The organism is Bacteroides gallinaceum (genome assembly GCF_030373775.1).
GTDB classification, from domain to species: domain Bacteria; phylum Bacteroidota; class Bacteroidia; order Bacteroidales; family Bacteroidaceae; genus Phocaeicola; species Phocaeicola excrementipullorum.
The window spans coordinates 1-57,671 of the sequence record NZ_JAUDEN010000020.1; the positions used below are offsets into that span (position 1 = coordinate 1).

The 57,671-nt window shown below is 48.5% G+C and carries 45 protein-coding genes, 1 tRNA gene and 1 pseudogene (1 of these 47 running past the window's edge); 17 read left to right on the plus strand and 30 right to left on the minus strand.

Annotation, left to right across the window (positions count from 1 at the left end; all coding sequences use genetic code 11):
* A pseudogene (locus QUW60_RS11185) lies at nucleotides 1-382 on the plus strand (Fic family protein); the annotation flags it as partial.
* A 174-nt stretch (nucleotides 383-556) separates the two neighbouring features.
* Here the strand turns inward: QUW60_RS11185 and pdxT are convergent.
* The 3 genes from pdxT to pckA form a co-directional block, all read right to left on the minus strand.
* Nucleotides 557-1,126 carry a pyridoxal 5'-phosphate synthase glutaminase subunit PdxT gene (gene pdxT, locus QUW60_RS11190; protein WP_258339183.1) on the minus strand — a complete coding sequence of 190 codons (570 nt, stop codon included), beginning with the start codon at nucleotides 1,124-1,126 and terminating at the stop codon, nucleotides 557-559.
* A 4-nt stretch (nucleotides 1,127-1,130) separates the two neighbouring features.
* Nucleotides 1,131-2,006, minus strand: coding sequence for a pyridoxal 5'-phosphate synthase lyase subunit PdxS (gene pdxS / locus QUW60_RS11195; protein ID WP_258339180.1), 876 nt, complete (start codon nucleotides 2,004-2,006; stop codon nucleotides 1,131-1,133).
* A 234-nt stretch (nucleotides 2,007-2,240) separates the two neighbouring features.
* Nucleotides 2,241-3,845, minus strand: coding sequence for a phosphoenolpyruvate carboxykinase (ATP) (pckA, locus tag QUW60_RS11200; protein ID WP_289560535.1), 1,605 nt, complete (start codon nucleotides 3,843-3,845; stop codon nucleotides 2,241-2,243).
* A gap of 287 nt (nucleotides 3,846-4,132) precedes the next feature.
* Here pckA and upp point away from each other — a divergent pair, with 287 nt between their 5' ends.
* Nucleotides 4,133-4,786 (plus strand): uracil phosphoribosyltransferase, encoded by a 654-nt coding sequence (gene upp / locus QUW60_RS11205; protein ID WP_289560538.1) that lies wholly within the window; start codon nucleotides 4,133-4,135, stop codon nucleotides 4,784-4,786.
* A gap of 69 nt (nucleotides 4,787-4,855) precedes the next feature.
* Here the strand turns inward: upp and QUW60_RS11210 are convergent, their stop codons facing one another.
* The 3 genes from QUW60_RS11210 to QUW60_RS11220 are packed head-to-tail and all read right to left on the minus strand — an operon-like array spanning nucleotide 4,856 to nucleotide 8,344.
* Nucleotides 4,856-5,431 (minus strand): hypothetical protein, encoded by a 576-nt coding sequence (locus QUW60_RS11210; protein ID WP_289560540.1) that lies wholly within the window; start codon nucleotides 5,429-5,431, stop codon nucleotides 4,856-4,858.
* Between the two features lie 36 nt (nucleotides 5,432-5,467).
* Nucleotides 5,468-6,478, minus strand: a complete 1,011-nt coding sequence (locus tag QUW60_RS11215; protein ID WP_289560542.1) for a 2-oxoacid:ferredoxin oxidoreductase subunit beta — start codon at nucleotides 6,476-6,478, stop codon at nucleotides 5,468-5,470.
* A gap of 18 nt (nucleotides 6,479-6,496) precedes the next feature.
* Nucleotides 6,497-8,344 carry a 2-oxoacid:acceptor oxidoreductase subunit alpha gene (locus tag QUW60_RS11220; RefSeq protein ID WP_289560544.1) on the minus strand — a complete coding sequence of 616 codons (1,848 nt, stop codon included), beginning with the start codon at nucleotides 8,342-8,344 and terminating at the stop codon, nucleotides 6,497-6,499.
* Nucleotides 8,345-8,520: 176 nt separating this feature from the next.
* Here QUW60_RS11220 and QUW60_RS11225 point away from each other — a divergent pair.
* Together QUW60_RS11225 and QUW60_RS11230 are read left to right on the plus strand one after the other, a co-directional pair.
* A tRNA-Arg gene (locus QUW60_RS11225) sits at nucleotides 8,521-8,592 on the plus strand.
* A 173-nt stretch (nucleotides 8,593-8,765) separates the two neighbouring features.
* Nucleotides 8,766-9,128: a winged helix-turn-helix transcriptional regulator gene (locus tag QUW60_RS11230; protein WP_258339173.1), complete on the plus strand. Its 363-nt coding sequence runs from the start codon at nucleotides 8,766-8,768 to the stop codon at nucleotides 9,126-9,128.
* Nucleotides 9,129-9,488: 360 nt separating this feature from the next.
* Here QUW60_RS11230 and QUW60_RS11235 read toward each other — a convergent pair whose 3' ends face one another.
* Together QUW60_RS11235 and rpsO are read right to left on the minus strand one after the other, a co-directional pair.
* On the minus strand, nucleotides 9,489-9,662 hold the full coding sequence (locus QUW60_RS11235; RefSeq protein ID WP_289560552.1) for a hypothetical protein: 174 nt from the start codon (nucleotides 9,660-9,662) through the stop codon (nucleotides 9,489-9,491).
* Nucleotides 9,663-10,034: 372 nt separating this feature from the next.
* Complete coding sequence (gene rpsO, locus QUW60_RS11240; protein WP_258339172.1) at nucleotides 10,035-10,304, minus strand: 30S ribosomal protein S15; 270 nt, start codon at nucleotides 10,302-10,304, stop codon at nucleotides 10,035-10,037.
* 122 nt (nucleotides 10,305-10,426) lie between these two features.
* Between rpsO and typA the strand changes: the two genes are divergently transcribed.
* Nucleotides 10,427-12,232 carry a translational GTPase TypA gene (gene typA / locus QUW60_RS11245; RefSeq protein ID WP_289560555.1) on the plus strand — a complete coding sequence of 602 codons (1,806 nt, stop codon included), beginning with the start codon at nucleotides 10,427-10,429 and terminating at the stop codon, nucleotides 12,230-12,232.
* A gap of 80 nt (nucleotides 12,233-12,312) precedes the next feature.
* On the opposite strand, the gene QUW60_RS11250 is transcribed toward typA, so the two are convergent.
* The gene (locus QUW60_RS11250) at nucleotides 12,313-14,283 is read right to left on the minus strand and encodes an LTA synthase family protein (RefSeq protein ID WP_289560557.1); all 1,971 of its coding nucleotides are present in this window, start codon (nucleotides 14,281-14,283) and stop codon (nucleotides 12,313-12,315) included.
* 90 nt (nucleotides 14,284-14,373) lie between these two features.
* Here QUW60_RS11250 and QUW60_RS11255 point away from each other — a divergent pair, with 90 nt between their 5' ends.
* Together QUW60_RS11255 and QUW60_RS11260 are read left to right on the plus strand one after the other, a co-directional pair.
* A complete protein-coding gene (locus QUW60_RS11255) occupies nucleotides 14,374-15,729 on the plus strand; it encodes a purple acid phosphatase family protein (RefSeq protein ID WP_289560559.1) in 1,356 nt (451 codons plus the stop codon).
* Nucleotides 15,730-16,137: 408 nt separating this feature from the next.
* Nucleotides 16,138-17,106, plus strand: coding sequence for a capsular polysaccharide synthesis protein (locus QUW60_RS11260; RefSeq protein WP_289560561.1), 969 nt, complete (start codon nucleotides 16,138-16,140; stop codon nucleotides 17,104-17,106).
* Nucleotides 17,107-17,111: 5 nt separating this feature from the next.
* Here QUW60_RS11260 and QUW60_RS11265 read toward each other — a convergent pair whose 3' ends face one another.
* From QUW60_RS11265 to glf, 4 genes are read right to left on the minus strand one after another with little or no spacing between them, the layout of a single operon-like run.
* Nucleotides 17,112-17,927: a glycosyltransferase family 2 protein gene (locus QUW60_RS11265; protein WP_258339167.1), complete on the minus strand. Its 816-nt coding sequence runs from the start codon at nucleotides 17,925-17,927 to the stop codon at nucleotides 17,112-17,114.
* Entirely contained in the window at nucleotides 17,912-18,856 is a 945-nt protein-coding gene (locus QUW60_RS11270) for a glycosyltransferase family 8 protein (protein WP_289560564.1), read from the minus strand. The genes QUW60_RS11265 and QUW60_RS11270 overlap by 16 nt, the downstream gene beginning before the upstream one ends.
* A gap of 4 nt (nucleotides 18,857-18,860) precedes the next feature.
* Nucleotides 18,861-19,880 carry a glycosyltransferase gene (locus tag QUW60_RS11275; protein WP_289560566.1) on the minus strand — a complete coding sequence of 340 codons (1,020 nt, stop codon included), beginning with the start codon at nucleotides 19,878-19,880 and terminating at the stop codon, nucleotides 18,861-18,863.
* A 9-nt stretch (nucleotides 19,881-19,889) separates the two neighbouring features.
* A complete protein-coding gene (gene glf / locus QUW60_RS11280) occupies nucleotides 19,890-20,996 on the minus strand; it encodes a UDP-galactopyranose mutase (RefSeq protein ID WP_289560568.1) in 1,107 nt (368 codons plus the stop codon).
* A 615-nt stretch (nucleotides 20,997-21,611) separates the two neighbouring features.
* Between glf and QUW60_RS11285 the strand changes: the two genes are divergently transcribed.
* From QUW60_RS11285 to QUW60_RS11295, 3 genes are all read left to right on the plus strand, one after another.
* On the plus strand, nucleotides 21,612-22,355 hold the full coding sequence (locus QUW60_RS11285) for a lipopolysaccharide kinase InaA family protein (protein WP_289560570.1): 744 nt from the start codon (nucleotides 21,612-21,614) through the stop codon (nucleotides 22,353-22,355).
* Nucleotides 22,331-23,149 carry a DUF5672 family protein gene (locus tag QUW60_RS11290; protein WP_289560571.1) on the plus strand — a complete coding sequence of 273 codons (819 nt, stop codon included), beginning with the start codon at nucleotides 22,331-22,333 and terminating at the stop codon, nucleotides 23,147-23,149. The genes QUW60_RS11285 and QUW60_RS11290 overlap by 25 nt, the downstream gene beginning before the upstream one ends.
* 73 nt (nucleotides 23,150-23,222) lie before the next feature.
* Nucleotides 23,223-23,918 (plus strand): glycosyltransferase, encoded by a 696-nt coding sequence (locus QUW60_RS11295; protein WP_289560573.1) that lies wholly within the window; start codon nucleotides 23,223-23,225, stop codon nucleotides 23,916-23,918.
* Between the two features lie 217 nt (nucleotides 23,919-24,135).
* Here QUW60_RS11295 and QUW60_RS11300 read toward each other — a convergent pair whose 3' ends face one another.
* Nucleotides 24,136-24,324 (minus strand): DUF6722 family protein, encoded by a 189-nt coding sequence (locus QUW60_RS11300; protein ID WP_289560575.1) that lies wholly within the window; start codon nucleotides 24,322-24,324, stop codon nucleotides 24,136-24,138.
* A gap of 72 nt (nucleotides 24,325-24,396) precedes the next feature.
* Nucleotides 24,397-25,323: a lysophospholipid acyltransferase family protein gene (locus tag QUW60_RS11305; RefSeq protein ID WP_289560576.1), complete on the minus strand. Its 927-nt coding sequence runs from the start codon at nucleotides 25,321-25,323 to the stop codon at nucleotides 24,397-24,399.
* Between the two features lie 85 nt (nucleotides 25,324-25,408).
* On the opposite strand from QUW60_RS11305, the gene QUW60_RS11310 reads away from it, so the two are divergent.
* On the plus strand, nucleotides 25,409-27,247 hold the full coding sequence (locus QUW60_RS11310) for an ABC transporter ATP-binding protein (protein ID WP_289560578.1): 1,839 nt from the start codon (nucleotides 25,409-25,411) through the stop codon (nucleotides 27,245-27,247).
* On the opposite strand, the gene QUW60_RS11315 is transcribed toward QUW60_RS11310, so the two are convergent.
* The 12 genes from QUW60_RS11315 to purN all read right to left on the minus strand — a co-directional run bounded on the left by QUW60_RS11315 (nucleotide 27,236) and on the right by purN (nucleotide 47,907).
* A complete protein-coding gene (locus tag QUW60_RS11315; RefSeq protein ID WP_289560580.1) occupies nucleotides 27,236-28,267 on the minus strand; it encodes a glycosyltransferase family 9 protein in 1,032 nt (343 codons plus the stop codon). The two genes, QUW60_RS11310 and QUW60_RS11315, sit on opposite strands and share 12 nt — an antisense overlap.
* Nucleotides 28,268-28,272: 5 nt before the next feature.
* Nucleotides 28,273-28,878 carry a DUF4254 domain-containing protein gene (locus tag QUW60_RS11320; RefSeq protein ID WP_258338584.1) on the minus strand — a complete coding sequence of 202 codons (606 nt, stop codon included), beginning with the start codon at nucleotides 28,876-28,878 and terminating at the stop codon, nucleotides 28,273-28,275.
* 131 nt (nucleotides 28,879-29,009) lie between these two features.
* A complete protein-coding gene (locus QUW60_RS11325; RefSeq protein WP_289560583.1) occupies nucleotides 29,010-30,935 on the minus strand; it encodes a glycoside hydrolase family 97 protein in 1,926 nt (641 codons plus the stop codon).
* Nucleotides 30,936-30,994: 59 nt separating this feature from the next.
* Nucleotides 30,995-33,337 carry a GH92 family glycosyl hydrolase gene (locus QUW60_RS11330; RefSeq protein ID WP_289560585.1) on the minus strand — a complete coding sequence of 781 codons (2,343 nt, stop codon included), beginning with the start codon at nucleotides 33,335-33,337 and terminating at the stop codon, nucleotides 30,995-30,997.
* A gap of 190 nt (nucleotides 33,338-33,527) precedes the next feature.
* Entirely contained in the window at nucleotides 33,528-35,021 is a 1,494-nt protein-coding gene (locus QUW60_RS11335; RefSeq protein WP_289560587.1) for a glycosyl hydrolase family 28 protein, read from the minus strand.
* A 93-nt stretch (nucleotides 35,022-35,114) separates the two neighbouring features.
* Nucleotides 35,115-36,995 carry a RagB/SusD family nutrient uptake outer membrane protein gene (locus QUW60_RS11340; protein WP_289560589.1) on the minus strand — a complete coding sequence of 627 codons (1,881 nt, stop codon included), beginning with the start codon at nucleotides 36,993-36,995 and terminating at the stop codon, nucleotides 35,115-35,117.
* Between the two features lie 16 nt (nucleotides 36,996-37,011).
* Nucleotides 37,012-40,086, minus strand: coding sequence for a SusC/RagA family TonB-linked outer membrane protein (locus QUW60_RS11345; RefSeq protein ID WP_289560591.1), 3,075 nt, complete (start codon nucleotides 40,084-40,086; stop codon nucleotides 37,012-37,014).
* Nucleotides 40,087-40,818: 732 nt separating this feature from the next.
* A complete protein-coding gene (locus QUW60_RS11350; RefSeq protein ID WP_289560593.1) occupies nucleotides 40,819-42,408 on the minus strand; it encodes an alginate lyase family protein in 1,590 nt (529 codons plus the stop codon).
* A gap of 30 nt (nucleotides 42,409-42,438) precedes the next feature.
* Nucleotides 42,439-42,963 carry a sigma-70 family RNA polymerase sigma factor gene (locus tag QUW60_RS11355; RefSeq protein WP_289560595.1) on the minus strand — a complete coding sequence of 175 codons (525 nt, stop codon included), beginning with the start codon at nucleotides 42,961-42,963 and terminating at the stop codon, nucleotides 42,439-42,441.
* A gap of 18 nt (nucleotides 42,964-42,981) precedes the next feature.
* Entirely contained in the window at nucleotides 42,982-44,178 is a 1,197-nt protein-coding gene (locus tag QUW60_RS11360; RefSeq protein ID WP_353479597.1) for a glycoside hydrolase family 88 protein, read from the minus strand.
* A 236-nt stretch (nucleotides 44,179-44,414) separates the two neighbouring features.
* Complete coding sequence (locus tag QUW60_RS11365) at nucleotides 44,415-47,252, minus strand: two-component regulator propeller domain-containing protein (RefSeq protein WP_289560599.1); 2,838 nt, start codon at nucleotides 47,250-47,252, stop codon at nucleotides 44,415-44,417.
* 91 nt (nucleotides 47,253-47,343) lie between these two features.
* On the minus strand, nucleotides 47,344-47,907 hold the full coding sequence (purN, locus tag QUW60_RS11370; RefSeq protein WP_289560601.1) for a phosphoribosylglycinamide formyltransferase: 564 nt from the start codon (nucleotides 47,905-47,907) through the stop codon (nucleotides 47,344-47,346).
* Nucleotides 47,908-48,059: 152 nt separating this feature from the next.
* On the opposite strand from purN, the gene QUW60_RS11375 reads away from it, so the two are divergent.
* The 3 genes from QUW60_RS11375 to rnc are packed head-to-tail and all read left to right on the plus strand — an operon-like array spanning nucleotide 48,060 to nucleotide 50,576.
* Complete coding sequence (locus tag QUW60_RS11375; protein WP_258338582.1) at nucleotides 48,060-48,296, plus strand: acyl carrier protein; 237 nt, start codon at nucleotides 48,060-48,062, stop codon at nucleotides 48,294-48,296.
* A 13-nt stretch (nucleotides 48,297-48,309) separates the two neighbouring features.
* Nucleotides 48,310-49,575 (plus strand): beta-ketoacyl-ACP synthase II, encoded by a 1,266-nt coding sequence (gene fabF / locus QUW60_RS11380; RefSeq protein WP_258338581.1) that lies wholly within the window; start codon nucleotides 48,310-48,312, stop codon nucleotides 49,573-49,575.
* A 2-nt stretch (nucleotides 49,576-49,577) separates the two neighbouring features.
* Nucleotides 49,578-50,576, plus strand: a complete 999-nt coding sequence (rnc, locus tag QUW60_RS11385; protein ID WP_289560604.1) for a ribonuclease III — start codon at nucleotides 49,578-49,580, stop codon at nucleotides 50,574-50,576.
* Nucleotides 50,577-50,665: 89 nt separating this feature from the next.
* Here the strand turns inward: rnc and QUW60_RS11390 are convergent, their stop codons facing one another.
* Together QUW60_RS11390 and QUW60_RS11395 are read right to left on the minus strand one after the other, a co-directional pair.
* Nucleotides 50,666-51,274 (minus strand): HU family DNA-binding protein, encoded by a 609-nt coding sequence (locus tag QUW60_RS11390; RefSeq protein ID WP_289560606.1) that lies wholly within the window; start codon nucleotides 51,272-51,274, stop codon nucleotides 50,666-50,668.
* A 203-nt stretch (nucleotides 51,275-51,477) separates the two neighbouring features.
* Nucleotides 51,478-52,491, minus strand: coding sequence for an ATP-dependent 6-phosphofructokinase (locus QUW60_RS11395; protein WP_258338578.1), 1,014 nt, complete (start codon nucleotides 52,489-52,491; stop codon nucleotides 51,478-51,480).
* A gap of 144 nt (nucleotides 52,492-52,635) precedes the next feature.
* On the opposite strand from QUW60_RS11395, the gene QUW60_RS11400 reads away from it, so the two are divergent.
* The 3 genes from QUW60_RS11400 to QUW60_RS11410 are packed head-to-tail and all read left to right on the plus strand — an operon-like array spanning nucleotide 52,636 to nucleotide 56,891.
* Nucleotides 52,636-54,141 (plus strand): GH3 auxin-responsive promoter family protein, encoded by a 1,506-nt coding sequence (locus QUW60_RS11400; protein WP_289560608.1) that lies wholly within the window; start codon nucleotides 52,636-52,638, stop codon nucleotides 54,139-54,141.
* A 15-nt stretch (nucleotides 54,142-54,156) separates the two neighbouring features.
* Nucleotides 54,157-56,082 carry an Ig-like domain-containing protein gene (locus QUW60_RS11405; RefSeq protein WP_289560610.1) on the plus strand — a complete coding sequence of 642 codons (1,926 nt, stop codon included), beginning with the start codon at nucleotides 54,157-54,159 and terminating at the stop codon, nucleotides 56,080-56,082.
* On the plus strand, nucleotides 56,079-56,891 hold the full coding sequence (locus QUW60_RS11410; RefSeq protein ID WP_258338575.1) for a DUF3108 domain-containing protein: 813 nt from the start codon (nucleotides 56,079-56,081) through the stop codon (nucleotides 56,889-56,891). Before QUW60_RS11405 ends, QUW60_RS11410 begins: the two co-directional genes overlap by 4 nt.
* Before the next feature lie 227 nt (nucleotides 56,892-57,118).
* Here the strand turns inward: QUW60_RS11410 and QUW60_RS11415 are convergent, their stop codons facing one another.
* Nucleotides 57,119-57,671, minus strand: the end of a protein-coding gene (locus QUW60_RS11415; RefSeq protein WP_289560612.1) for an OmpA family protein. Its footprint extends 602 nt past the window's final position; only the last 553 of its 1,155 coding nucleotides appear in the window; its start codon lies beyond the right edge, outside the window — the gene reads right to left on this strand; its stop codon occupies nucleotides 57,119-57,121.

Below are 57,671 nucleotides of genomic sequence, written 5' to 3' on the forward strand. Positions count from 1 at the left end.
GAAAACGCAGAAGGGAGATTGCGAAATTACTGAATGGATTATCTGGTATCTTGACTGTCTGCTCCGTTCTGTCGAGCAATCCGACGAAACATTGTCAAAGGTTCTTAACAAGGCCATATTCTGGCAAACCCATGCCGAAACAGTCCTGTCCGAACGACAACGCGAAGTCTTGAATTTATATTTGGACGGTTATCCCGGCAAACTGACGGCTAAGAACTGGGCAAAACGTGCAAAGGTATCACCTGACACGGCTGCACGTGATATAAAAGATCTGGTAGAGAAAGGCATTTTGATACCCAAGAAGGGGCGGGTTCGTGACGTATCCTACGGAATACGGTGCAGTGAGTCTATCCTCGTCATTCCCATGCCTGAAGATTTATAATTATTCATCATACAAGCAGAAAGGCTATGTGCGGTTTTGATGAACCTATGCCACACAACTGTTCCGCCTTTCTTTTATTTACTGCTCATATATGCTTCCCCGCAATTCTCCTGAAGCATATTCTCCATATCACTCGCCCGGTAAAGAATCTTACAAAAAAAAATCAGGAAAGCATTACGCTTTCCTGACCATATTCTCTATAAAATAAGAATGAACTGTGGTGTCTTCTCCAAGTTCCGGATGGAAAGAGGTGACCAGCATGTTCCGCTCACGAGCAGCCACAATGTGCCCTCCTACAGCAGACAAGACTTCAACTCCATCTCCCGCCCGTTCAATATACGGAGCACGGATAAAGGTCATCGGAATGCGCTTCCCTGCAAATTCGTCCTCCGTAAAGAAACTGCCTAACTGACGGCCGTAAGCATTACGCTTTACACAAATATCCATCAGCTGAAGAAAACGCCTGGAGTCGTTCTCCACATCTTTAGCAAGCAGAATCATTCCGGCACATGTTCCAAACACAGGGAGTCCTGCCCCTATCCTCTCACGCAGCTCACTCATCATATCCAAACTGTCCATAAGTTTGCCGATGGCAGTACTCTCGCCGCCCGGTATGATCAACCCCTCCATAGGCACACAGAGATCTTCTTTCTGACGTATCTGAAAATGCTCTACTCCCAATCGGCCGAGCATGGCTTCATGTTCTGCAAAAGCTCCCTGCAATGCCAATACACCTATTTTCAACATATCATTTACCTCTTTCGGCCATCAACAGAGTGATTTCGTCTTCATTGATTCCTACCATCGCCTCACCCAAGTCGGCAGAAACTTCCGCAAGCAAAGCCGCATCGGTATAGTTGGTGACGGCCTGCACGATAGCGCGCGCTCTCTTTTCAGGATTTCCTGACTTGAAGATACCTGAACCTACAAACACGCCTTCAGCTCCCAGCTGCATCATCAAAGCCGCATCTGCAGGAGTAGCCACACCTCCGGCTGCAAAGTTCACTACGGGCAACTTTCCGTTCTCATGCACATAACGCAGCAAGTCCAAAGGCACTTCAAGCTCTTTCGCTTCATTATACAGTTCGTCTTCAGCCAATGCCTGTATCCGACGGATATCACGCATCATGCTCCGCATATGAGTCACCGCCTGAATCACATCGCCAGTTCCCGGCTCCCCTTTCGTACGGATCATCGAAGCTCCCTCCGCAATACGGCGCAATGCTTCGCCCAGATTCTTTGCCCCGCACACAAACGGCACTTTAAACTTGGTTTTATCGATATGATACACCCCGTCAGCAGGAGTGAGCACTTCGCTCTCATCGATATAGTCAATTTCAAGCGCTTCCAGGATCTGAGCTTCCACAAAATGTCCGATACGGACTTTGGCCATCACCGGAATGCTCACTGCGTCTTGAATGCCTTTAATCATTTTAGGATCACTCATACGGGCAACTCCGCCAGCCGCACGGATGTCTGCCGGAATCCGCTCCAGCGCCATGACAGCTACCGCACCTGCCTGTTCGGCTATTTTAGCCTGCTCAGGGGTGGTTACATCCATAATCACACCACCTTTCAACATTTGAGCCAAGTTCTTATTCAGCTCATATCTTTCGTTTTTCATGACAAGAGTTATTTAAATTGATAAACGCCGCAAATATAGGGAAATATATTCCAGAATAACAAGCAAGAGATAAGAAACTTTGCAATCTCCCGACGAAAACAAGGAAGTTCCATCAGGCTCCTGCTTCGCCAAGGCGCGCCAGGACTGATTCCAGAATACATTTTCTATTTCACAAAACAAAAAGAGGGCGTGCCCCAGACACGCCCCCAGTATTTATCTGATTGAAATTGGCAATTACAATTTCGGACCAGCAGCAACCAAAGCCTTACCAGCTTCATTTCCTGTGAACTTAGTGAAGTTCTTGATGAAACGGCCAGCCAAGTCTTTAGCTTTTTCATCCCACTGAGCAGCGTCAGCGTAAGTGTCACGCGGGTCAAGGATCTTCGGATCTACGCCCGGCAATTCAGTCGGAACAACGAAGTCGAAGTACGGGATAGTCTTAGTCGGAGCTTTGTCGATAGAACCGTCCAAGATAGCGTCGATGATACCACGAGTATCGCGGATAGAGATACGCTTGCCAGTACCGTTCCAGCCAGTGTTAACCAAGTAAGCCTTAGCACCAACCTTGTTCATCTTCTTAACCAGTTCTTCTGCATATTTAGTCGGGTGCAGAGTCAAGAAAGCAGCGCCGAAGCAAGCAGAGAATGTCGGAGTCGGTTCAGTGATACCACGTTCTGTACCTGCCAATTTTGCAGTAAATCCAGACAAGAAGTAGTACTGAGCCTGTTCCGGGTTCAAGATAGATACCGGAGGCAATACACCGAAGGCATCAGCTGACAAGAAGATTACTTGGTGAGCGTGAGGACCTTTAGATACCGGCTTAACGATGTTGTTGATGTGGTAAATCGGGTAAGAAACACGAGTGTTTTCTGTTACGCTCTTATCAGCGAAGTCGATCTTACCGTCAGCAGCAACTGTAACGTTTTCCAACAGAGCGTCGCGTTTGATAGCGTTGTAGATATCCGGTTCTGATTCTTTATCCAGGTTGATAACTTTTGCGTAGCAACCACCTTCGTAGTTGAATACACCTTCGTCATCCCATCCGTGTTCGTCGTCACCGATCAATTTACGTTTCGGGTCGGTAGACAAAGTAGTCTTACCTGTTCCAGACAAACCGAAGAAGATAGCTGAGTCAGTTTCTTCCATGTTGGTGTTAGCTGAACAGTGCATAGAAGCGATACCACGCAACGGGTTGAAGTAGTTCATCATTGAGAACATACCCTTCTTCATTTCACCGCCGTACCAAGTATTCAGGATAACCTGTTCTTTAGTAGTCAGGTTGAATACAACAGCTGTTTCTGAGTTCAAGCCCAGTTCTTTGTAGTTTTCAACTTTAGCCTTAGAAGCATTGTAAACCACGAAGTCAGGTTCGAATGATTCCAGTTCTTCAGCTGTCGGGCGGATGAACATGTTAGTTACGAAGTGAGCCTGCCAAGCAACTTCCATGATGAAACGCACGCAAAGGCGAGTTGCAGGGTTGGCTCCGCAGTAACCGTCAACTACATACAACTTCTTGTTTGAAAGTTCTTTAGCAGCCAAGTCTTTCAATACGTTCCAAGTTTCAGTAGTAACAGGCTTGTTGTCATTTTTATATTCTTCAGAAGTCCACCATACAGTGTTTTCACTTGTAGCGTCTTTTACCAAGAATTTATCTTTAGGAGAACGACCTGTGTAGATACCGGTCATTACGTTTACTGCACCCAGTTCAGTTACCTGACCTTTTTCATAGCCTTCCAGACCAGCTTTTGTTTCTTCAGCGAACAATACGTCGTAAGAAGGATTGTGTACGATTTCTACGGTTCCATTGATACCGTACTTAGTAAGATCTAATTTTGCCATTTTTCAATTGATTAATTGGTTATTATATCAAATGTTTATTTGCATTTTTATTTATCAAGGCTTTACAAAGATGCTCAACAACATCTTCTATTTCCTTTTGGCGCTACAAAAGTAGCAGTTATTTTTTTATTCAAAGAACTTATTACTGAAAAAAATCCGTAATAATCCAAAGTTTTATACTTGTGTAACAAATTTGACAAATCCAGTTAGCAAATCAATTTTATTTCGTTTCTTTGCAGTCGGAAAAAACATCAAACCCTGACAATTTTATCAGTTGAAACACAATTATGAAAATCATCAATTTCAACACTCACAAATCGATTCTGAACCAGTTCCTGTCTGAACTGCGCGACGTGGACATACAGAAAGACAGCATGCGTTTCCGCAGAAATATCGAGCGCATCGGTGAAATCATGGCGTACGAAATCAGCAAGGAACTTTTATACGGCCCGAAAGCCATAAAAACTCCCCTGTCTACAGCCATCGAGAACGTGCCGGCCGAGCAGCCTGTAATCGCAACGATCCTTCGCGCCGGGATTCCGCTCCATCAAGGCTTCCTGAACTACTTTGACCATGCGCAGAACGCTTTTGTTTCCGCATACCGGAAATATACGGACGAAGAGCATTTCGACATCCACATCGAGTATATAGCTTCTCCACGCCTGGACGGAAAGACACTGATTCTTACTGACACCATGCTTGCCACGGGGGCATCAATGGAGTATGCTTACGAGGCCCTGCTGACCAAAGGACAGCCTGCCCACATCCATATCGCATCTGTCATAGCCAGCCAGCAGGCCGCAGAGCATATCCGGAAAGTGTTTCCGGAAGACAAGACCACACTGTGGTGCGGCACCATCGACCCTGAACTGAACGAACATGCATACATTGTTCCGGGACTTGGAGATGCCGGAGATTTGTGCTACGGAGAAAAAGAATAAAAAAGGCCTCGGCAGGATATGATTCCAACCCTGCCGAGGCTCTATTATCAGTTTATGCAAAACGACATATCACTCAACCGTAAAGCAATATACCATCAACGCCTTTTCATCTTTTGATTCAGGATTTGACTGCAGAACGCCATATTCTCCAGGGCCGGGATCAATGGACAACAAATAAGAACTTTCTCCATAACGCTTGGCCTGGTAATCAACCAGCTGCTCTATTCCGGAAGAGCTGCCTTTGAATGTGTTTATTTTTCCAATCTCGCAGCGTCTTTCCTTCTTCTTCTGTTCAAAGCGTATCAGCTGGATAAAAGAATTCGGATCCTGCCTGTTGTCAGCCGCCTTCACAATCAGCCTGTACGTGCAGCCGGGTTTGGCGACGCACGACGACGTAACGCCGTCCACATGGATTCTTGTTTTCACCGAGCCTATCCCTGTCAGATACAAAGAGGCACCCGCCTTCGACTTTATCTTGCCCCAGCTCTTTTCCAAAGGTGCAGCAACAGTGTCAGTGCCTGCAATGCTAAGCAGGTTGGTTTCGCCTATAAATTCAGGCTCATAAGGAAAGGATGAAACAGCCTGAGCCTTACCAGCCACAAACATTGCGGAGAGAGCCATAAATGCCAACAGTTTCTTCATCATAGCCATGCTTGTTTTGACAATAATCCTTGCATGCCGTCACTTCACCTCCCACGTGTCATTCGTGTCAAGCAGCTCGGCAAAAGTATGATAGTTCTTCTTTGCGGCAACCTCCTCAATCTGAGCTTCCACGGCTTCATCATAAGTCGGAGCCTCCACATCACGGATCACGCCTAATGCTATAGGGAAATCCGGACCTTCCATCAGAGCCAGCTTCAGCTGAAGCGTATGATCCTCGCAATGCGCATCGTGAACCAGAATATCCTTTTCGGTCACACCGTTCTCGCCCAGCTTCACCACTTTCAGGCCGAAACCTTCTTGAGCCAGTCCGTATTCCCGGTTCGGACCGAAAAGCATCGGCTTGCCGTGCTCCAGATAGATGGCATTCTTCTCGCGGTCTTCCTTCTTGGCCACTGCATTGTGCGTGCCGTCATTGAAGATGACGCAGTTCTGCAGCACCTCAACCACCGAAGTTCCCTTATGTTTCGCCGTCGCTTTCAATACTTCTACCGAAGGACCTCCGTCAACTGCCGCGCAACGGGCAAAGAAGCGTCCGCGCGCGCCGAAACAAAGCTCGGCCGGACGGAAAGGATCTTCCACGGTTCCGTAAGGAGAAGACTTGCTGACAAACCCGCGCGCCGAAGTCGGAGAATACTGCCCTTTGGTCAGTCCGTAGATGCGGTTGTTCAGGAGTACAATGTTAATGTCCACATTCCGGCGGATAGCATGAATGAAGTGGTTTCCTCCGATAGCCAGGCCGTCGCCGTCACCCGAAATCTGCCAGATGGAAATACCCGGGTTAGCCACTTTCGCCCCGGTGGCAATGGCGGCCGCACGCCCGTGAATGGTGTGCATCCCGTATGTGTTCATATAATAAGGCAAGCGCGAAGAACATCCGATGCCGGAAATCACCGCAATTTCATGGGGCGGCACTCCAATCTCTGCCAACGCTTTGTGAAAAGAGTTCAGAAAGGCATGGTCGCCACACCCCGGACACCAGCGTGGCTGTCCGAATTTATAGTCTGCTGCTGTATATTTCGTTTCGTTCATGATTAGTCCCTCCTTTATTTAAAATAGCTTGGAAAAAGCGTCCACCAGCTCCTGCACCACAAAGGGCTGTCCCTTCACCTGATTGAACTGATGCAGACGGATACCCTCCACCTTCATTCTCAGATAGCCGGCAAGCTGGCCCATGTTCTGCTCAGCCACCACAATATTCTTATAACGGCGCAGCACCTCTTCGGTGTTCTTCGGCAACGGATTGATAAAGCGGAAATGAGCAAGAGCCGCCTTCTTCCCCTGCGCATTCAACACGTCCATAGCCGAATGCAGGTGCCCGTAGGTTCCTCCGAAGCCTATAATCAGCAAATCGGCATCCGGATCTCCCTCCACTTCAAGCAAAGGTATGGCATCTGCGATTTTGGCCACCTTTTCGGCACGGAGCTGCGTCATCAGGTGATGGTTTTCCGGCTCTGTAGAAATAGCTCCCGTTTCGCTGCTCTTTTCCAGTCCGCCGATACGGTGCATGAATCCTTCCATGCCCGGCTTCGCCCAATAGCGGACACCCGTTTCCGGGTTGCGCATGAACGGCGTCCATGTTCCTGCCATGTCGGGAGTGACATACGGAGGGTTGATGGAGGGATACTCGTCCAGATCCGGCAGACGCCAGGCGGCAGAACCGTTGGCGATGTACGCATCGGTGAGCAAAACCACGGGAGTCATGTGCTCCAGCGCAATCTTGCAGGCAGTATAGGCGGCGTCAAAGCAGTCGGTAGGCGAAGAAGCCGCAATGACCGGCATCGGACTCTCGCCGTTGCGCCCGTAAAGTACCTGAAGCAGATCGGTCTGTTCCGACTTGGTGGGCAATCCGGTAGAAGGACCTCCGCGCTGCACATCCACAATCACCAGCGGAAGTTCGGTGATGACCGCCAGGTTCATCGCTTCGCTCTTCAGACAGATTCCGGGTCCCGATGTAGTGGTTACGGCCAATGCGCCTGCAAATGCCGCTCCCACGGCAGAAGAACATCCCGCGATTTCATCTTCACACTGCACCGTCTTAACGCCCAGCGACTTATGCTTGGCGAGCTCGTGCAGGATATCTGTAGCCGGAGTGATGGGGTAAGATCCCAGATAAAGCTGAAGCCCGGCTTTTTCCGCAGCAGCCATCAGGCCGTAAGCCGTAGCCTTGTTTCCGTTGATGTCCATATAGCGTCCGGGGCGCTTCTGTTCCTTGCTCGGCACCATATAGCTGAAAGACACGGAAGCATGTGTGTTTTCACCGAAGTGGTATCCGTCGTTGAGCACCTTGATGTTCGCCTCGGCGATGGCCGGTTTCCTGGCGAACTTCTCGCGGAGAAGCTTTTCGGCAATCGACAGGTCGCGATGGAAAAGCCAGCACACCAGTCCCAGCGCAAACATATTCTTGGTGCGGAGGATCGACTTGTTGTCCAGTCCGCTGTCCTTGAGGCTCTCCTTGCACATGGTGGTTATCGAAGCTTCAACCACTTCGTTCTTTATGCCGAGTTCTGAAAACGGATTTTCAAGCTCAAATTTCGCCTTTTCCAAGTCACGTTTCGTAAACGAGTCCGAATCGATGATAATGACAGCCTGCGGCTTGCAGAACTTGTATTGTGTCTTCAGTGCAGCGGGGTTCATCGCCACCAGCACATCGCACTTGTCGCCGGGCGTATACACCTTTCCCGACCCGATATGCACCTGGAATCCCGACACACCTGTCAGCGAGCCTTGCGGGGCACGGATGTCGGCCGGATAATCCGGAAACGTACTGATATCATTTCCTTCCGTAGCTGAAATGTTCGAGAACATGTTGCCGGCAAGCTGCATACCGTCGCCGGAGTCGCCCGAGAAGCGGACTACCACATCATCCAGCTCTTTGATTACATTTTCTTCTGCCATATTGTATTTTATTTTAAAGTTTACAAATCAACGAGCTACAAAAATGGCGAAGTTCCGGCAAAAAACAAAATAAAAAGGAAGTTATTTTACGCAATCAGTAACAGACTGATGCGATGAAAAGTTTTTTCTGCAAAACATTAGGCATATATCAACAAAAAGACGTACCTTTGCAAAAAGGCTCTGTAGTTCAACGGATAGAACAAGAGTTTCCTAAACTTTAGATAGGGGTTCGATTCCCCTCGGAGCTACAACAGAACACCCGTGCGGCGGATTCAGTGCCGTTATCCCATGAAAATGAGGCTCTTTTGCGTGACGATGCCCGCCGAACATCCAGTCCTTGCATGAAAGAAAGGCCGGGAAAACCGCGTCGAAAGGGCTCCGGCAGAATTGCTTTGGACAGAACATTTAAACTTGAAACAGAATGAAAGATGCCGTATTTCCGGACTGCCCGATACGAAATGTCCTTGCAAGAATCAGCAGCAAATGGTCGCTGCTGGTCATCTATACGCTCGACAGAACCGGCAAAGAAGCGGTGCGCTTCAAGGAGCTGCAACGCGCAATCCCCGACATCTCCCAAAAAATGCTGACCGTAACGCTCCGGACACTGGAAGAAGACGGCTACGTGACGCGGACCGTCTATCCGGAAGTCCCGCCGAGAGTTGAGTATGCGCTGACTCTACGGACGCGCTCGCTGCTTCCCCACCTCAATGCACTGATTGAATGGGCATCGGAAAACAAGGACGCCATAATGGAAGACAGAGAGAAGTCAGCCCGCAGCAAATGACACATCCCCCTGCACGCCGCATCGGAAAAACGAATCCGCGATGATTCGCTTCCGGCTCTATCCTGCGCAGAAAGACACAAAAAGCGCATTTTTCCTGACACTTTCCTTTTCATTTTTCCTCCATCTGGAGGCAAATCCTTAACAAATGCAAATGCCGAAGCCCCTCAGAAGCCCTATAAAGCGGGCAGACACCGGCGTTTCTTCCGAAAAACAACGGGACATTTCGTGTAAAACAACCCGCTATCTTCCGCAAAATGACGGGACATGCCGCATCAAATGACGAAACATTTTGCAGAAGGCTTCCCGAAACGTCTTTTCAGCCAACGAAAACGCATCCTTCCCTTACGGAACAGGCGTATATCAGCAGACGCGCAACCTGTCAAAAAAGACACCGGTACGCACCTGCACATCACACAAAGGAAGAGCATAAAGCCCCCAGCCGACAGAAAGACGCGGGAAGAGGCGCATGAAAAGCAATCCGCTTTTTCCGGTCAACTTCTCCCTGCAATTTTTCCGGGCAAGCCCTGATTCCATTCCGAATAAAAGATTCTCAGCCGTTCTTTTTGTCAATTTGTCAGAATGACACATTCACGCCATTCCAAACGATGCGGCGTATGACATGGACATAAGCAGAACTTAGAAACTGTTTTGAATTTCTCCAAAAAGTTTTTCTTGGCTTGATGTGTTCGTTTTCGTGTGTGCTTTGGGCTATTTTTTGGTCTTTTCCGCTTCTGTTCTTCGTCAGATAGCCCGCTATCTTCCTCATCACACAAACGGAAATGCCTCAAAAACTCATCCCAAATCAGCACACGATAAATTCAAAACAGTTTCTTAAAAAAGAAAGCGGCCCGCCTCTCCACCAAGGAAAAGCTGACCGCCTTTTTCCGTTTGCGGCAAGCAGCAAAATTACTTGCGCAGACCAAGAGCCTTAACGATCGCACGGTATCTCTCGATATCGCGATCCTTCAGATAAGTGAGCAACGCACGGCGCTTACCTACCAGCTTGGTCAAAGATCTTTCCGTTGTATAATCTTTTCTGTGGAGCTTCAAGTGCTCTGTCAGATGAGAAATACGGTATGAAAACAATGCTATCTGCGCTTCAGGCGAGCCAGTATCAGTGTTAGACTTTCCGTACTTTTCAAAGATTTCTTGCTTTTTAGCTGAATCTAAATACATAAATTTGACTTTAAATTATTTGTAACTTTAATTTTGCGGTTGCAAAGGTAAGGATAATCTTTTAAACGACAATGCTTTTTCAGAAAAAAGTAGTAACTTTGCGCGCAAATAATAGGTATAGTATGCAAGACATTAGAAACATTGCCATCATTGCCCACGTTGACCACGGAAAGACAACGCTGGTAGATAAAATGATGCTGGCGGGACACTTGTTCCGCAACGACCAGACCAACGGCGAACTGGTGCTGGATAACAACGACCTGGAGCGTGAAAGAGGTATAACGATTCTTTCAAAAAACGTTTCCATCAATTACAAAGGTACAAAAATCAACATCATCGATACTCCGGGACACGCCGACTTCGGAGGCGAGGTGGAACGTGTTCTGAATATGGCCGACGGATGCATCCTGCTGGTAGACGCCTTTGAAGGGCCGATGCCGCAGACACGCTTCGTGCTTCAGAAGGCGCTGCAAATCGGACTGAAGCCGATTGTTGTCGTCAACAAGGTGGACAAGCCCAACTGCCGCCCGGAGGAAGTATACGAAATGGTGTTCGACCTGATGTTCAGCCTCAACGCCACGGAAGACCAGCTGGACTTCCCCGTGCTTTACGGCTCGGCCAAGAACAACTGGATGGGCGAAGACTGGAAAACCCCTACCGGAACCATCGAACCGCTGCTTGATGCAATCGTAAAATACATTCCGGCTCCGCACCAGCTGGAAGGAACTCCCCAGATGCTGATTACCTCGCTCGACTACTCCTCGTATACAGGACGTATCGCTGTAGGACGCGTACACCGCGGAACCATCAGCGAAGGAATGAACATAACGCTGGCAAAACGCGACGGACGGATGCTCAAGACAAAAATCAAGGAGGTACACACCTTTGAAGGACTCGGACGCAAGAAGGTGCAGTCTGTTTCATCGGGTGATATCTGTGCCGTCATCGGAGTGGAAGGCTTCGAAATCGGCGACACCATCTGCGACTTTGAAAATCCGGAACCGCTGCCGCCGATCGCAATCGACGAGCCGACCATGAGCATGCTGTTCACCATCAACGACTCTCCGTTCTTCGGCAAGGAGGGCAAATATGTGACTTCACGCCACATTCACGACCGCCTGATGAAAGAGCTCGACAAGAACCTGGCGCTGCGCGTACGCAAGACCGAAAACGAGGACGGCAAATGGATCGTTTCAGGACGAGGTGTGCTTCACCTTTCGGTACTGATCGAAACCATGCGCCGCGAAGGCTATGAGCTGCAGGTAGGCCAGCCGCAAGTAATCTTCAAGGAAATCGACGGAGTGAGATGCGAGCCGATTGAAGAGCTGACCATCAGCGTGCCCGAAGAATTCTCCAGCAAGATGATTGATATGGTAACCCGGCGCAAAGGCGAAATGGTTTCGATGGAAACGCAGGGCGACCGCGTGAACATCGAATTCAACATTCCGTCACGAGGAATCATCGGCCTGCGCACCAACGTGCTGACCGCATCGCAGGGAGAAGCAATCATGGCGCACCGCTTCAAGGAATACCAGCCGTATAAGGGCGACATACCGCGCCGCACCAACGGATCGATGATTGCCATGGAAGGCGGAACAGCATTCGCATACGCCATCGACAAGCTGCAGGACCGCGGACGCTTCTTCATCTATCCGCAGGAAGAGGTATATGCCGGACAGGTAGTGGGTGAACATGTACACGAAAATGACCTGGTGGTCAACGTAACCAAATCAAAGAAGCTGACCAACATGCGTGCTTCGGGTTCGGACGACAAGGCCCGCATCATCCCTCCGGTGGTATTCTCTCTGGAAGAGGCGCTCGAATATATCAAGGAAGACGAATACGTGGAAGTAACTCCGAAGAGCATGCGTATGCGCAAAATCATTCTGGACGAAACAGAACGCAAACGCGCGAACAAGAACGCATAACAAGCCGTCATAAAAAAGAATCGAGGCGCGCAAGGGAAAAACACTGTCCTTGCGCGCCTCTGTCTTTTCAGCCCAGGATGTCACCGCCCGCGATACACCAGCTCGTTCGAGCTCATCCGCTTCATGTACTGCTGTATGATTGACTTCAACTGATTTTCCATCATTTGCAATGTATCTTGGGGCATTGTCTGCTTCACATCATCCTGCATCAGCGCATCTGTACGGAAGCGATAGGCATGGGTCACGCTCGTCCCGTCAAACTGAATCAGATAGTCGCCCTTAAGAAACTGGTATACATCGCTTGCCGGAAGATAATTCACTGCATATTTGTCTGCAGCAGATGTGTGAAAGATGTCCTGTCCGAAAGCCACATACGGCTGGTCGTACCCTAGCAGGCCCAGCACTGTCGGCATGATATCAATCTGCTCGGCAATCTTCTCTCGATCCAGTCCCCGAAGCTCCGGCATTCCCGGCGCATAAAAGATGATCGGCACCTTGTAGTATCCCAAATCCGTCACATAATCCGGATAACTGTTACCGCTGGTATGGTCGGCTGTAATGACAAACAGGGTATTGTTGAACCAAGGCTGCCTTGAGGCCTTTTCAAAGAAACGCTTGAGAGAGTAATCCGCATAGGCAATCGTTTCAAACAACGGATCCTCGCCCGTGGGAAATACCCCCTTATAACGCTCTGGAAGCACAAAAGGCCCATGCGAAGACGCCGTAAACACAGATGTCACAAAAGGTTCTTCCATTTCTGACATGCGGTCGCAGTAGAACTGCAAGAACTCTTCGTCCCATATGGCCCAGGTTCCGTCGAAGTCAGCATCTCCGTTATAGTTCGGGTCCTCATTATATTCCGTACGTCCGAAATACTTCTGGAAGCCGACAGCGCGGGCAAAGGCTTCGAACCCCATCGACCCGTTCATCGCCCCGTGAAAGAAAGCAGACGTATATCCCTTGTGCCTTGTCAGCTCTCCGGCCACACTTGACACATCATTCAATGCGGATGGCGTCAAAAAGAAAGGCTCTACAAAACTAGGAATAGAGGAAAGCACCGACGGCATCCCGTCAATGCTTTTGCGCCCGTTACTATAAGAATACTCAAATGTGACACTCTTCGTAAGCAAAGAATCAACAAAGGGAGTATATCCTTTATAATGTCCGTCTTCAAGCTGAGGATTCAATGATCCTACATGTTGCTTGCTGAAGCCTTCCCAAATGATCACCGCCACATTCATCGGACGAAATGAGACAGAATCAGCAGGCATATGGATGGGAGCGAACAGAGCCTCCGCTTCAGACTCCGGCAAGTAATCCGGAACAACAAATGACTTCTTGTCCAACGTTCTGAACACTGAAAAAGGCGTATTCAACACCAGACCTGCATCTTGAGCTCTGTTAACGTATTGATTGGCATTGCTGAGCGTGATGGGGCGTGTAGCAGTGGTCATTCCGCCTCGCATCCCAAACACCGTAAAAGGAACAGCAACAAGCAAAGCCGCCGTTTGAACTATATAATAAGCCAGCTTGTTACGCACCGGAAATACTTTGGGAGAACGATACAGCTTATAAACGGCGAAAGCCAGAACTGCCGCCAAAAGGACCAGATACCAATAGGCGACAAACTCATCCATAAATATAGATGCGATATTGCTGCCCTTCTCATGCTGAAACTCCTGAAGCACAGACATCGTGGTGCGTCGGCCGGTGAAACGATAATATACGCAATCTATCAGGTTCGTGATCAGGAAGAATGTGTTGGCTACCGTAAATATCCAGCGGACCACTTTATAAAAGGCTGCATTTTCTTTCCAATGGAGGGGAAAAAGAAACAGAAAGATAAACAAAGCATTGCTATAAAGAATGGCGCTCGTATCAAAAATAATGCCAGCCCCAAACAGACTCAATGCGTAGCTGAAATTCATATGCCCGCTGAATGTGTCCCAGTTGACCAGCAAAAATACCAGGCGGCACAATGAATAACAGATATAGATCAACAACAGATTCCATACCAATGTCAGTACATTCGAAAAAACATCCTTTTTCATATTTCCACTCCTTTCAGGTTGAATTATAAGGCTACAAAAGTAATTATATTTTGAATAACTTCGTATATTTGCCTCTCTAAACTGAAGAATATGAAAACAAAGCGACTGATCAGAACAGGCATAGCCGTCATTATCTTGGCAGGGCTCGGCATTTGGATAAATTCCCGTTGGGATGCCTGGTTCAGAAATCCCGAGGAACCGCCTTATGCTCCGCTAAAAGAGCCGGGAAGAATCATGCTGACATTCGGCGACAAAGACCAGCTATCCCGCAATATAAGCTGGCAATGTGATTCGACGGTTGCAGATTCTTCGTTTGCAGAGCTGGCAGATACTTTAGCAAAAGATACAATGCGTGTTGCGGCACAAGGTGAAATATTCCAATCACGAAGCGGCAAAGCGGCCTATTATGTGGCCCGACTGCGCAACCTGAAACCTGACTGTTATTACAGCTATCGGGTATGCACCAACGGGATATACTCTGAATGGCATAACTTCCGCACCCACAACCTGTCGACAAAGAAAGATTTCTCATTCATCTATACCGGCGACGTACAGGATACAATCAATGGAGTTGCCAACCAATATCTGAAAACGGCATTGGCACAACACCCCCAAACCGAATTCTTTGTTTTTGGAGGGGATTTGACCGAACGCCCCATAGATGCTTATTGGCAGGAAACGTTCGACGGCCTGGACTCCATCCGCCAGCACTATCCCGTTGTAAACGTAACCGGCAATCATGAATACCTGAAATACGTTATCCGCAAATTGGAGAAACGCTATTCACTCGTCTTTTCTTATTTTTTGGACTCCATGATCGGGGAGAACCAAGTATATACCTTGAAATATAACAATATGCAGTTCTTTCTGCTCGACAGCAACAGGGAACTTCCTTATCTATGGACACAAAGGCAATGGCTGAAAGAAGAACTTGAAAAGAGTGATGCACAATGGAAGATTGTCGTACTGCACCACCCTCTTTACTCTATCAAAGGAAAACATAACAACATGATGCAGCGCACCATGTTCAATTCGCTGATACAAAAATACCACGTCGATCTCGTACTCCAAGGACACGAACATGCCTACGCAAGGATGACCATGCATGATGAAAACGGGAAAGCCACAACACCGGTCTATACAGTCAGCCACTGCTCGCCTAAAAGTTATCGGATTGACTTTGACGGACGTTTCGACAAGTTTGGCATCGAAAGCCGCTTCTACCAATATGTCCGTGCGCACGGCGACACATTAAGCGTCAATGCCTACCGTTTCCCCAGCGGAGAACTGTATGATTCATTAGACATTGTAAAGAACGCGTCGGGCACATCCATTATCGATAACGGCAAAAACATTCCGGAATACCTGGAATTCAAATCGAACGGAAGCGAGAAAGATTGCAGGTATATGGAACGGATAAACAAGTATAAACAAAACAAGATATAGGAACGGCAAGACACGACGAAACCAGAAGGACAAAACAAACATGTCATTTACACCATCAATGTATGACATTCTTAGGCAAAGCACAACATGTGTTGGTTTCTGAAAATATTCAAAGTGTTTTGACAACCGGCTTCTACAAACAACGCTTTACCTCCAGACAAACAGTCCTTTCCTGAAAGGCTTATCTAATGCCAAACGCCATGAAATAAAGAGGCTTTCATAACAGAAAAGTCCAAAGATTTTGTATTTTTGCTAACAGAAAATAAATTAGGGCCTATGGAACTTTCCATGTTCTGGCAAAACATATATTTCCTATTACACCTAAAGACAAAACTGCATATGCAAAGTTTGCTCTATACTTGGATGTCTGGCAAAAAATGGCAATCATATTTTTGAAAGAATAAAGTCATGAGAATAAAATTTATACGAAAAATAAAGCAACGCATCAATGACATCAAAAATGTCTGTAGTGTAGCAGGATTACCATATGTTTATGAAATGGTTATCATACCTCATTGGGGAAAGAAGAAAGATAAGCTAGCGCGTTGCTGGAGAAAGCATGAAGCTATCATAAACTTTTTGGAAAAAGAATATGCAACCTTGATAAAAAAATACAGTCTGTCGGTCCAATCAGTTTCTCACCCCATAATCGCCAAAAAGGAAGCGCCCATATGGGTTTGCTGGTGGCAAGGTGAATCACAAATGCCTCCAATCGTACGGTCATGTTATCAATCCTTACTTGAAAATGCCGGTGAACATCCCGTACACCTCATAACAGAAGAAAGCATTGATCAATATATTCAAATACCCACATACATTTTACAAAAGGTAAAGAAAGGCAACATTTCATTTACACACTTTTCTGACATAATCCGCATGGCTCTTCTATATGAGCATGGAGGTTTATGGCTAGATGCCACGATCTATGTCAGCAGACCTCTGAAGGATAAAATATTTGACAGCCCATTGTTCTCTGTAGCCCCCAATATCGACACAGAGCTTGTATCTCAAGCCAAATGGAGCGGCTTTCTCCTTGGAGGATATCCTCAGGAACCATTATTCGGCTTTGTCCGTGACTTTTTCTTCGAATACTGGAAAAAAGAGAACAGGCTCATAGACTATTTTCTGATAGACTATGCTATATACATAATCAGACAGAACTCGCCTTATATCAACGTTCTGTTAGAATCAATTCCCAAACATTATAAGATATTCGATATGGAACAAAATCTGGACAAACCATATGACAAAGAATATTTCACACAATTATGCCATCAACAAACATTCCACAAGCTCAACTATAAAATAAAGTATACAACATATACGGCAGATCATAAACAAACCATCTACGGATATCTGATAAAAGATATTCCATAAAAAGATCAGGCTCTATGTTCTAATCGCTGTCTATTTTTACGTTTTATCTTCATCAACAAAGAGGAAGGAACAATGCTATCTGCCAAATGCTTGACTGCATATGAGATGGTTTTATTCAAGAGCGACAGTTTCCATTTCAACGTATGATCAATCCCCCGAATGCGTGCGCACTCACGCTTCACATCCAATTTATGCACAGAGGACACTCCTTCTATCGCTTCGCACAGCGAAACGTCTACCGGAATATATTGCATCCGCCCTCCTCTTTGATATAAGTTGTAAATAAAATGATAATCAGCAGCCAGGCGATAAGAGAGATCAAACGGATGAGCTTTCATTTCCTCCGTATCTGCAAACATCGACTGATGACATGCCGGCATAAGCTTTGGAGTTACTTCAGGTATATTTCCTTTAGCCGGAACAATCGCATAGGATTTCTGACGCAAAGTGTCACCATACACAACTTTCGTATTTGGATGGATCTCAGCAGCAAATAAACGGGCTATTGCCTCTCCATCCACAAAAATGTCCCCTGCATTCATAAAATTAACCCATCTCCCGGAAGACAAACAGACTCCTTTGTTCATAGCATCAAATATCCCCTTGTCAGCTTCTGACAGCCAACGCAATTTGATACCTTTCTCTCTAAATAAAGGCTCAATTGACAATATTACATCAACAGTCTTATCCGTTGACTTACCGTCAATCAAAATATATTCCAAAGGACGGTATGTCTGTTCCAACACACTTTCCATCGTCCGGGCAAGTGTCTTTTCCACATTAAAACAAACCGTTACGATTGATATCAGATCTCGTTGCATAAATATTTTCTATATTTCGGTTTAGCCAATTGAAGCGCATAAAGCAATCTGTCAACCATTCGCTTCACTTTATATAAAAAAGGTACGTCCGGCCGTTCCCCTTTCCATGGAGTCATGTCAAGATAATGAAAATACAATCCTTTATAAGGGTGCTGGGACTTGTATTGCCATGGTTTCTTTCCTCCTGTGTAATGGACAATTACCGGATGAAGCAGTTCTTTCTCCAAATCCGGAATGGCTTCGGGACGAATCCTGCGTTTCCTCCGCAAGAATCCATCCTGCACATTGTAGCGAAAAGGAAGAAAAAGCTTTTTGTCATGAAGCAATGCATTCAGCACATCCTGATCATTAAAAACGAGTTCACTCATATGCTCTGAGATATATTTCTCCGCCACCTTCTGGAACTGGATATTCCGCCAATATTCCAGATTAACCAATAATACTCCAGCATTGAAATACGAAAATGAAGAAGCATAATGCAAGCGTTCATAATTGTCCGGTTTTCCACTCCACATATCCTCCACACAACCTGCCGCATAATCAGTAATGTCTGTACTCCAAAGTTCCTTTATCGAACCGTTCACAATCAGATCACAATCCAAATAAAGAACCTTGTTTATAGAACGGGGCAAAATGCTCTCCAAGAAAATACGATAATATGTAGCCAGCGAGATGTGGCTCTCTCCATAAATGGAACATCCTTCCAACAAGGCATTTCCTGTTTCATAAACAAACAAGGTCTGGTGATACCGGCCTTCAATCCAATCATGTAATATTTTCTTAGAGTCATCCGGCAGTTCCGAGGCGATTACATGGATATGAAAAGATGAATCCGCATTGTTTTCAAACAAAGAAGTCAGCATAACCACGCAATACTTCACATACGAAGCATCAATATTGCAAGCTACATGTATAATTCCTTTCTCCATTCTCTCAAAGCTTAACTTCCGACAAAGCCTTTCTTATATAGTATCCAGCAGACAAGCGTTCGCTTATCACTGCCACATTCCGTTTCATTACAGCATATTGTTCGGAGGTCAATCCTTCCAGCACACTGTCCAGTTCCGCCAATGAAGCAACACAGATTCCGATCCCGTTATTACGGACAAAGGCTGCCAGAGCCGCCTGGTCCCATATAATGACAGGAAGTTCACACCGGATATACAACGATGTCTTGTGGGGGTTGTTATACTTCAGATATTCCCCAAAGTCACCCGTACATGCATCTACAGAGAATCCGTCCCAAACCAGTCCGAAATCTCCCTGAGCCGTAGCGATTAAATCATCCGAACGAACAAAACCTTTATAGACAAAACGTGTTTTCCCCTGAGCCTTATCCAGTTCAAAACCGTTTCCATAAAGATTGAAGCGAAACGAATGCACATACGCTCCCACTTCATACAGAAACGTATTTTTACGCAAGCTCAATGCACCGGCATAAACCACTTCATAAGGTTTATGAACTATCCCGTGCGGGAGAGCCTTTGTTTCTGACAAGTAATCAAATATTTCAAGCTCTCCGACCGGCACCTGGCATCCTTTTTCTATCAGCCAACGTTTCATGCTCTCATTATGCGCAATAATATAATCACCATGACTTAAACGACGTATTTCCTGACCAACAGTCAATTTTTTGCGTCTAAAGCTTCCCAGGTCATGGATCACAACCACCACTTTCGCTCCCCGGAAATGAGCCATACGGCATACAAACGTGAAATATTTTTTCAACGGATACTGCAACACCAGACGGTCGCCCTTTCTCAACGAGAAAGGGGCCTTCAAGACGCCTGCCAATGTTGCCAGAAATGCCAATACAGAATTGGTATACCGGGTCTGCCTGAAACCGACATTCACAAAGCCATTCTCGGCCATAATACGCTCTATGTCCGTTTTGGCCTTGTTGCCGGCTCCGTCAACTCCCTTATAATTGCGCGATAAATAACAATTCCTCATAAAAAGAGATTACAACTCTGTTTTACATAAAGCCAAGGCTGCCGCCACTGTATCGTCCATGTCTGCATAAGTATATTGAGCAAGCCGTCCTCCGAACAGCACATTCGGAACAGATTCCGCCAACTGCCGATAATCTGCATAAATCCGGCTGTTCTTTTCATCATTAACCGGATAATAAGGTTCTTTTCCCGGAGCAAAACTATCAGGATACTCATAAGTGATTATCGTATGAGGCTGCTTCCCGAACTCAAAATGCTTGTGTTCTATCACGCGGGTATAAGGAATCTCACGCTCGGTATAGTTCACAACCGCATTCCCCTGAAAGTTCTCCATTTCCAGACGCTTTTCCTCAAAACGAAGACTGCGGTACTCCAGATGACCGCAACGGTAATCAAAGTATTCATCAATGCAGCCTGTAAACAGCGTTTTTTCAGCAACGCCATCCAGCTCTGCCCTGTTCTTGAAATAGTCTGTGGCAAGACAAACCTCCGTATCGCCAAGCAAAGCATCTATCAGCGCATTGTATCCGCCAATGGGAATGCCTTGGTAGGCATCATTGAAATAATTGTTGTCGAAAACAAAGCGGAACGGCAAACGTCGGATAATGAATGCCGGAAGTTCTGTAGCCGCACGCCCCCACTGCTTTTCGGTATATCCCTTTATCAGCTTCTCATAAATATCCTTTCCACACAGTTTCAAGGCCTGTTCCTCCAGATTGGCGGGCTCCGCGATGTGAGCAAACTCTCCGCGCTGCTCTTCGATCTTAACCTTTGCCTTTGCCGGAGTCGTAACGCCCCATAACTGATAGAACGTATTCATGTTGAAAGGAAGATTGTACAGCTTGTCACCGTAACGTGCCACCGGCGAATTGGTATAACGGTTAAACTCCACAAAAGAATTCACATAATTCCACACCTCCTTATTGTCGGTATGAAAAATATGCGCCCCGTATTTGTGCACATGAATTCCGTCCACATCCTCACAGTAGATGTTTCCTCCCCGATGATGGCGTTTGTCTACCACAATGCAAGACTTGCCTGCCCGTTTCGCTTCGCAGGCAAACACCGCGCCGAACAAGCCGGCGCCTACAATCAAATAATCATATTTCTTTTTCATAAGTCTTTGATTTCAATAAACCTTCAAGCATTCCATGTACAACATCATCGCGCATACGCATTATTCCACACAAACAAATCTTCGTATAGGACCGCATGACGAGGCTTGAATATCCTTAAGATATCCCACACCTCAGATGTTGTCTTCATAAGCAACAATTTCTTGCCGTATTACAAATATAAAAAGAATAATGTTATCAAACAAAAAAATACGTATCTTCATCAAAGTAAAATGTTTGATTCTAGGAATATACAAGAATGCAGAGCTTTTCTCCAAGAAAGATTTTACGATTTCCCGCCTGGCAACACCTGCAACGCCATGGTAAATTCTGCATCCCCAGACTAGAGATACAAATCTCCAGGCTGAAGATTTATATCTTCAGTTTGAAGATGCATATATCCAAACTGAAGACTGACTTTTGCTCCTCGTACGCACAAACCCATTCTGATAAACAGGCTCATAAAAAGCGTAAAAAAACAGTTTATATTTTGTTGAACAAAAAAATACAATTATCTTTGAAAAAACAAACACATCCTGCATTGACGCAACAAACCGCTTACTCAAAGCATATGGCAGCCAATGCAGATTCAGTGACGATTTTTGAAACTGCGAATAATGAAAGTTATAATAAATGCCCAATATAAGCATCTTACTGATTTCATCAAGAATCTGCCTGAAGCCTTCGGAAAAGAAGGAGAAACCCTATACCAAGGAAGGAATTTAATAAAAGCATTCACTGTACAGGGAACTGAAATTGTAGTAAAACATTATAAACGCCCTAACTTTGTCCAAAAAATAGCCTATAGATGGTTACGCCCATCAAAAGCACAGCGTGCCTACATTTTCGCTTTACGGTTAGCCTCGATGAATATCGATACACCAGAAGCTATAGCCTATATAGAAAAACAACGATTTGGACTATTCCAAGATTGTTGGTTCGTATCTGCAAGATGCCATGACGAGCCATTGTTTCCGGTTCTCGTAGAAAGGCCTGATTACGATCAAGAACTGGTAAAATGTTTCGCACAATATTTGGTCAAGTTACATCTGAAAGGTTTTTTACACGGTGATTTAAATTTGGCAAATATTCTGTTCAGGAAAGAAAATCAAACATTCCATTTTTCTGTAATTGACATAAACCGCTCCAAGTTCATCAAGCACCCCTCTCCAAAAGAATGTCTGCGAAATCTTATGCGAGTAACACACCGCATTGACTTGCTTCGCAACATTGTTACCGCTTATGCAGAAGAAAGGCAATGGAATGCTAAAGAATGTTGCTGCAAAGTAGAACATTTCTTACATGAATTTGAACGCAGACGTGCTCGAAAATACAAATGGAAAAAAATGTGCAACAAATAAAACCTCTGCCTATGCTTCTAGTGAAAGTGATTATCCCTGTATACCGCCCAATATTATCTCCAATGGAAAAAGCCTCCATTCTGGAAACAATAAATGTATTACATCGCTATCCAATCATAATACTACATCCTGAAGGAATGTCTATGGCCAACATTCCCGGAAAAGGCAAAGTTAATTATATGCCTGTCAGCGATACATGGCTAGGAGTTCGAAATGGCATAGCCGGCTATAATCAGATGATGCTCTCACGTGAGTTTTATCAACTCTTTAACGATACAGAATACTTGCTAATCTGCCACACTGACGCATGGATCTTTCGAGATGAACTAGAAGACTGGTGCAAAAAAGGATATGACTGTATCGCTGCTCCATGGGTTAAACGACCTGTCTACACTTTCCCTATAATCAAACAGTACATGAAACTGCTGGCAAGATACAAAGCCCATAAAGGAATATTCTGCCGACAGCAACTTTATGGAAAAATAGGAAATGGAGGCTTGTCGCTGAGGAGAACAAAAGCTTTTATAGAAGCCTGCACCAGCTATGCAGAAGAAATTAAGGCCTACAAAGGACAAAAAAAACATTATTTTAATGAAGATGTTTTTTGGGCAACCATACCAACAGAATTCAACTATCCTACAGAAGAAGAGGCTTTGCGCTTTTCTTTTGACAGGCATCCCGACTATTGCATGAAACTCAATGACAGGCAGCTTCCTTTCGGATGCCATAGCTGGACAAAACCGCGAATGTACCGATTTTGGAAAAAAATCATCAATTGGCAAAAACTGTTATGACAACCTCTTACATTATACCATCATGAACTTATTCAAATGCTTCAAGAACTCATGTGTTTCCCTATACTATTTCATGCGAGAACAATACAATCCGCCAACCATCAAAGAAGGGAAACAAGTACCTATAATCATCAATAACTTTAACCGACTTACGACACTATGCAAACTCATTGACGCATTAGAACTTCGTGGCTATAACAATATTTACATCATAGACAATGCCTCAACTTATCCGCCCCTACTTGAATATTACAAGACATGTCCCTATAAAATATTTTTCCTGAAAGAAAACCTCGGATTCAAAGCTCTGTGGAAATCCGGACTGAATAGGCAGTTGTGTAAAGATTATTTTATCTATACCGATTCAGATGTAGTACCAGCCTCATACTGCCCAGAAGATTTTATCGATTATTTTTTAGCACAGTTGAAAAAACATCCTTTTGCACGCAAAGTCGGCTTTTCTTTACGCATTGACAATTTACCCGATTTTTATGCACATAAGAGCGAAGTCCTTCGAACAGAGAACGTCTATTATAGAAACTTGAAAGATGGATTATATCGAGCACCTATCGACACAACATTTGCCCTTTACCGACCACGGATAGGACTAAGCAGAAGTCGCAGCGTAGAGTCTTACCGTACAGCATATCCCTATCAAGCTGAACACCTGCCATGGTATGTAGATTCATCCAATGTGTCCGAAGAAGAACAATATTATATATCCCATTGCCAACATATTACCTCCTGGACTGCAAAAGCAGGACAATGAAAAATATGCAGTCTGATAAAATCTTGAGAAAGATTGTCATAGATAACGCATCTTTCCGGAACATTTTCGCATTTATGCAAACGATTCCGGAAGGATCTACTCAGCCATCCAATTTCATTCAACCTTCCGGCTCCTTTTTTTGTCATGATAATGAAAATACACCAAACTACCCAGCGCAATGATTATCACCATCACAGAAATAACTATTGTTCCCATTTTAATTATCCTCCTTTTTATCTTTAAGCAACGTCAGCCCCGTTGCTAACGTGATCAGAACAGCTAGAACAACCAATCCATACATATACCATGCCCATTCATCCATACCACTAAACAGTGAAGCAAGCAACACTGCTGTAGTCATATACTTTGCAATATCTAAAAACCACTTTCCTAATTCCTTTTTCATGTAAAATACACATTTCAGTTTTCAATATCACCTATCTACAAAGATACGAAAAAAACAACAATTTCCAACTATTTACTTGCGTTCCTCTTTCTTCTCCTCACTCTGCCTGCGCTCCCATTCTTCCTTTGTCCGTTTCCATCGGTTATGAGTCCAAAGCCAATAGGCAGGTTCACGCCGGATCATCTCTTCCAGCAAAGCTGCATAACGGTCTGTAAGTTCATAATCCGGATACTCTTCGGGAGATACCGTTATCCGCTTCAGGTCGCAATGATAATATCCCCGCTTTATCCGCCTGACATCAGCAAAATAGATGACGGCTCCCACTTGTTTTCCAATCTGTTCCGTTCCGATAAAGAACGAAGTGTCGCGGTGGAGAAAAGGAGTCCAGTGGTGTATGCTGTTCCATTTGGGTGCCTGATCAGCTATGAATCCGATCATTGTAAGCTGCTTCTGACGCTTCAACGCAATGATGCGCCGGAGCGTGTCCTTCATCGGGATGCACTCTCCCCCGAAACGGCTCCTCATATAGAGGAAAAGCCTGTCAAAGGTCTTGTTGTATAGAGGATGGTAAATCTGGCTGCTATGGATCTGCGGAGGATACCAGTATGCCAACGATGCAATCCATTCCCAGTTGCAATAGTGGCCCAAATAAATAAATCCGAAGTTCTTTCCTGTCTGTTCCAGATCAGACGCCATCGCATCGGCGCCGGAAAACGTCATGCGCTTCATTATCTGTTCTTTCGACATGGAAAAAAGTTTGATGTTTTCCATTGCACAATCACAAAAGAAACGGTAGAACTTTTTTTCGATGCGGATAATCTCCCCGATACTTTTTTCGGGAAACGAAGCGGTCAGATTCTTGCGGACAACCTTCCTGCGGTAGCGTACCAGATAGTAAAGGGGCACATATAAAACATCAGATACGACATACAGCAGACGCAAAGGAATCAACGAAAGAAGATACCAGCCGCAAAAAACAAAATAATATAATAACTTCATGGAGGATGCTTAAATTACGTTTCAGTAGCAAAACTACAAAAAAATCCATTACCTTTGTAAATTATTAAACATTCCGTTCTACCACATGAAAGAATTTTTCCAACTGATGCGGCGGTTTGTATCGCCTTATAAAAAATATCTGGGCTGGTCTATCCTGCTGAACATTTTGTCGGCGGTATTCAACATCTTCTCGTTTTCGCTGCTGATTCCAATACTGAACATCCTTTTCAAGACCGGAGAAAACGACAAAGTATACCGTTTCATGGAATGGGGAAGCGCAAGCGCGAAGGACGTGGTCATGAACAACTTCTATTACTACACCACCCAACTGATTGAAAATTTCGGACCGGCAACTACACTGCTCTTCCTCGGCCTTTTCCTCGGCTTCATGACCATGCTGAAAACAGCCTGCTACTTCGGCTCGTCAGCCATCATGATTCCGCTGCGTACAGGAGTAGTAAGGGATATCCGCCTGCTCGTCTACAGAAAAGTGGTGGAACTGCCCTTGGGATTTTTCTCCGAAGAACGGAAAGGGGACATTATCGCACGTATGAGCGGGGACGTCAATGAGGTAGAAACTTCCGTTACCAGTTCGCTGGACATGCTGCTCAAGAATCCGATTCTGATTCTTTCTTATTTTGCCACACTGGTTATAACCAGTTGGCAACTGACCCTGTTCACGATTCTGGTATTGCCTTCCATGGGCTGGCTGATGGGCAAAGTGGGCCGTGCGCTGAAACGTCAGTCGCTCGACGCGCAAAACCGCTGGAGCGACACCATGTCGCAACTGGAAGAAACCCTAGGAGGATTGCGCATCATCAAGGCATTCATCGCTGAAAAGAAGATGACCAGCCGTTTCGAGAAATGCTGCAACGACTACCGTGACGCGGTCAACAAGGTGGCTATCCGCCAGTCATCAGCCCATCCGATGAGTGAATTCCTCGGGACACTGCTCATCGTAGCCGTTTTGTGGTTCGGAGGTTCGCTGATCCTTTCAAACAACGCTCCGATTGACGCTTCTACCTTTATTTTCTACATGGTCATTCTCTACAGCATTATCAACCCGCTGAAAGAGTTCTCAAAGGCAAGCTACAATATTCCGCGAGGACTGGCTTCCATGGAACGCATCGACAAGATCCTGAAAGCAGAAAATCCGATAAAGGAAGCGGAGCATCCGAAAACGCTGAGCGACCTGAATGAAAAAATAGAATTCAAGGACATATCTTTCAGCTACGACGGGAAAAATGAGGTGCTGAAACATATCAACATAGTAATACCGAAAGGCAAGACCATCGCACTGGTAGGACAGTCCGGGTCAGGAAAATCCACCCTTGTGGATCTTCTTCCCCGTTATCACGACGTGCAAGAAGGCGAAATAACCATCGACGGGACAAACATCAAAGACCTTCGCATCCACGACTTGCGGAGTCTGATCGGCAATGTAAACCAAGAGGCGATCCTCTTCAACGATACATTCTTCAACAACATTGCCTTCGGTGTAGAGAATGCAACCATGGAACAAGTGATAGCAGCAGCAAAAATAGCCAATGCACACGACTTTATCATGGAAAAGCCCGAAGGATACAACACGAACATCGGCGACCGTGGAAGCAAGCTCTCGGGAGGCCAGCGCCAACGCATCAGCATCGCACGCGCCATTCTCAAGAATCCTCCGATACTCATTCTGGATGAAGCTACCTCCGCACTCGACACGGAATCGGAAAGACTGGTGCAGGAGGCGCTTGAACGGTTGATGAAGACGCGCACAACCATAGCCATCGCACACCGGCTGTCAACAATCAAAAATGCGGACGAGATCTATGTTTTGTACAACGGTCAGATTGTTGAGCGAGGCACACACGACGAACTGATCAAGAAACAAGGATACTACAAGCGACTGCACGACATGCAGTCACTCGGTTAACTTCCTTATCCGCTCAACGATCTTTTCGGGAGAGATGCCGTTCAAGCAGCGGTAATCTCCCCAACGACAGGGTCTGTTGCCATATACCGAACACGGACGGCAAGGCAAGTCAAGCTGAATGATATTCTCCGGCTGCTGGTTCCAGCCCATAAAGCCGGCATAAGGATGTGTGGCTCCCCATACAGAAACGACAGGTGTGCCCACAAGCGAAGCCAAATGCATGTTGCCCGAATCCATGGTAAACATTGCGTCCAGCTTGCTCATCAAGGCAAGCTCTTCGTCCATCTTCAAGCATCCGACAACAGAGGTTACACAAGGAAATTCCTTTTCCCAGGCAGATAAAATCTCTTTTTCCCGATTTCCTCCGCCAAACAAAAAGATACGTACCCCGGACACAGACGATAAAAGACGGACAACTTTATGCTGAAACAGCAAAGGATAGATTTTTCCTTTATGTGCAGCAAAAGGAGCGATGCCAATCCATTTACATCCTTCCTCCTTTTCACCGAAACCCTCCGGCAAAGAAGGAAATGACTTTCCTGATTCAAAAACAGATTTGAAATTGAACGGAAATGAATAGCCCAAACACCGGAAAACATCCCTGTAGCGGGAAAAAGATGATTCCAAAGGCGACTTGACCTTATTTCTTGCAGACACCAGCCGGTGCTTTTCTCTCCGTCCCTTGTCAACATGAGCAACACGCACCCCATCCATAAGGAAAAACAAGCGCAGCACCTTGGTACGAAGCACATCATGCAGGTCTACGACGGCATCAAACTTCTCCCCCCTCAATTCTGAATAAAGGCGCAAGAGCCCTCCAAAGCCTTTGTAGCCGTTCTTCAGGTCTACGCCCTTAAAGGTAACGTTAGACGGCGCATAAGCAAAAAGCGGAGCCAAAGCAGAACGGCTCAGCATCACCAGCTGATGTTGGGGATAGGCCTTGGCAAATGAATAAAGCACTGGGACAGTCATTGCAACGTCACCCAGTGCCGAAAAACGAATCGCCAATATTTTTGCCATCAAACTTATTTTTTGCCGTATAAAACGGGATTCAACGACGGATCATTATACATTTTCATCTGCTTGTAGACTTTCATATATTTGCGTCCTGCCTCTATATCCGCAAGCAACTGATCAATAGCCGCTGACAAGTCCGTCTGCTGTTCCAGCAAGACATTGAGCTTTGATTCACACTGCAGCTTATGCGCTTCATCCGTATCGGTACGTTCAACCTCCTTGCGCATGTGATAAATCTTCAAAGCCAGGATCGACAGGCGGTCCACCGCCCATGCAGGACTTTCCGTATTGATCGTCGCATCAGGAAGAACACTCACCCCTTTATACCTGTCGAGGAAATAACTGTCTATCAGTTCAACCAGATCCGTACGGTCCTGATTGGACTTGTCAATGCGCCTCTTCAAAGCAAGAGCCTCAACCGGATCAATCTCCGGATTGCGGATCAGATCTTCCAAATGCCATTGAACCGTATCAATCCAACATTTCAAGTACAAATAATACTCAATGCTTTTCAATGGATAAGGATTGACGATCGGAGCGTCTACACAGTCGTATTTATGATAATCATCAATAACTTGCACAAAAATCGGGTTGCTCAGTTCTGTAAAAGTCATATTGCTTTTATTTAAAGGTTTGTAATAAGGGCAAATGTAAAGAAAGTTTTCAGAATTCACAACTAACCGTGTGGAAAATGACAATTCGGCCTCATCATCCCCTCCCGAAGGAGGGGAATATCAATTTTCTTTCACAAACGCTGGTTCTTATAATTCTTAACCGACTTGTCCTTAACCGTTTCAAGAACGAAGCGGACAGCCGCCCCTCCCGAAGCCCTCAGATGAAAATCGAGAACACTTTTGCTGTTGACACGGTACTTGAGAACCCTGACCTTGGTACGCGTAGGAACAGACTTGTCGCCGTCAACATAGATTTCAGCGATATAGTTCCGGTCGTCAGACAAAAAGCTCAGCTCCACAGGCAGATGCCGAGAATCGTTGTTAGTAAGCGAACCGACAAACCATTCATCCCCCTTCCGGCGGGCAACGGTTACAAATTGTCCCACCTCGCCTTGGAGCACCTTCGTATCATCCCATGCCGTATAGACATCATCGAAGAACTTAAGTTCCGGTTCGTCACGCGAGTCGGAAGGCTTGTCGTACCAGTACAGCAACTGCAACGGGCTGTAATAAACGGCCGCCAATGCCAACTGGTGTGCCGGTGTAGTCTGAATGGATTTCGACCTGGGCACTCCATACGCATCGCCCTCCTTGTTGAGACGTCCGAAATCCTGACGGTAATAACAAATGGTATAGTCTCCGGCACCCGCCACAAAACGGGTGAAAGGAAGAGTCGCGTTATGCGTCGCGTCCGGGAACTCCTCGTTCCCCCGAATGCCTTCCTGCGTCAGCAGATTGGGATAAGTACGGCTGAACCCGGTAGGGCGGTACTCGTCATGAATGTCTACCATCAGGTTATATTCCGCACACTTCCTGACGGCCTCGTGCATCCATCTCGTCCAGACCTGCGAGCCGACCTGCACGAAGCCGAACTTGATTCCGGCCACACCCCACGACTTGTAGAGAGGAAGAATCTCGTCCAACTGCTGTTGGAGCGCACGCTGATTGACATAAAGGAATACTCCCACTCCGCGTTCCTTACCGTAAGCGATGACCTCCTTCAGATTCAAGGCATCGGGATTCGGATTCCTGCGGGGGTCGATGTGCACCCTCGTGGCATCAGAAGCCTTGTCGTTCTCAAATCCGTACCAGCCCGAATCAAACAAGATGTATTGGATATTGTGCTTCACGGCAAAGTCGATTGTGGACTTGGCTCCCTCCGTGCTCAATGTCACCTCGCGCATCGCCTTTCCCGGCTTTATCCACGAAGTGTCCTTTATCCGGCAAGGAGGATTCAAATTCAGCAGTATATCGTTATGTTCCAGTATTTCTCCAGGCTTTCCGGCACACATAATCACCCTCCACGGAGTGGAATAAGGAGCAATGTCCTCCACCGGACCGTACATCGCCGAAGCGATGGTGTTCTTTTCAGACAGCCTGAACTTGGTCCGCACATAATCGACAACTCCGGCCTCGGCCAGACACACGTACAGCCCGCCGGGAACGGTAAGCAACAGAGGACGGTCCGACTCGCCAGGCCAGTTCTCCAGCGGCAAATACTGATAAGGTGTCTGCGCTCTTGCCGTGAAGTAAGCCCTGGTTCCTTCCGGCATGGAGTACTCCGTATATTCGTCCGTAATCTTCAGATACTGGCCTCCCGGGAAGCGGTAACGGAACGCTATGCCCTCGTCGTAGGCCCTGACGTCAAGAACAAGCTTTCCCCGGCTCCCGGCACGGGTCAGTGTCACAGACCACATTCTGTACTTGTCCTTAACCGTGCTCCGTTCTCCGTAGACGGGATGCCACACCGTATCCCTCTCCGAAGACGACACTTCTTCAATCGACAAGCCCTCATGCCAATCCTCATTGGCACGGATTCCCAACAGAGACGGGTTCACAACCTTCTGTCCGTTCCAGTTCAAGGAATAGCTCAACCTTCCTCCGTCATCATTCAAGGAGAACAGGTATTTTCCGTCGGGCGACTCCATCTTCAGTTCCTTGGCCTGCACGGACAGACACAAGGTGCTCAAAAGCACATAAAGCAATTGTTTCTTCATAATCGAATGTTGTTATCAGATAAATACTATGCCGGTTCCGCAACTGTGGGGAAACGCATTCATTCGAGCTTCCCCGTACCCCAACGTCTGTTGGGAGCAGAACCTAATTCCAAGACCAGTTCGCCTCCCTGCGCGAAGGTCTCGTGATAGAACTGAAAGCAGTTCCAGGGTTTCCCGTTCAGGAAAGCCTTCTGTATGTACATGTTTTCAGCCGAATTGTTCCGGGTCAGAATCCGGAATGTCTTTCCTTTATAATAACGGTCGTCAAGATGGATAACCACCTCATCGAAGAGAGGGGAGGTAATGTCATAAGTGGGACGCACCGCACATCCTCCGTCCACCTCAAACAGGCCCATGGCCATAAGCACACCCAATGCCCCCATCTGCCCCTGGTCCTCGTCGTCGCGATAACCACCGTAAGGAGACACGTCGCTGTAGGCCGCCTTCACCTTGCGCACCCACTTCTGGGTGAGCCACGGTGCGCCTGCATAGCTGAAGAGATGGGCCATGCCCGTCCCCGGCTGGTTCCCGTAATCAGTCCAGTTGCCCTGCCTGGTTTCCGGAGAACGGAAGAAGCCATAAGGTTCGCTCTTCTCGAAACTGGAATTGAGCCTTTCCGTATATTTCCGGCACCCGCCGTAAAGTTCTATCAGCCCCTTCATGTCGTGGGGAACATAATGCGAATAGATGGCCGAATTGCTTTCGCAGAAACCGCCCTTCTCGGTCAGCTCCAGCGGGTCGAAACCGGGCAGCCAATTACCGTCCACACCGCGAGGCTGCATATAGCCCGTCTCCGGATTCCACAAATTCCGATAGTTGCGGGAACGCTTCATAAACAGGCCGTAATCGCCTTCATGCCCTAAGGCCTTGGCCATCTGCGCCAGACACCAGTCTTGATAAGCGTATTCCAGCGTCATGGAAGCACCTGTCGTGTGCATGCCTTCCACATCCGGCCTCCCGTCGGGCACGTATCCGCGTTCTTCGTAATACTTCATTCCGCCAGAATGCGCGCCGGGATTATGTTCATATCCCGCATGGTCGCGGATGCCCCCTTGAAAGGCATTCTTGCGAAGCCCCTCGTAGGCGGCCTTTACGTCATAGTCGCGGATGCCCTTGTTATAGGCAGCCGCAAAGAAAGAAACGGCAGGGTCTCCAATCATCACATAGGTGTAGTTGCCTCCCGAAGGCCCGCGCGGAATCAGTCCCCCGTTGCGGTACATGTCGACCATCGTGTTGCAGAATCCGCTCATCACCTGCGGATAGGCCATCGACCAAAGGATGTTCAGCGACCAATGGCTTCCCCACCAGGCATCGAAGTTGTAATGATTGTACAGCGGCCTCCCTTCCGCATCCAGAGGAATCTGTCTGATGCGGGGAAAGTCGCCGGTCATGTCCAGATACTTCCCGTCCGCATCGCTGAGGATGTGCCGTCCGAGCAGGGCATGCCACAGGTCCGTATAGAACCTAACCCGCTGTTCGTGCGTCCCTCCCTTCACTTCTATCCGCGAGAGCCAGCGGTTCCATTCGTCGAAAGACTCCGTTCTGACCCGGTCGAAATCCCAGTGAACCAGTTCGGCCTGCATGTTGCGCTTCGCCTGTTCTACGCTTACATAGGAGATGGCCACCTTCAGCAGCACCACCTCGTTGTCCGAAGTGTCGAAACGCAGGGCGGCACCGGCATCCTTACCCGACACACGCTCCAGACGGCCACGGTTCGATATGACCTTGCCTTCACTCCAGGGCACAAACTCCTTCATCGGCTTGCTTACGCAAGCATAGAAGTACACCGGACAGTTCTTCGGCCTCCTGCCGGTGCGTTCCATTATTTCCCAGCCGGCAATCTCCGTGTCGCTTATCTTCCACACCTCGGAATAAGCCGTCGGTCCGTGGGCAAGAAAAGCCCCCGTGTCGAAGAGCAGATAGCTGCAATCACTCTCCGGATAAGTGTAGCGGTGGAAGCCCACGCGGGTTGTCGACGTCAGTTCCGCAACCACGTCATAGTCCGTCAGATAAACTTTGTGGTAGCCGGGCTTCACGATTTCCCCGTCGTGCGTATAAGCCGAACGGTAGGCATCCATCCCCCTATTGCCTTTGAACTCACCGACCGTAGGCATCACGGCGACACCGGACATCTGCCAGTTGTGTATGTGACTGAAGCAGCGGATGTATCTCGAACCATACAGATAGCCCGACCCCCAGGAATGCTCCGTATCAGTATCCGGGCTCAGACTGACCATCCCGAAAGGACGGCATGCTGAAGCAAAGTAGAACCAGCGGGAGCGGTGCGTATCCATCTGCGGACTGACCAGTCCGACGTAATCCTTCCCCGCATCCCCTTCTGCCCCCGCGACCGAAGGAAGAAGCGCGAAAAAGAACAGGCATATTCCAATCAAGCGTTTCATACAGACTTTCTTTATATTATAATTCCACCGTTCCGGCAGAGCAAAAACGGAGCCGTCCCGGAACATTCTCTGTTTCCAGCCTAAAGATACATATTTTCAGGTTAGAGATACATATCTTCAAGCTGGAGATTTGTATCTCTAAGCTGGAGACAGAGATTTTGTGCTTGCGGAGTGAAGCTTGAAACAAGCATCATTCACTTTCTCCGACAAACGAAACATTCCGTACAACACCATCCGTATGTACATACGGGCTTACGGCCGTTATCCGGCACCCGTAATAATTCACATTGTCAAATGTTATCCCTGCCACATCGTGCCTATCCGCAAGTCCGCGCAACACAACTTTCCCCCTTTCTTTACCCAAGCAACCAGAATCGCCGTAAGTTGTAATGTTACGGAACGTGATATTATGTATGTAAGGGCCATGGGAAGGAACCACAACAAATTCACCGTAACCGCAACTCCCCGTCCCCCTTCTTCCAGGCCCTTCCTTTATGTCATTAGGTGAAGGTTTCTCTATCGGACGCGTTCCGACCAGTTGGTAAGACGGAGTCAATTTAATCAAATTATAAGGGTGTTCTCCATGAACCCTCACGTTCTCGAAGCAAAGATTCTCCATCGTCATCTCCCCGGTCGGGTGCAGCCAGAATATCTGCACCTGATCACGGTCGGGAAAATGAATCACATCAATGTTCCGTGCAGTAAAGTTACGGAATGCAGGGCAGCTGCTTTCCGTTGCCATACGGAAAACATTCGCAAAATCCACCCAAAACACGCAGTTCTCCACCAGAATGTTTTCCACTGCTCTGGAATTCTTTTCACCTCCTGCACGGGTCGTCCCCTTGGGCGAAACCGAATCGTCATCTGTCCGGAAAAAGCAGTTCCTTATTGTCACATTGCTTGAGTTGCAGGGGTCTACCCCATCATCATTGCCTACACGCGAACCGGCAAGACGGACACGATCAATCAGTACCCGATCACAACTCTGCGGAACAATCGTCCAATAATAAGATCCTCTTATAATTATATCTCTAATCACCAGATTACTACATCCCTTTGCATTGACCATGAAATCCGTCGGACCGGCATTATGCTCCCAGTCCGACCCGTCCAATATTCCTCTTCCACAAATCGTTATATTGTCACCGGCAGCTTCAATCCCTGCATTTACAACCGCTCCTCCTGCAATATAAAGCGTCTGATTACTTTTCAATCTTATCAGACCATCCTCCGGATTGTGCTCTCCCGGACCAAAATAAATGACATTGGAATCATTCCTGCATGGCCGTTCCGTTTCAATCCCGTTACTGAACAATATCAGCGGGCTGTTACATCCGTCAGGTTCAAAAGAGATATCCCGTGGCCTGTCCAGCATGAATACAGCATTGTTCCCTTCAACGACAGGATTAATACCGTATCCATCGGGCAGTACCTTTAAACTGTCCAACCGATACTTGCTCCTCACTTTAACCGTTACGTCTCCGGAGAAATCGAAATAACAGACCGAATACTTCTTGTCATGATGCTGGGTAGCAACATGATAAACAGGAACATTCCTCCCGTTCACCTCCACAATATAGTCATCCGACAACCTTTCACTTTGAGGCGAAGGGTATATGACCAACTCCGCATTGACCGACAAAACCAACATCCAAGCGGTCAAACTTACTAATACACGCTTCATTGTTATCATCTTTATATGAAATAATGTGCTGAAAGCATGAACCAGACAGATATGCCTTCAGCACATATATTTATTTCAAATCCCTATTGAAAATCACCATCCCGGATTATTACTCAGCTCCTGCCCGTTGGACAATGTGTTCAACCAGTCAACGGGAATCGGACGAAGGCTGTATTTCGCATTCGTGCTCTCACTCAATTGCGTCTGAATAAGTCCGCCGGTAATATGAGTCACGTCCCAGTTATATTTCAGAACCCTTTCAGCCAACTTCCCTGTACGGGTCAGATCGTTCCAGCGCGGGGACTCACCGAACAGTTCCAAGGCTCTTTCATCCAACACATCGTCTACGGTCACCGTTCCCGAGTAGTCCGGCAAACCGGCTTCCGGCGCATTCGCTCTCGCACGTTTACGAATTTCGTTCAGATAATGCAATGCCTCTCCGTTTTCGCCGAGATTCACGGCGGCCTCAGCGGCTATCAGATAAGTTTCCGCCAGACGGAACAGATAAATGTCACGCGTTCCGTTCTCAACCGTTCCCGAACTGTTGTAACGCGTATTGGCATCCTTGAATTTCCACACGGGGAGCCACGCACGGCTCTTGCCGTTCAGGCTCTGATACCCTGTCCGATAATAATCATCATTCTCCGCATCACCATAAGAGCCTTCCGCAATGGAGCCTTGCGGATAATTATACAGGTATTGTCCGTTGGCGGATGCCGCCGCCTTCTCGTCATCGGAATAAACCCTGTAAGTTTCGTATGCATCATACCCTGCCGGATAAACGTCCTCGGTTCCATCCTGACCCGGAACCGGGAAAACAAGTACAGGCTCACCCACAGGCACCTTTCCACCCACCGTACTTTCAAACCAAGGCTTTCCTCTATCAGTTCCGTCGGTCGAGGTTGCCGGGTCCGCATTCAGAGGACTCATAAAGGTTGTCTCGGTCCGCCTGTCTTTCTTCCAGTCAAACAACAGGTACGCATACTTGGTCGGCATAACCGTAGCATAATCGTTGCCGTAGATTGTGGAGAAACTTATGTCGGACCATCCTTCACGATAAACGAACAGGTAGAACTCCGACTGGATACAAGTATTCCATCCCGTCCCGGACGAGAAGCTGACAGGAAATATGATTTCATCGTTCGCTTCATTTGCTTGCCGATGAACCTCCGCATAATCATTCCACAACAACTGGTGCCCGGAATTGTTTATCACATCCACCGCATCGTTGAAAGCGTTCCTGAAATCATTCTGGTCCGCATAACTCTGATAACCCCGGGTCAGATAAACCAACGAACGCAAGTGCTTGGCCGCCGCTTTTGACGCACGTCCATATTCAGAGGCAGGTTGTTTCTCCGGCAATGACGAGTCCAGCACATCTTTAAGATCGGCTAAAATCTGTGTATAGAACTCCTCTCCCGTATTCAATTGAGAAGTGGTAGAAGGTGAGGTCGGCTCTTCCAGAACCAACGGTCCCTGTCCCCAGTTCTTCACGATTTCGAACAGATACAACGCACGAAGGAACTTGGCCTCAGCCACTCTTTGGGCAAGTACATCCGGGTCTATGCCTTCAAATATATCCTGATCCTTCGTCTTTACCGAACCAGCCCGGTTTATGGCCGCATTCACGTTCTTCAATGCCTCGTAAAGTGCCTTCCACTGATTGTAGACAGCATCGTTGTCCGTTGCATAGTCCACCGTATATTGGTTCAACACATTGGTGGCCGTACCGTCATTCTGTGTTCCGAGGTCAGTTCCCAACTGGGTCAACTGGAAATAGTTCGTCGTGTTATACACAGACTTCAAGGTCGAATAGGCACCGGTTATCAGTGTTTCGTAACCGTCTGCCGTGGCATAATATTGTTCGGCAGACTGACTTGCCAGATTCTCTTCGTCCAAGAAAGAAGAGCATCCCGCAACGGCCAAAAGAGAGACCGCCAAATAAGCTTTCGTAAATATAGTTTCTGTTTTCATAATTCACTGGTCTGATTTAGAATGAAAGATTAAGGCCGAAAATCACATTGCGCGTAATCACATCGGACGTATTGATGCTGGTAGAAAGCTGTTCCGGGTCAACCACATCGTCTGCGCACCACAAGAACGGATTCTGCACCGTACAATACACGCGGAGTTTGCTCAGATTAATTTTCCTGAGCAGTTCCAGCTTGAACGTATATCCTAAGGAGATATAAGACATCTTCAGGAAATTGCTTGAGAACATCGTATGGGACATTGCCGACTTCGTATTTCCCCACGAGCCGGCATAGTCGCGATAAGTACCCATGTTGCTCGGTTGAGCGGATGAATTCGTCGGATTCTCAGGTGTCCAGTAATCCTTTCTCAGATTATTGAAGTTCTGATTATTATTCTCCAAGGCATAAGACACGTAGAACTGGTTCCTCATCTTGGCTCCGGTCTGGAATGACAATTGGAACGAGAGGTCAAATTCCTTATAGGTAAAGATATTTGTCATACCCCCTGTCCAATCAGGAGTACGTTTGCCATCAATCACCCGGTCCTTATCGTCAATGACACCATCCTTGTTCAAGTCCAAAGGCTTGTATTGTCCGGGACGGCAACCGTACTTGGCTGCTTCTTCCGCTTCATCAAGCTGCCATACGCCTGCCGTCATTATGTTGTAGTTCATATCAACAGGCTGGCCTATAATCCAAAGATTGCTGAAGTCACCTTCCATCCCCGCAAGCGACTGGCCACGGGATGTGAGGTCTTCTTTATACTGCAAGTCTACAATCTTGTTCTTGTTATAGGCAAAGTTCAAGCTGGTAGTCCAGGAGAAATCGGATGTCCTGATATTCTCAGAATTGATAATCGCCTCGAAACCGGTATTGCGTACCGAACCTACATTTGCCTTAACGGAAGAATATCCTGTCGTAACCGGCACGGTCTTGTTCATAATCAAATCATCCGTCAAGCGGTTATAGTATTCGATGCTACCGGATATGCGGTTATTGAGAAAGCCGAAATCCAAACCGATGTTCCATTCAGTGGTACGTTCCCATCCCAAATCCAAGTTACGCAAGTTGTTGGGAACATACCCAATCAGGTCGCTTGTGCCGAAAGTATAATACTTTGCCCCACTGATAGAGCCTTGGGTCTGGTACGCACTCACATTGTCATTACCGGTCTGTCCGAAGCTCACCCTCAGTTTCAGGTTACTCAACCACTTCACGTCCTTCAGGAAGTCTTCACCCGAGATTCTCCAGGCCAAGGCGGCAGAAGAGAAAGCTCCCCACTTGTTACCGTCGGCCAACTTGGACGAACCATCGAAACGAATACTTGCCGTTACGAAGTAGCGGTCTTTCCACACATAATTTGCACGTGCCAGGTAAGAAATCAAGTTCGTTTTCGTGAAGCCGGAAGTTGAAGAGTTACTGTTGGCACCTCCGGCAAGATTATACCACAAGGAATTATAGGAAAGACCGTTTCCTATACCTCTTAACAATTCGTCCTGTGTCTGTTGCATGGAGAATACTCCCGTCACATCCAGACGGTGGTCATTCTTCTGGAAGTTATAAGTTATCTGATTATCCCACACCCAATCCACATAACTGTTCTTGGCATAGTTACTGGTGGCATCATTCGTTCCTTTGTTCGCCTTGGTGTATCGTCCACGATACTGACCTATCTCTTCAATATTGATGTTCGGAGAGAAAGTCGTTTTCAGCGTCAGTCCCTTAACCGGCATGATGGCCAGATAAATATTGCCAAGCATGTTGTACTTCTTGGTTTTATTCAACTCGTTCTTTTGGGCGGTCAGTGCATTGAACTGCCCGTTGGAATACGACCACATCTCTTCACCCGTTATCAAATCGGTCGGATGATAAGTGGGACGCAGGCGGAACGCATCCTGAAGCAAATCCGAGTTACCGGTGTCACGCACGGAATGGGTTCCATACATGTTGATTCCAAAATTGAAATACTTGTTCGGCTTGACATCTATCACCGCCCTCAGGTTATAACGCTGGTACTCCTGCGGGTTCAGCATACCGTCTTCATAGTAGTACCCGGCAGACAAGGCATAGGTTGCCGTCTCGCTACCGCCCGTTGCGGAAATCGTATGGTTTGTCATGAAAGCCGGGGACGAGACGGCATCCACCCAATCGTAGTAGTTTCCGTCCTCAATTGCCCTCAGCTCGGATTCTGTGAATATTTCGCTATCATCCTTGTACGCATTGTTGTTCTGCGCCCGTGCGGCTTCACGTGCCAACTGAACGTATTCATCACCCGACATCATGTCCGGCATGTGAGTGTATTTACGGAAACCGGCATAACCGCTATAGTCTATCTGCACCTTTCCGGCCTTCCCCCGTTTGGTCGTGACCATGATTACACCGTTCGTGGCACGCGAACCATAGATTGCGGTAGAAGACGCATCCTTCAGAATGTCGATTTTCTCGATGTCATCCGGATTCAGGTTCGAGAGAGAAGCACCTATCACCCCGTCCACAACAACCAGCGGAGCCGTGCTGCCACTGATGGTATTCAAACCACGAATCAGGATATTGTACTCTCCACCGGGCTTGTTGTTGGCACGCTGAATCTGAACTCCCGGCAAAACACCCTGCATGGCACCGACCGCATCAGTCCTTCCGCCACGTATCAAGTCGTCCGTATCGACCGAAGAAACGGCTCCGGTCAAATCCGATTTACGGACCGAACCATAACCCACGACCACCACTTCGTCCAGAATCTCCGTGTCTTCCTGCAAAGTGATATTAAATGTACGTTTGGAACCAACGGCAAATTCCTGACTCTCATACCCCACATACGAAACCGAGATCCGGCTTCCCAGCGCGACATTCAGGATGAAGTTACCGTCGACATCCGTGATTACACCGTTGGTTGTTCCCGTTTCCGCTACGGAGGCGCCGATTACAGGCTCTCCCTGCGCATCCACTACCTTTCCGGAAATTCTGACCGAACTTTGCCGGATTTCCTGTTGAACCGGAACAGGAACCGTGCTTCCCGATTCTTCCGCAGCCGTCTTGCCTATCGGCAGGCCGGCCAATGCTAACAGCAATAAGAATTTGTCTTTCTGTCTCATAGCAGACTTTTTAAGTTTAACATAACGATTACTCCATGAAGAGTGTCCTCCGATAGAGGAACTTTATCAGATAAACGAAACAAACGACGGGTTCACTCAAAAAAACATAAAAATATTTCTTTCCTGACAAGCCGGGCGTCCGGGTAACACAAAGAAAGAGAAAAGCCGCGAACCGCTTGCCGGAACAACGGAAATCACCGTTTTCCGTGACAGAGGAGGAAAACTTTTCTCGCATTCCGGAAGGGAAAACCCGACAGAGGCAAAGGGCGAACCCGCTCAGAAAGCGTACAGAAGGGGTGAAATGCCAAGACATTTGCGCAAAAACGTCCCGACATTTACCGAGAAACCACCCGTCATTCCATGGAAAAGGCCGGGACGTTTTCCTATCTTCTGCCGTAACGGCAGGAAAAGGGTGAGAAAAGGGCTTGCCGGCGGCGAGAAAAGACCGAAATTTCCACAGATTCGTCTTTCCAGAGGACCGGACTGGAGTGACAAAAGAACAGCGTGCTCCGCATTATCCGGACAAACCGACGGAACAAGCGGCACCTCACCGAAGCAGAAGAAAGCAGAATCACCGGAACGGAAGCAAAGGGATTTCAGCCGGACGCGTCTCCTTGCGTTTTTCCGCATCCCACTTTCCCGAGAACACGGAATACCGCATTCCCGGCAGACCGGAATAACATTTTGTCAGGATGTCACTCCGGTCCGCCGAAGGCTCTGCCGTGCAGACGTTCACTCCCCGAGGGATTCCATGGAACGTATCCACTCGATACCGACCCCCTCACCGCAGGTTTCCCCGAAGTCAAGATAAAGGGTCAGGCTGACGGGGCGCGCGGAGAACTCCGTCCCGTTGCCGGAACGCGAGCCGGGAACCGTAAACACGTAAACGTTCCCGTCCACAACCCGCGCGTCCGACTCATCGAACGTCCAGAACTCGGGTGCGCTCATCACACTGTAGCTCAGGCGAAGCCACGACTTGTTGCGCACGGACGGCATACGGTTTATCTTCACCGCCAGATAAGGAAACCGGCCCGCATCGTAGACGATTCCCCTCTTGCTGCACGACGTTCCGGACGATTTCATTGCCATCTCCCCGTTTTCCGCACGCATCCCGGCCGAACCGAACTTCCATCCGTAAAGGCTCCTGCCCAGGTCTTCGCTAATCCGTCCCTTTTCGGGTAGCGGTTCGCCCTTGCCCAAATAGAAAAGAAGCGAACCGAAGCCGGGATTGTCGCAAGTGAACCCCGCCCCTTCGGGACGGATGTGCCCCAGCACCGTGCGGGTATAAGGCATGGAGAGCTTCCTGCGCTCCACATAATGATTGTAAGGAAGCTCGAACACGGCTCTGAACTCCCCCATGCCGGCCCGTCCCAGCACCTGCCAGTTCGAATATTTCCCGGTCTTGTCCTTCCACGTGAAAAACGGCACCTCATAGCCCAGATTGGATTTCGCCAGGTATTCGCATCCGGCCATTATCCGGTTGTCAAGCGCGGCATAAAGGTCGTCGCCCTGATTCCATGCCACCTCGGCAATCTCGGCCAGACACCCCACCCCAAGCATGCAATGAGCCTGGTCGCGTCCGCTTTCCTGAATCTGCCCAGAGGGAGCGATGTAGTTCGGCAACGAAGCGTTGTCATCCCCGTGGTGGAAGAAACCGACCGCTTCCTCATACAGGGCCTCGTCATCAAGGAAAACGGCCATCCCTATCAGGGCCTTCGTGACGGCTATGCCCCAGTTCCCGTTGCTGTAAGGAGGGGTTGCATAAAACTCCTTCAGAACAGGAAGGAATGCGGTGCGGAACATCCGCCCGGTCTGCCGTGTATCTTCGTCCGACCATCCGCCGGAGAACTCCTTCGCCGTGTACGTGTAGCGCATGATTTCCGCCGCATTCACCAGAATGAAGCCCTGAAGTCCGGCACACAGAGGAGCGTCGCCGGGACACACCTGCTCAAGCGTTCCGGCATAGGCACGGATAATCTCCATCGCCTTGTCCGCATGTTTCCGGTCGCCCGTCACCGCCCACAGCAGGGCGTTATAGTACGCCGCATTAAAATCGTCCTCGCAAGGGGCCTTGGTGTACCCGTATTTCCCCGCACGGCTGATATACCGGAAAGGCCCTTTCACCGCATAGGCCGGAGACGCTTCCGGCTCGCTCCTCAGCAGACGGTAAGACCCGACGGCAGGCCATACTTCATTCTTCACCAGTCCGGCCATACGCTCCAGAGCTTCCTGCGAGTGGAGGATGCCGGGATGACTGAACGAGCGTGCCGAAAGTCCGAGCGACACGCACAATCCTATCAAAAAACACACCATCGTTTTCATATACCTTAGTTTTAATGATTGCTGAAATTCCTACTGGCCGATGCACCTGCGCAGAATGTTTCTGGCGATGTACACCTGGTTCTCAACCGTCCGGATGGAAAGCCCGAGCAGTTTCCCGATTTCCGGGTTCGAGCGGTTCTTCTTGTACTTCAGGATGAATATCTTCCGGCACTGAGGCGGCATGGAGGCAATCTGCCTTTCCACGGTCAGATACAGCTCCTCGTAGGCGAGCCTGTCCTCGATGTCCGGATGCGAACATCCCGACCTCATGTCCTGCCCGATTTCTTCCGTTATCTGACAACTCCGCAACCAGTCGATCGAACGATTGTTCACCGCCTTGTAGATGAACCCGAGCGCGGCCAGTTCCGACACGAAACAATAATTGCAGAACAGGAGCTTGGCAAACACATCCTGCACCACATCTTCCGCATAAAGGCGGTTTGACATGACCCAGCCCGCATAACGGACAAAACAAGGCCGGTACTTCCTGTAAATCCGCTCCAGACTGACGGACTGGCTTGCGGCATTATTTCCAAATCTTTTCTGTATTTCCATGGCAAAAAGTTTCAGGTTCTACAAATTGGCCAGCACCGAACGGCCGGACTCCAGACGCTTCAGCCGGACAAGGGCTTCCAAGTAATAATAGTCGGCATAGCTGATGGACGCATCCACTTCCCAGTTCCTGTTCATGTGTCCCACGCTGTGCAGAAGAAAAGCGCTGTTCGCCGTTCCGGCATGATAAGCGGGCGAAGACAGGGTTTCCAGCATCGCCACCGCCTTGCTGCGGTAGAACGCGGACGAATCGGTGTCGGCAACGTAAGTGGACAGTTCCAGCAAGGCCGAGGCGGTGATTGATGCGGCGGAAGCATCCCTCGGCTCGGCAGAAGAAATCTCCCTGGCCGAGAAGTCCCAGTAAGGAATCATGTCATCGGGCAGACGCTCAAGATACACGTCGCTCACCTTCCTGGCGAAATCGAGGAAACGGGGATCTCCGGTTTCCCTGTATGCCAGCGTATAGCCGTAGATGGCCCATGCCTGTCCGCGCGCCCACATGGAATCGTCGGTCAGCCCCTGATGGGTGACACCTTTGATGAAGTGGCCGTCAACCGTATCATACACCGCCACGTGATAGCACGTGTGATCTTTCCGGAACTGGTTGCGCATGGTCGTTTCGGCATGACGGACGGCGATGTCATAAAGCCTCCGGTCTCCTCCGTTGCGTGCCGCCCAGAAGAGCAGCTCCAGATTCATCATGTTGTCGATGATAGTGTTATGCGGCCATCCTTCCTTCTCCACCATGTTCGGCCAGGAAAGCAGCGTTCCCACCTTGGGATTGTAGAGTCTGGCAAGGGAGTCCGCCGCACTGAGAAGCCCGTCCCGGTACGACCGATCGCCCGTAAGCCGGTAAGCGTTTCCGAGACTGGTCATCATGATGAATCCGGAATCATGGCTCCGGGCCTTCCTGTACGCGAAAGGCAGGATAAGGTCCGTCACCTTCCTTGCAGATTCCTCCCAGAGGGTGTCGCGTGTGTCTTCATACAGATACCATAATATGCCCGGCCAGAACCCGCAGGTCCATGAACCCAACGAAGCGTAATTCCACTCCGTGCTTCCGTTGTCGATAGAATTGGGAATCTTGTCGACCGAAGGCAGGGCGGAAAGAGTCAGCTCCGCCTGCGAACGGCAGTAATCCAATTCGTTGTCGACCGAGAAGCCCTCCATATTCTTCTGGGAGGAGCGGCAGGAAACGATTCCGGCAACAAAGAACATGCAGCCGACAAATAAAGCAGATGTCTTCATACGTCTCATAAGTTTTTAAGATTACAAATCGGTTCTCCAATGTAAAATTAAGAAACGGAAACCAATCCGACGAAGATGAGAACGGCAAATGAAGTCCAGCCTATTGGAAGAAACAAGAAACGGGCAATGTCCTACATGCCAACGGATTACGATGAAAGAGAACGAAGTACCATATTTTTTTGGCATCCCGACAGGTAGTCTGCAAGCTACTCAGCGGACTTCCCGCCACGGGTTTTCATGTATTCGGAAGGGGACATCCCCTTCAGCTTGCGGAACGAACGGAAGAAGGATGTGCGCGAACTGAAACCGCATTCCTCCGACAACGAGACGAGGGTATATTTCGAAGCGTCCCTCTCCTGCATCCGACGGATGAACAGTTCGACCCGATACCGGTTCACGAAGTCCGTGAAGTTGGTATTCATAAAGACATTCAAGGTTTGAGAAACCTCCACGACGCTATATCCGACGGCAGAGGCGACATCCTGTAACTTCAGGTCCGGGTTCAGATAAAGCTTTTCCTGCGCCATGCAGTCGTGCAGCTTCTTTTCTATGTCGGCGGCGGTCTCCGCGTCCATCTTCGATTTCTGGTACTTCTCCTTATGCGCGTCAGGCTGCTTGTCGCCGAGCGTCACGTCACCGTCCGTCCGCTTCGAAGGAAGCAGCCGCCTGAAGACACCGGTGTAGACCATCAGAAACACCAGCACACAAACCAAAAGTACCACCGCAATCCCCATGACAAGCAGATAGTCGGGCCGGACGTTCACTTTCAGTGTGCGCACGGCATCCGGCCACGAAGAAGCACGCACCTTAAACAAATAGCTCCCCGCCGGAAGGTCTGTGTACGACACCTGGTTTCCTTTGGAAAACGTCTTCCATTTCCCGTCATAGCCTTCCAAGCAGCACTCATAAAGCATCGTGTTCTTTTCCGCATAATTCAATGACGAGAAATCCAAAGCGATGTTGTTTTCGGAACCCGACAAGGTGATTTCTTCCGTGAAGGGAGCCGAACAGGGCATCAGCGACGAGCCGGCCTGCTGCAACTTCCCGGCCACAGAGATGGAAGTAATTACCGGCGGACAGGCATTGCCGCAATGTCCGCCCTCTTTCCCGTCCGGCTTGCGGTAGGAAACAAGCCCCCGCTCGTTCCCCCACCAGACGGTTCCGTCGGATGTAACCTGGACCGCGTAATTGAACACGTACCCCGGCAACCCGTCGTAAACGGAGAAGATTCTCCGGGCACCCGTCTCCTTGTCCAGATAAAGCAGTCCGTCCTGCGTGGCAAACCACAGGCCTTTTCCGTCGGGACTTTCGGCGACACTCATCACCGAATTATTGGGCAGGAAGTCATCAACGGTGTAATGTTCAAACCGGGTGAAACCGGCATCCGCCTTCACAATCCCCTCCTTATCGTCACAGAACCACAGGTTATGCTCTCTGTCCTCATAGATGTAGCGGACACTCTTCGTGTAAGGAAGAATCTTTTCCGGAAACAGGTCCGTTTCAAACACTCCGATCTGCCTGTTGTACATGAACAGGGCACCGCCGGCACCCACCCATATCCGCCCGCGGCTATCGGCTGAAACGGAATAGACCGACCCGCGGGTCAAGGAAGAATTTCTGTTGTTATACAATTTATATTGCCGGGTCTGCGGGTCATATTCGTACAGCCCCGACGAGCTTCCAATCCACACTTTCCCCTCCCTGTCGTATGCCGCACCGCCGAATGTCTCTGTCCGGAAGCAATCCTCCTCTCCGAAAAAAGACAGGTTCCCCGAACCGGAGGACAACACGTACAATCCTCCCCGATAGGCTCCCACGAGGTAATCCTCTCCAAAAGGCGCGACGAACAGGATGATGTCGGAACGCAGCACGGAGTTCTTCTGCGTGTATCTCAGCACACGACCGCTTTTTCCGGACAGGAAGTACAGTCCGTCGCGGGTGCCTATCACCTTGTTCCCCTTTTCCTCATCTATATAAAAGGTACGCAGGTTCAGGCCGTGCGTATCAAACGAGCCCTTCCACGAATAGACGGAAAACAGGCTTCCGCGAACGGGGACATAGCAGAAGCCTCCCATATAGGTGCCTACAAAAAACAGGTCCTTCTCTTTAAATAATGTATATACCGCATTTGAGCAGATGCTCTTCCCGCCCTGGGAATGAAGCAACGAGGCCACCCTCTCACCGGAAGAAAGATTGAACACCTGTATGCCTCCGCCATTGCAGCCGACATACAGCATATCGCTTTCATCTATCACAATCTGTTTGACATCCCCGCCCGTCATCCCTGGAAAACCTGAAAATGTCTTTGTCTTCAAGTCAAAACAGAGCATTCCCGCATTCCGGGTTCCCAGATAAATCCTGTCGCCCGACGGGGCAAGGCATGAAAACAACCTGCTTCCGCCCATCTGTCTCTCCGCATCCGCATGATAGACTTCCGACTTTCCGGATGCCGCATCGTACATAATCAGCCCTCCTTGTGAGGTAAGCCAATAGACATCGTCCTCTTTTCCCTTGGCTATCCCCGAAAGCTGATTCTCTGACGAGAACGCATTGTCTCCGAAAAGAACCCTTTTCATCTCTCCCTTATGGAAAACGAAAAGACCGTGGTCGGTCACAACCAGCAACCTGTCCGCCTGCGTATCGGAAAACAATGCGTTAACCCGCACCACTTGTCCGCTCAACTGAACCGACTTGACCGCCTCGCTCCTTCTGTCCAGGCGGAAAAGTCCTTTGTCCGTTCCTATCATCAGATTGATGGAATCGGTTTCGGCCAAAGACAATATGGTCTGTCCCGCAAACTGGGGGAAGCTTGTCACGTGAACCCCGTCAAACCGGTCGAGTCCGGTCTGGGTTCCCAGCCAGACAAAACCTCTTTCATCCTTATAGATTGCGTTGATGATATTGCTCGAAAGACCGTCGGAAACGGTCACGGTGCGGAACGAAAATTCTGAAACGGCAACGGCCGGGAGTGGCAACGACAAAACCATCACCCCGAGTACGATAAGATACCCGAACAAACGTTTTATCGCCAGAAGATTCCGCATAAGGTCAGTCTGTTTTCGAATCACGAACAAAAGTAAAACAAATATCCGACTATTCCAAATCGGGAAGATTACTCTCATGCACCGTTCATCGTCATTCCTTTACAAGGCGTTCAATCACCTCCGGATAGTACCGGTATTCCAGTTCATGCACCCGGGCAGCCAGCGACTCAGGAGTGTCTTCCGGAAGCACAGGACATGCTGCCTGAAACACATAGTCGCCTTCATCATACTTCTCATTGATATACTGAATCGTAATGCCGCTCTCCTTCTCTCCGGCCGCAAGCACCGCCTCATGCACGTGCATGCCGTACATTCCATTCCCTCCGAACTTCGGCAGAAGAGAAGGATGGATGTTTACCATATGCCCCTCATACGCATGAACCATCTCATCGGGAATGCGCGAAAGGAAGCCGGCCAGCACAACAAAGTCAATCTCTGCCTCCTGCAACAGCCGGAGCGCTTCACCCGAACGGAACTCCGAAGGGACAACTGTCTTACATACAACACCTAAGCGACGGGCACGTTCTATAACTCCTGCTGATGGCCGGGAAGAAATTACCAATGCCACTTCTGCCGTACGCTTCTCTTTGAAGTATCTGATAATCCGCTCGGCGTTTGTTCCTTCGCCTGATGCCAAAACCGCTATTTTTTTCATAACAACCTCCTATTTTATGCACAACGTATATAAAATTGTGCAAAGAAACAACATTTATTTGCAAGAATATTTGTTTAAGCCAAGAAATATTTATTCCTTTGCACCGAAAAATCAATAAATTATCTTATTTATAAACCTAAAAAATTAGAATTATGTCTGAAATTGCATCAAAAGTACAGAAAATTATCGTTGATAAATTGGGCGTAGAAGAATCAGAAGTTGTTCCAACAGCTAGCTTCACCAACGATTTGGGTGCAGACTCATTGGATACTGTAGAATTGATTATGGAATTCGAAAAGGAATTCGGCATTCAGATTCCCGACGATCAGGCAGAAAAAATCCAGACTGTAGGCGACGCTATCTCTTATATCGAGGCTAACGCTAAATAATTAATTCTATTTTATGGAATTAAAGAGAGTAGTAGTAACAGGTCTTGGTGCACTGACTCCCGTAGGAAATACAGTTCCAGAATTCTGGAACAACCTTGTCAACGGTGTCAGCGGAGCAGGACCTATTACTCATTTTGATGCGTCTAAATTCAAGACTCAGTTCGCTTGCGAAGTAAAAAACTTCAACGCGACCGATTTCATCGACCGCAAGGAAGCACGCAAGATGGACCTCTATACCCAATATGCCGTCGTAGCAGCAAAAGAAGCCGTTACTGACGCAGGGATAGATGTAGAAAAAGAAGATCTGAACAGAATCGGCGTCATTCTAGGAGTAGGAATCGGCGGAATCCATACTTTCGAAGAGGAAGTGGGAGGATATGAACAGACCAAAGACACAATCGGTCCGAAGTTCAGCCCGTTCTTCATACCTAAAATGATTGCTGACATCGCTTCCGGACAAATATCGATCATGTACGGCTTCCACGGACCGAACTTTACAACCACCTCAGCATGTGCCTCTTCTTCAAATGCCATTGCAGATGCATTCAACTACATCCGTCTGGGCAAGGCAAACATCATCGTTACAGGCGGTGCCGAAGCAGCCATTTTCCCGGCAGGCGTAGGAGGATTCAATGCCATGCACGCATTGTCTACACGCAATGACGACCCGGCACGCGCTTCGCGTCCTTTCAGCGCAAGCCGCGACGGATTCGTTATGGGAGAAGGTGCAGGATGCCTGATCCTTGAAGAGCTGGAACATGCAAAGGCACGCGGAGCGAAAATATATGCCGAAGTGGCCGGAACAGGCGCTTCTGCCGATGCCTACCACCTCACAGCTTCCCATCCGGACGGTCTGGGAGCCAAGCTCGTGATGAAAAATGCACTGGAAGATGCAGGCATGCAGCCGGAAGACATTGACTACATCAATGTTCACGGAACCTCTACTCCAGTAGGCGACATCTCGGAAGTGAAAGCCATCAAAGAGCTTTTCGGCGAACATGCCTACAAACTGAACATCAGCTCTACGAAATCAATGACAGGACACTTGCTGGGAGCTACCGGAGGTGTAGAAGCCATTGCAAGCGTATTGTCTGTAAAGAACGACATTGTTCCTCCGACTATCAACCATGAAGAAGGCGACAACGACGAGAACATCGACTACAGCCTGAACTTCACGTTCAACAAAGCACAGAAGCGTACGGTTCGCGCCGCTTTGAGCAACACATTCGGTTTCGGCGGACACAATGCATGTATAATTGTAAAAAAATACACTGAATAATTGTGTTTAGCAATATTATTGACAAGATAAGGCTTCTTTTCCGAAAGGACAGGGAGTCTTATCTTTGTTTTTACAAGATTCTGGGATTCTATCCAAAGAATATCGAGCTCTACAAGCAGGCACTTCTGCACAAGTCATCCTCAATAAAATCGCAGGAAGGAAGACTTCTGAACAACGAAAGACTGGAATTTCTGGGCGACGCTATCCTAGACGCAGTCGTAGGTGATATCGTATACAGGCATTTCGGAGGAAAACGTGAAGGCTTCCTCACCAATACGCGCTCTAAAATCGTCCAGCGCGAAACGCTGAACCGCATCGCCGTAGAGATAGGGCTTGACAAACTGATCAAATTTACCACACGCCAGTCGGCCCACAACAGCTATATGTGCGGAAACGCTTTCGAGGCACTTATAGGAGCCATCTATCTTGACCGCGGATATGATGCCTGCATGAGATTTATGAGCAAGCGCATCATGACGAACTATCTGGACATTGAGCAGGTTTCACGAAAAGAGGTCAACTTCAAGTCGAAGTTCATCGAGTGGAGCCAGAAGAACAAATTCGCCATCGAATTTATTCTGCTGGAACAGTCGGTAGACGACAGCCAAAGCCCCGTGTTCGAAACGCAGATAAACATCGAAGGCATCCCGGCAGGAAGAGGGAAAGGATACTCCAAGAAAGAATCGCAGCAGGAAGCCGCCCACAAAAGCCTGAAAAAGATTAAAAACGATGCGGCCTTCATCGACTTAATCTTTGCAGCCAAGAAAGAAAGAGAGATGAAGAATGAAGAAGAGATGCAGGCACAAGAAAAGACAGGAGATTCACTCCCCGAGAAACAAGAAAATGCCGGCTCTACAGCCCTGACCGCAACGGAAACAAAAGCCGAACTTCCGGCCGAGAAATATGAAGACATCGAACGGATCATCTCGGAAGCTGAAAACGCAGCCTTTCTTGAGGCAGAAAAAGAAAAGGATGCGATGAAACTATCCGAACAGGACTAGGATACAAAGGCACAAAAGAACGCCATCAGACTGCAGATCTTGACAAACGCGCATTTGTGCCTTTGCGCTTCAAACTATATTCCGGCACATCACTTGCCGAAATTTCCTTTTGCCGGAACATAAATGGGATGGGTGCGCGCCCCCACGTTCTTCAGCCGGCCTTCTTCCACAAGCTTCTTTATCACCCTTGCCGCAGTAGAACGGGTAAAGCCGCAAATGTCTTCCAGCTTCTGTCTTGTAAGCACCTCCCCGTTCCCGAAAAATTCCGCCAGCAGCTTCTCAAGCTTTTCATCCGAACACTTCGCCGAATGCGGACGGATATCCGAGCGTTCGGTTTCCGCATTGCGCATCAGTTCAAGCAAGCGTTTGTCGGGGCGGAAGCGCACGGTTCTGACCTTCACGTCCCTCGAGCGTGTATCTTTCGGATTCTTGGTTTCCGGGCATTTCAGCGTCACCTGAAAATATCCCAGCCCTTCTACGTGCACCCGCTCTCCTTCTTTCAGATGCCAGGCCAGTTCCTGCCCAAGCGAAACCAGCACCGCATGCACGTCGGCCTCTGTCAGCGTACACCGCTGCTGTATGCTGCTCGCCAGGGCATCTGTGCTGACATGCCGGAAATTGACCACGCGCGCATAATAACGTTTCTTTGATGTGCCCTCCGTATCGGGCGTACGATAAAATTCAAACTTGATTGCCATTTCTTTCAATCCGTCGGTTAAGGTTAAACATCGGTTTCAATTTATCTCTTCACTGGAGTGATACGTTCGTTTCACTGGAGTGATGCGTTCTCCCCACTGCAGTGAGGACATCGTATCACTCCAGTGAAGAGGTAAAAACAACAAGACAAAGATAGAATAATTTTCGGAACAGTGCAATTTTTCTTCCCCGCACGGTGCCAGGATTATCCGAAGCAGATCCCCATGTGGCGGCCCTGCACAACCAGGTCGTGTTCTTCCGTAACCAGCTTCAGCTTGCCGGCCACCTCACTCAGAGCAACCGAGTCAATGCTGTCGCCACGAAGCGCGACCATCTTTCCGAAACGTCCCTGGGCAATCAGGTCCACCGCATGGCCTCCCATACGGGTAGCCAGATTGCGGTCGTAAGCCGTTGGGGCACCTCCGCGCTGAATATAGCCCAGCACAGTTTCGCGCGTTTCAAACCCTGTTTCATATTCTATTTCTTCCGCTATGTATTGAGCGGCTTTCTTTCCGCCTAAGGTCTGGATGCCTTCTGCCACAACCACGATAGAGTAAGGCTTTCCCCGCTTCAGCCGGTCGATAATCGCGTCGCCTATCCGATGCATGTCGTACGGGATTTCAGGAAGCAGAATGATGTCGCCTCCCCCGGCCATGCCCGAGTAAAGGGCTATCCATCCGGCCTTATGCCCCATCACCTCAATCACCATCACACGCTGGTGCGAACTCGCGGTCGAGTGCAGGCGGTCGATAGCGTCGGTAGCGATAGAAACCGCCGAATCGAACCCGAACGAAACATCAGTTCCCCACACGTCGTTGTCTATTGTTTTCGGAATCCCCACCACATTCACTCCCATTTCGGCCAGCCGTGCGGCGGTTTTCTGCGTGCCGTTTCCGCCGATGCACACAATGCAGTCCAACTGGTGGTCTTTGATTGTCTGAAGCAGGATGGCCGGCTTGTCTTCTGAAAAGGCGCCGCTCCCTCTCCGCTTGAACGGCTTGACGCGGGACGTTCCCAGAATCGTGCCGCCCAAATTCAGCAAGCCCGTCAGAGAATTATTGTCCAGCCGGACAATATCATCGTCCAGCAACCCTCTGAAGCCGTTCCGGATGCCGTACACTTCCATTCCATAATGGTTGACGGCCGCTTTGCATACCCCGCGAATCGTAGCGTTGATGCCCGGACAATCACCGCCTGAAGTCAAGATTCCTACTTTCATAGTCTACCGCATTTAAATTTGTGATGTAAAGGTAAGAAAAAAGTAACCAAAAGTCGCCACTAAGGGAAAAATAATACACGCCGCACAAAAAATTGGAAAGAAAAAATTACCTTTGCAGATGGAGTGTTGAAATAAAGACAGCAAATGAATACAACAAAAGTGATAGGAAAAATATTCGGTTCGCGGCAGAGGGCTATCGAAAAGTATGCCACTGAAACAGAAGCCATTCAGAACCGGGTATTCCAGAAACTGATACAGCAGGCCGCTCCGACGGAGTGGGGAAAGAAATACGACTACGCGCACATACGGACCTATGAGGATTTCCGGCGCGTACCCATCCAGACCTACGAAGAAGCAAAAGGCTACATCGACCGGATGAGGCACGGAGAAGAAGACGTGCTATGGCCGGGAAAGATTATCTGGTATGCCAAATCCTCCGGAACGACAAACGACAAAAGCAAATTCATCCCGGTGAGCCAGGACGGTCTGCACGGAATACACTACAAGGGAGGAGTTGACGCCGTCGCGCTTTATCTGGCGGAAAATCCCGAAAGCCGGTTCTTCTCGGGCAAGGGACTGATTCTGGGAGGAAGCCACAGCCCCAACTACAACGTGAAAGACAGCCTGGTGGGCGACCTGTCGGCCATTCTGATCCAGAACATCAACCCGCTGGTAAACTTTATCCGCGTTCCGAGCAAGGAAATCGCGCTGCTCAGCGAATTTGAAGAAAAGGTGGAGCGCATAGCCGAAACAACCATCCACGAGAACGTGACCAACATCTCGGGCGTTCCCTCATGGATGCTTGCCGTCATCAAACGCATTCTTGAGAAGACAGGAGCGAAACACCTGAACGAAGTGTGGCCCAACCTGGAGGTGTTCTTCCATGGGGGCGTATGCTTCACGCCATACCGCGAACAATACAGGCAGCTGATACCGGGAAGCCAGATGCACTACATGGAAACCTACAACGCCAGCGAAGGCTTTTTCGGACTCCAAAGCAATCTGAACGACCCTGCCATGCTGCTGATGATTGACTATGACGTGTTCTACGAATTCATTCCGCTGGAAGAAATCGACGACCCGGAACCGCATATCGTGCCTCTCACCGGCGTGGAAGTGGGACGGAACTATGCCATCGTCATCAGCACTTCGTGCGGGCTGTGGCGGTATATCCTGGGAGATACAGTAAAGTTCACCCAAAAGAATCCGTACAAGTTCATCATCTCCGGACGCACAAAGCACTTCATCAACGCCTTCGGCGAAGAACTGATGGTGGACAATGCGGAAAAGGGACTGGCGCAGGCTTGTGCCGCAACAGGAGCACAGGTGCTCGAATACACGGCGGCCCCCGTATTTATGGATGCGGACGCAAAATGCCGGCACCAGTGGCTGATAGAATTCAGCGTCATGCCGGATTCGCTCGAAAAGTTCCGCGACATACTCGACCGGTCGCTTCAGGAAATCAACTCCGACTACGAGGCCAAACGGCACAAGGACATCACCCTGCAAAAGCTGGAAATCATCGTGGCACGTCCCAATCTGTTCCACGACTGGCTGAAGCAAAAAGGCAAATTGGGAGGGCAGCATAAAGTGCCCCGGCTCAGCAACAACCGAAACTATATAGACGAAATCCTGCAACTGAACCATTAAACCGCTAAAAACCGAATGAAACCGATTCCCAAATACATCGCTCTGCTGCTGATTATCATCGGCTTCTATGCGTGCGCCAGCACCGGACAGCCCGACGGGGGACCATACGACGAAACTCCGCCGAAGTTCGTGCGCGCCACGCCCGAACCGAACGCAACCAACAACAAACGAAAGAAAATATCCATCGAGTTTGACGAATACATCAAGCTCGACAAGCCTTCGGAAAAAGTCATCATCTCTCCTCCCCAAAAAGAAGCTCCCGAAGTAAAAGTGAGCGGACACAGAGTGCTGGTGGAGTTCTTCGACACGCTGCAGGAGAACACGACTTATACGGTGGACTTCGGCGACGCAATCGTAGACAACAACGAAGACAATCCGCTGGGCAACTTTGCCTATGCATTCTCAACGGGAGAACATATCGACACGATGGAGGTGTCGGGCACCGTGCTCAACGCCCAGGACCTGGAACCGATAAAGGGCATTCAAGTGGGCCTTCACAAGGATCTGAACGACACGGCATTCACCAAACTGCCTTTCGCGCGCATTTCGCGCACAGACAGCCGCGGGCATTTCACCATCCGCGGAGTCGCTCCGGGAAAATACCGCATCTATGCGCTTCAGGACGGAAACCAGAACTATCTGTTTGATTCGAAAACGGAAGCCATCGCCTGGCAGGATTCGCTGGTCATCCCAAGCATGGCTCCGGCCGTAAGGCAGGATACCGTATGGAACGAACTCGACACGCTGGCCTACGACACGATTTATGAAGTGAAATACACCCGCTTCATGCCCGACGATCTCATTCTCCGCGCATTCAAGGAAGAAAATCCCATGCAGTATCTGGTAAAGAGCGAACGGGAGCAACTGAACCGCTTTTCTCTGTATTTCAGTGCAAAGGCCGACACGCTTCCTACAATCAAGGGACTTGACTTTGACGAGAAAGACGCGTTCGTAATCGAAAGCAACGCACGCCACGATACCATCCGATACTGGATAAAGGATACGACGCTCTGCGAACGCGACACGCTGACCTTCCAGATGGATTATCTTGCCACAGACACCCTGGGAAAACTGGTTCCCAAGACAGATACCTTGCGGATGATGAACAAAATCAACAAGGAGCGCCGCCTGGCAATGGCGGAAGACGCGCGGAAGAAAGAAGAGAAAGAACGGAAAAGAAGGGAAAAGCGAGGCGATACCATCAAGGCAGAGCCCAAGTTCTTTGCCATGACGGTCGATGCTCCTTCTAGCCTGGACATCAACAAAAACGTTGTGCTCAGATTTGAAGAGCCGGTTGAACATATCGATACCTCCGGCATTCATCTGGCCGTAATGGTAGACTCCGTATGGCAGGAAACTCCGTTCATCTTCAGAGCCGACTCCGGGGTTCACAGGCAATATCAGATTCTTGCAAACTGGGAGCCGGGACAGGAGTATCAGCTCACCATCGACTCGCTTGCCATCAAGGGCATTTACGGACTGTATACGAACAAGACCGAAAACAAGCTGAAAGTGAAAACGCTTGAAGAATACGGCACGCTCTACCTGAATATCATAGGGGCAGGCCCTCATGCCATCGTGCAATTGCTGAACAGCAGCGATGCCGTGGTGCGCCAGCAGACCGTTACCGACAAGAACACATGCGACTTTTATTTCCTCCAGCCCAGCACCCAATACTATATCCGCCTGATAAACGACAGGAATAATAACGGTGTATGGGATACAGGAAACTACGAGAATAAAATCCAGCCGGAAGAAGTTTTCTATTTTCCCAAAGTTTGGGAAATGAAGGCTAACTTCGAGTTCGAGGAAACATGGGACATTCATGCCGTGCCGCTCGACAAGCAAAAGCTGGATGAAATAAAGAAACAGAAACCAGAAGAAGCCAAAAAAATCAAGGACCGCAACAAGGAGCGGGCACGTAAATTAGGAAAAACATGAGAAAACTGATTCTTTGCCTCTGCCTTCTGATAGGAAGCATGGCAGCTAAAGCACAATGCGGCGCGGTAAACGACGCCATCAAGCCGGGCGAAACTCTGTCGTACGAACTGAAGTTCAACTGGAAGTTCATCTGGATCAATGCCGGATGGGCAAAAATGACAGTAAACGAAGCAACCTACAAAGGGATGCCCTGCCTGAGGACAGACCTGGAATCATATACAAACAAAAAGATAGACTTCTTCTTCAAAATGCGCGACACGCTGACCTGCATAACGACAAAGGATCTGGTGCCGGTGTATTTCCGCAAAGGAGCTGAAGAAGGAAAGCGGTACACAGTAGACGAAGTAAACTTCAGCTACCGGAACGGACTGTGCATCGTCGACCAGCAACGCACGCTTAGAGGAAATACAGACAAGCACCACGATGAAATGGAGGTCTGTGTATACGATATGCTGAGCATCCTGCTGCAGGCCCGCTCATACGATCCGACAGACTATAAAGTAGGACAAAAGATTCTGTTTTCCATGGCAACGGGAAGAGCGATCGAAAAACAGACACTTATCTACCGCGGCAAGGAAAACTTCAAGTCGGAAAACAATGTCACTTATCGCTGCCTTGTGTTCTCACTGGTCGAATATACCGCTGAAGGGAAAGAAAAAGAGGTCATCACATTCTACGTGACAGACGACCGCAACCATCTTCCCGTCCGCCTGGACATGTACCTGAACTTCGGCTCAGCCAAGGCATTCCTGACAAACATCGAAGGCAACCGGCATCCGCTGACTTCGATCGTGGAAGAAGGAAAATAAAGATCTCCCCAAATGAAATAACTTAAGACAAAGAGGTTGTGCCGGCATTTCGACACAACCTCTTGTGGTGAAAGAAAGCTGCTCCGACATTCCGGCAAAGCCTCGTGATCCGAAGCTTCAGGAAATGCATACACATCAGATCTGACATGACAAAAAGTCGGTCTGCCAACAAAAAAAAGACGGACACCCGCAGGCATCCGTCCCTTTGCAGTCAATATTCAAAAGCTTTATTCTGCACCTTCATCGCTCAGCGTAGCAATACTTACCCGGTTCCAGTCGGCTTCCGAGAACATATTTCCAACGCCCTGTCCTTCTGCCGAGATACGGCTTGCACTGATTTTGTATCTGTTCACCAGTATCTTCTTCACTGCATCCGCACGTTGCTGTGCAATGCGTGCATTTACCTCTGCACTTCCTTCGGGAGAAGCATACCCCTTGATTGAAACAGTGCTTCCCGGATGATTCTTCATATATGTAGCGATACGCTCAACATTCGGAATCTGATCGGAGCCTACCGAAGTGCTTCCCTGACGGAAAGTAACGACTGACTCAAGCGACATGGTATGGCTGTTCTTAACGATTGTTTCGATCGGCGCATTCTGACATTCCGAAAGTTCCTTCCGACATTTTTCCAAAGCGTCCTGCAATTCGTTGGCACGTGCCGCGCTATTATCCAGCGCTTCTCTTTTGAGTTCAACCTCTGCGCGCAATGCGTTAACTTTTTTATTCAACGCCTCTGCCTCACACGCATCGTACGGACGCTGGATCGTCATATAGTGT

Excerpts from the sequence above, each read along its gene's own strand:
- QUW60_RS11355 (WP_289560595.1), bottom strand. The coding sequence starts at position 42,963 with ATGGAAATACAGAAAAGATTTGGAAATAATGCCGCAAGCCAGTCCGTC.
- QUW60_RS11270 (WP_289560564.1), bottom strand. The coding sequence starts at position 18,856 with ATGGAGAAAGGAATTATACATGTAGCTTGCAATATTGATGCTTCGTAT.
- QUW60_RS11310 (WP_289560578.1), top strand. The coding sequence starts at position 25,409 with ATGAAAGAATTTTTCCAACTGATGCGGCGGTTTGTATCGCCTTATAAA.
- QUW60_RS11325 (WP_289560583.1), bottom strand. The coding sequence starts at position 30,935 with ATGAAGAAACAATTGCTTTATGTGCTTTTGAGCACCTTGTGTCTGTCC.
- QUW60_RS11390 (WP_289560606.1), bottom strand. The coding sequence starts at position 51,274 with ATGGCAATCAAGTTTGAATTTTATCGTACGCCCGATACGGAGGGCACA.
- QUW60_RS11295 (WP_289560573.1), top strand. The coding sequence starts at position 23,223 with ATGCGAGAACAATACAATCCGCCAACCATCAAAGAAGGGAAACAAGTA.
- QUW60_RS11230 (WP_258339173.1), top strand. The coding sequence starts at position 8,766 with ATGAAAGATGCCGTATTTCCGGACTGCCCGATACGAAATGTCCTTGCA.
- QUW60_RS11320 (WP_258338584.1), bottom strand. The coding sequence starts at position 28,878 with ATGACTTTTACAGAACTGAGCAACCCGATTTTTGTGCAAGTTATTGAT.
- QUW60_RS11350 (WP_289560593.1), bottom strand. The coding sequence starts at position 42,408 with ATGAAAACGATGGTGTGTTTTTTGATAGGATTGTGCGTGTCGCTCGGA.
- QUW60_RS11410 (WP_258338575.1), top strand. The coding sequence starts at position 56,079 with ATGAGAAAACTGATTCTTTGCCTCTGCCTTCTGATAGGAAGCATGGCA.
- QUW60_RS11360 (WP_353479597.1), bottom strand. The coding sequence starts at position 44,178 with ATGTTCTTTGTTGCCGGAATCGTTTCCTGCCGCTCCTCCCAGAAGAAT.
- rpsO (WP_258339172.1), bottom strand. The coding sequence starts at position 10,304 with ATGTATTTAGATTCAGCTAAAAAGCAAGAAATCTTTGAAAAGTACGGA.
- QUW60_RS11285 (WP_289560570.1), top strand. The coding sequence starts at position 21,612 with ATGAAAGTTATAATAAATGCCCAATATAAGCATCTTACTGATTTCATC.
- QUW60_RS11315 (WP_289560580.1), bottom strand. The coding sequence starts at position 28,267 with ATGGCAAAAATATTGGCGATTCGTTTTTCGGCACTGGGTGACGTTGCA.
- QUW60_RS11300 (WP_289560575.1), bottom strand. The coding sequence starts at position 24,324 with ATGAAAAAGGAATTAGGAAAGTGGTTTTTAGATATTGCAAAGTATATG.
- QUW60_RS11215 (WP_289560542.1), bottom strand. The coding sequence starts at position 6,478 with ATGAACGAAACGAAATATACAGCAGCAGACTATAAATTCGGACAGCCA.
- QUW60_RS11400 (WP_289560608.1), top strand. The coding sequence starts at position 52,636 with ATGAATACAACAAAAGTGATAGGAAAAATATTCGGTTCGCGGCAGAGG.
- QUW60_RS11265 (WP_258339167.1), bottom strand. The coding sequence starts at position 17,927 with ATGCAACGAGATCTGATATCAATCGTAACGGTTTGTTTTAATGTGGAA.
- upp (WP_289560538.1), top strand. The coding sequence starts at position 4,133 with ATGAAAATCATCAATTTCAACACTCACAAATCGATTCTGAACCAGTTC.
- pckA (WP_289560535.1), bottom strand. The coding sequence starts at position 3,845 with ATGGCAAAATTAGATCTTACTAAGTACGGTATCAATGGAACCGTAGAA.
- QUW60_RS11275 (WP_289560566.1), bottom strand. The coding sequence starts at position 19,880 with ATGAGGAATTGTTATTTATCGCGCAATTATAAGGGAGTTGACGGAGCC.
- QUW60_RS11260 (WP_289560561.1), top strand. The coding sequence starts at position 16,138 with ATGAGAATAAAATTTATACGAAAAATAAAGCAACGCATCAATGACATC.
- QUW60_RS11395 (WP_258338578.1), bottom strand. The coding sequence starts at position 52,491 with ATGAAAGTAGGAATCTTGACTTCAGGCGGTGATTGTCCGGGCATCAAC.
- QUW60_RS11235 (WP_289560552.1), bottom strand. The coding sequence starts at position 9,662 with ATGGAATCAGGGCTTGCCCGGAAAAATTGCAGGGAGAAGTTGACCGGA.
- purN (WP_289560601.1), bottom strand. The coding sequence starts at position 47,907 with ATGAAAAAAATAGCGGTTTTGGCATCAGGCGAAGGAACAAACGCCGAG.
- QUW60_RS11220 (WP_289560544.1), bottom strand. The coding sequence starts at position 8,344 with ATGGCAGAAGAAAATGTAATCAAAGAGCTGGATGATGTGGTAGTCCGC.
- QUW60_RS11345 (WP_289560591.1), bottom strand. The coding sequence starts at position 40,086 with ATGAGACAGAAAGACAAATTCTTATTGCTGTTAGCATTGGCCGGCCTG.
- typA (WP_289560555.1), top strand. The coding sequence starts at position 10,427 with ATGCAAGACATTAGAAACATTGCCATCATTGCCCACGTTGACCACGGA.
- QUW60_RS11305 (WP_289560576.1), bottom strand. The coding sequence starts at position 25,323 with ATGAAGTTATTATATTATTTTGTTTTTTGCGGCTGGTATCTTCTTTCG.
- QUW60_RS11290 (WP_289560571.1), top strand. The coding sequence starts at position 22,331 with ATGGAAAAAAATGTGCAACAAATAAAACCTCTGCCTATGCTTCTAGTG.
- QUW60_RS11255 (WP_289560559.1), top strand. The coding sequence starts at position 14,374 with ATGAAAACAAAGCGACTGATCAGAACAGGCATAGCCGTCATTATCTTG.
- QUW60_RS11335 (WP_289560587.1), bottom strand. The coding sequence starts at position 35,021 with ATGAAGCGTGTATTAGTAAGTTTGACCGCTTGGATGTTGGTTTTGTCG.
- QUW60_RS11375 (WP_258338582.1), top strand. The coding sequence starts at position 48,060 with ATGTCTGAAATTGCATCAAAAGTACAGAAAATTATCGTTGATAAATTG.
- QUW60_RS11340 (WP_289560589.1), bottom strand. The coding sequence starts at position 36,995 with ATGAAAACAGAAACTATATTTACGAAAGCTTATTTGGCGGTCTCTCTT.
- QUW60_RS11365 (WP_289560599.1), bottom strand. The coding sequence starts at position 47,252 with ATGCGGAATCTTCTGGCGATAAAACGTTTGTTCGGGTATCTTATCGTA.
- fabF (WP_258338581.1), top strand. The coding sequence starts at position 48,310 with ATGGAATTAAAGAGAGTAGTAGTAACAGGTCTTGGTGCACTGACTCCC.
- QUW60_RS11250 (WP_289560557.1), bottom strand. The coding sequence starts at position 14,283 with ATGAAAAAGGATGTTTTTTCGAATGTACTGACATTGGTATGGAATCTG.
- QUW60_RS11405 (WP_289560610.1), top strand. The coding sequence starts at position 54,157 with ATGAAACCGATTCCCAAATACATCGCTCTGCTGCTGATTATCATCGGC.
- pdxS (WP_258339180.1), bottom strand. The coding sequence starts at position 2,006 with ATGAAAAACGAAAGATATGAGCTGAATAAGAACTTGGCTCAAATGTTG.
- QUW60_RS11210 (WP_289560540.1), bottom strand. The coding sequence starts at position 5,431 with ATGATGAAGAAACTGTTGGCATTTATGGCTCTCTCCGCAATGTTTGTG.
- QUW60_RS11330 (WP_289560585.1), bottom strand. The coding sequence starts at position 33,337 with ATGAAACGCTTGATTGGAATATGCCTGTTCTTTTTCGCGCTTCTTCCT.
- glf (WP_289560568.1), bottom strand. The coding sequence starts at position 20,996 with ATGAAAAAGAAATATGATTATTTGATTGTAGGCGCCGGCTTGTTCGGC.